Annotated in this window: 55 protein-coding genes (2 of these 55 running past the window's edge); 12 read left to right on the top strand and 43 right to left on the bottom strand. The window is 63.4% G+C overall.

The window, feature by feature from the left end:
• From AC1Q64_RS10195 to AC1Q64_RS10330, 28 genes are all read right to left on the bottom strand, one after another.
• Window positions 1-291: the 5' portion of a lysophospholipid acyltransferase family protein gene (locus AC1Q64_RS10195; protein WP_291434002.1), read on the bottom strand. 618 nt of this gene lie to the left of the window's left edge; 291 of the gene's 909 nt are visible here — the first part of the coding sequence; it begins with the start codon at window positions 289-291; the stop codon falls past the left edge of the window.
• A complete protein-coding gene (locus AC1Q64_RS10200) occupies window positions 273-1,493 on the bottom strand; it encodes an ABC transporter ATP-binding protein (RefSeq protein ID WP_492251249.1) in 1,221 nt (406 codons plus the stop codon). Before AC1Q64_RS10200 ends, AC1Q64_RS10195 begins: the two co-directional genes overlap by 19 nt.
• A gap of 3 nt (window positions 1,494-1,496) precedes the next feature.
• Window positions 1,497-2,258, bottom strand: a complete 762-nt coding sequence (locus tag AC1Q64_RS10205; protein ID WP_291434005.1) for an ABC transporter permease — start codon at window positions 2,256-2,258, stop codon at window positions 1,497-1,499.
• A gap of 59 nt (window positions 2,259-2,317) precedes the next feature.
• Complete coding sequence (locus AC1Q64_RS10210) at window positions 2,318-3,238, bottom strand: NAD-dependent epimerase/dehydratase family protein (protein ID WP_291434007.1); 921 nt, start codon at window positions 3,236-3,238, stop codon at window positions 2,318-2,320.
• On the bottom strand, window positions 3,238-4,461 hold the full coding sequence (locus tag AC1Q64_RS10215; RefSeq protein ID WP_492251250.1) for a glycosyltransferase family 4 protein: 1,224 nt from the start codon (window positions 4,459-4,461) through the stop codon (window positions 3,238-3,240). The genes AC1Q64_RS10210 and AC1Q64_RS10215 overlap by 1 nt, the downstream gene beginning before the upstream one ends.
• Before the next feature lie 2 nt (window positions 4,462-4,463).
• Window positions 4,464-5,441, bottom strand: a complete 978-nt coding sequence (locus AC1Q64_RS10220) for a glycosyltransferase family 2 protein (protein WP_492251251.1) — start codon at window positions 5,439-5,441, stop codon at window positions 4,464-4,466.
• An 85-nt stretch (window positions 5,442-5,526) separates the two neighbouring features.
• Window positions 5,527-6,336: a peptidylprolyl isomerase gene (locus tag AC1Q64_RS10225; protein ID WP_492251252.1), complete on the bottom strand. Its 810-nt coding sequence runs from the start codon at window positions 6,334-6,336 to the stop codon at window positions 5,527-5,529.
• A 129-nt stretch (window positions 6,337-6,465) separates the two neighbouring features.
• Entirely contained in the window at window positions 6,466-7,443 is a 978-nt protein-coding gene (locus tag AC1Q64_RS10230; protein WP_492251253.1) for a lactonase family protein, read from the bottom strand.
• Window positions 7,444-7,733: 290 nt separating this feature from the next.
• Window positions 7,734-8,705, bottom strand: a complete 972-nt coding sequence (locus AC1Q64_RS10235; RefSeq protein WP_492251254.1) for a hypothetical protein — start codon at window positions 8,703-8,705, stop codon at window positions 7,734-7,736.
• 189 nt (window positions 8,706-8,894) lie between these two features.
• Window positions 8,895-9,332: a hypothetical protein gene (locus tag AC1Q64_RS10240; protein WP_492251255.1), complete on the bottom strand. Its 438-nt coding sequence runs from the start codon at window positions 9,330-9,332 to the stop codon at window positions 8,895-8,897.
• 91 nt (window positions 9,333-9,423) lie between these two features.
• Window positions 9,424-11,601 (bottom strand): type II secretion system secretin GspD, encoded by a 2,178-nt coding sequence (gspD, locus tag AC1Q64_RS10245; protein WP_492251256.1) that lies wholly within the window; start codon window positions 11,599-11,601, stop codon window positions 9,424-9,426.
• A gap of 301 nt (window positions 11,602-11,902) precedes the next feature.
• Entirely contained in the window at window positions 11,903-12,415 is a 513-nt protein-coding gene (locus tag AC1Q64_RS10250) for a hypothetical protein (protein ID WP_291434023.1), read from the bottom strand.
• Window positions 12,412-12,969: a type II secretion system protein GspM gene (gspM, locus tag AC1Q64_RS10255; RefSeq protein ID WP_291434025.1), complete on the bottom strand. Its 558-nt coding sequence runs from the start codon at window positions 12,967-12,969 to the stop codon at window positions 12,412-12,414. The genes AC1Q64_RS10250 and gspM overlap by 4 nt, the downstream gene beginning before the upstream one ends.
• Complete coding sequence (locus AC1Q64_RS10260) at window positions 12,966-13,712, bottom strand: PilN domain-containing protein (protein WP_492251257.1); 747 nt, start codon at window positions 13,710-13,712, stop codon at window positions 12,966-12,968. Before AC1Q64_RS10260 ends, gspM begins: the two co-directional genes overlap by 4 nt.
• Before the next feature lie 251 nt (window positions 13,713-13,963).
• Window positions 13,964-14,836: a type II secretion system minor pseudopilin gene (locus tag AC1Q64_RS10265; RefSeq protein ID WP_492251258.1), complete on the bottom strand. Its 873-nt coding sequence runs from the start codon at window positions 14,834-14,836 to the stop codon at window positions 13,964-13,966.
• Window positions 14,837-14,877: 41 nt separating this feature from the next.
• Window positions 14,878-15,489, bottom strand: coding sequence for a prepilin-type N-terminal cleavage/methylation domain-containing protein (locus AC1Q64_RS10270; protein ID WP_492251259.1), 612 nt, complete (start codon window positions 15,487-15,489; stop codon window positions 14,878-14,880).
• Window positions 15,486-15,929: a type IV pilus modification PilV family protein gene (locus tag AC1Q64_RS10275; RefSeq protein WP_492251420.1), complete on the bottom strand. Its 444-nt coding sequence runs from the start codon at window positions 15,927-15,929 to the stop codon at window positions 15,486-15,488. Before AC1Q64_RS10275 ends, AC1Q64_RS10270 begins: the two co-directional genes overlap by 4 nt.
• Window positions 15,930-15,946: 17 nt before the next feature.
• Window positions 15,947-16,438, bottom strand: coding sequence for a GspH/FimT family protein (locus AC1Q64_RS10280; protein ID WP_366827608.1), 492 nt, complete (start codon window positions 16,436-16,438; stop codon window positions 15,947-15,949).
• A 44-nt stretch (window positions 16,439-16,482) separates the two neighbouring features.
• A complete protein-coding gene (gspG, locus tag AC1Q64_RS10285; RefSeq protein WP_291434031.1) occupies window positions 16,483-16,929 on the bottom strand; it encodes a type II secretion system major pseudopilin GspG in 447 nt (148 codons plus the stop codon).
• A 33-nt stretch (window positions 16,930-16,962) separates the two neighbouring features.
• Window positions 16,963-18,174 (bottom strand): type II secretion system F family protein, encoded by a 1,212-nt coding sequence (locus AC1Q64_RS10290; RefSeq protein WP_291434032.1) that lies wholly within the window; start codon window positions 18,172-18,174, stop codon window positions 16,963-16,965.
• Entirely contained in the window at window positions 18,167-19,885 is a 1,719-nt protein-coding gene (locus tag AC1Q64_RS10295) for a GspE/PulE family protein (RefSeq protein WP_492251421.1), read from the bottom strand. The genes AC1Q64_RS10290 and AC1Q64_RS10295 overlap by 8 nt, the downstream gene beginning before the upstream one ends.
• Window positions 19,886-19,954: 69 nt before the next feature.
• Window positions 19,955-20,905, bottom strand: a complete 951-nt coding sequence (locus AC1Q64_RS10300; protein ID WP_492251260.1) for a glycosyltransferase family 2 protein — start codon at window positions 20,903-20,905, stop codon at window positions 19,955-19,957.
• A 71-nt stretch (window positions 20,906-20,976) separates the two neighbouring features.
• Complete coding sequence (locus AC1Q64_RS10305) at window positions 20,977-22,170, bottom strand: DUF1972 domain-containing protein (protein WP_291434038.1); 1,194 nt, start codon at window positions 22,168-22,170, stop codon at window positions 20,977-20,979.
• Window positions 22,167-22,712 carry a dTDP-4-dehydrorhamnose 3,5-epimerase gene (rfbC, locus tag AC1Q64_RS10310; RefSeq protein WP_492251261.1) on the bottom strand — a complete coding sequence of 182 codons (546 nt, stop codon included), beginning with the start codon at window positions 22,710-22,712 and terminating at the stop codon, window positions 22,167-22,169. The genes AC1Q64_RS10305 and rfbC overlap by 4 nt, the downstream gene beginning before the upstream one ends.
• A 6-nt stretch (window positions 22,713-22,718) precedes the next feature.
• Window positions 22,719-23,603 carry a glucose-1-phosphate thymidylyltransferase RfbA gene (gene rfbA / locus AC1Q64_RS10315; RefSeq protein WP_291434042.1) on the bottom strand — a complete coding sequence of 295 codons (885 nt, stop codon included), beginning with the start codon at window positions 23,601-23,603 and terminating at the stop codon, window positions 22,719-22,721.
• 14 nt (window positions 23,604-23,617) lie between these two features.
• Window positions 23,618-24,508 carry a dTDP-4-dehydrorhamnose reductase gene (gene rfbD / locus AC1Q64_RS10320; protein ID WP_492251262.1) on the bottom strand — a complete coding sequence of 297 codons (891 nt, stop codon included), beginning with the start codon at window positions 24,506-24,508 and terminating at the stop codon, window positions 23,618-23,620.
• Window positions 24,505-25,599 carry a dTDP-glucose 4,6-dehydratase gene (rfbB, locus tag AC1Q64_RS10325; protein WP_492251263.1) on the bottom strand — a complete coding sequence of 365 codons (1,095 nt, stop codon included), beginning with the start codon at window positions 25,597-25,599 and terminating at the stop codon, window positions 24,505-24,507. The genes rfbD and rfbB overlap by 4 nt, the downstream gene beginning before the upstream one ends.
• A 111-nt stretch (window positions 25,600-25,710) precedes the next feature.
• Entirely contained in the window at window positions 25,711-27,696 is a 1,986-nt protein-coding gene (locus AC1Q64_RS10330; protein ID WP_492251264.1) for an SDR family oxidoreductase, read from the bottom strand.
• A gap of 227 nt (window positions 27,697-27,923) precedes the next feature.
• Between AC1Q64_RS10330 and AC1Q64_RS10335 the strand changes: the two genes are divergently transcribed.
• The 3 genes from AC1Q64_RS10335 (at window position 27,924) to AC1Q64_RS10345 (ending at window position 30,254) form a co-directional block, all read left to right on the top strand.
• On the top strand, window positions 27,924-28,529 hold the full coding sequence (locus tag AC1Q64_RS10335; protein ID WP_291434050.1) for a phasin family protein: 606 nt from the start codon (window positions 27,924-27,926) through the stop codon (window positions 28,527-28,529).
• A gap of 229 nt (window positions 28,530-28,758) precedes the next feature.
• On the top strand, window positions 28,759-29,421 hold the full coding sequence (locus tag AC1Q64_RS10340) for a TetR/AcrR family transcriptional regulator (RefSeq protein WP_492251265.1): 663 nt from the start codon (window positions 28,759-28,761) through the stop codon (window positions 29,419-29,421).
• Window positions 29,422-29,477: 56 nt separating this feature from the next.
• Window positions 29,478-30,254, top strand: coding sequence for a tetratricopeptide repeat protein (locus AC1Q64_RS10345; RefSeq protein WP_492251266.1), 777 nt, complete (start codon window positions 29,478-29,480; stop codon window positions 30,252-30,254).
• A gap of 301 nt (window positions 30,255-30,555) precedes the next feature.
• Here the strand turns inward: AC1Q64_RS10345 and AC1Q64_RS10350 are convergent, their stop codons facing one another.
• On the bottom strand, window positions 30,556-31,323 hold the full coding sequence (locus tag AC1Q64_RS10350; RefSeq protein ID WP_291434055.1) for a type III pantothenate kinase: 768 nt from the start codon (window positions 31,321-31,323) through the stop codon (window positions 30,556-30,558).
• A 179-nt stretch (window positions 31,324-31,502) separates the two neighbouring features.
• Here AC1Q64_RS10350 and lysM point away from each other — a divergent pair, with 179 nt between their 5' ends.
• Window positions 31,503-31,991 (top strand): peptidoglycan-binding protein LysM, encoded by a 489-nt coding sequence (lysM, locus tag AC1Q64_RS10355; RefSeq protein ID WP_291434057.1) that lies wholly within the window; start codon window positions 31,503-31,505, stop codon window positions 31,989-31,991.
• A gap of 76 nt (window positions 31,992-32,067) precedes the next feature.
• Here lysM and AC1Q64_RS10360 read toward each other — a convergent pair whose 3' ends face one another.
• The 7 genes from AC1Q64_RS10360 to AC1Q64_RS10390 form a co-directional block, all read right to left on the bottom strand.
• Window positions 32,068-32,484 carry a rhodanese-like domain-containing protein gene (locus tag AC1Q64_RS10360; RefSeq protein WP_291434059.1) on the bottom strand — a complete coding sequence of 139 codons (417 nt, stop codon included), beginning with the start codon at window positions 32,482-32,484 and terminating at the stop codon, window positions 32,068-32,070.
• A 15-nt stretch (window positions 32,485-32,499) separates the two neighbouring features.
• The gene (locus tag AC1Q64_RS10365) at window positions 32,500-33,462 is read right to left on the bottom strand and encodes a M48 family metallopeptidase (RefSeq protein ID WP_291434061.1); all 963 of its coding nucleotides are present in this window, start codon (window positions 33,460-33,462) and stop codon (window positions 32,500-32,502) included.
• A 10-nt stretch (window positions 33,463-33,472) separates the two neighbouring features.
• Window positions 33,473-34,246 carry a lysophospholipid acyltransferase family protein gene (locus AC1Q64_RS10370; RefSeq protein ID WP_291434063.1) on the bottom strand — a complete coding sequence of 258 codons (774 nt, stop codon included), beginning with the start codon at window positions 34,244-34,246 and terminating at the stop codon, window positions 33,473-33,475.
• Window positions 34,247-34,310: 64 nt separating this feature from the next.
• Complete coding sequence (gmhB, locus tag AC1Q64_RS10375; RefSeq protein ID WP_291434065.1) at window positions 34,311-34,928, bottom strand: D-glycero-beta-D-manno-heptose 1,7-bisphosphate 7-phosphatase; 618 nt, start codon at window positions 34,926-34,928, stop codon at window positions 34,311-34,313.
• 47 nt (window positions 34,929-34,975) lie between these two features.
• A complete protein-coding gene (glyS, locus tag AC1Q64_RS10380) occupies window positions 34,976-37,117 on the bottom strand; it encodes a glycine--tRNA ligase subunit beta (RefSeq protein ID WP_291434067.1) in 2,142 nt (713 codons plus the stop codon).
• A gap of 20 nt (window positions 37,118-37,137) precedes the next feature.
• The gene (gene glyQ / locus AC1Q64_RS10385; RefSeq protein ID WP_008907201.1) at window positions 37,138-38,043 is read right to left on the bottom strand and encodes a glycine--tRNA ligase subunit alpha; all 906 of its coding nucleotides are present in this window, start codon (window positions 38,041-38,043) and stop codon (window positions 37,138-37,140) included.
• A 343-nt stretch (window positions 38,044-38,386) separates the two neighbouring features.
• A complete protein-coding gene (locus AC1Q64_RS10390) occupies window positions 38,387-39,463 on the bottom strand; it encodes a type II asparaginase (protein WP_099731311.1) in 1,077 nt (358 codons plus the stop codon).
• 208 nt (window positions 39,464-39,671) lie between these two features.
• On the opposite strand from AC1Q64_RS10390, the gene AC1Q64_RS10395 reads away from it, so the two are divergent.
• Window positions 39,672-40,601, top strand: coding sequence for a LysR family transcriptional regulator (locus AC1Q64_RS10395; RefSeq protein ID WP_099731312.1), 930 nt, complete (start codon window positions 39,672-39,674; stop codon window positions 40,599-40,601).
• 63 nt (window positions 40,602-40,664) lie between these two features.
• Here AC1Q64_RS10395 and fabB read toward each other — a convergent pair whose 3' ends face one another.
• The 6 genes from fabB to AC1Q64_RS10425 form a co-directional block, all read right to left on the bottom strand.
• A complete protein-coding gene (fabB, locus tag AC1Q64_RS10400) occupies window positions 40,665-41,888 on the bottom strand; it encodes a beta-ketoacyl-ACP synthase I (RefSeq protein WP_492251267.1) in 1,224 nt (407 codons plus the stop codon).
• Window positions 41,885-42,406 carry a 3-hydroxyacyl-[acyl-carrier-protein] dehydratase FabA gene (gene fabA / locus AC1Q64_RS10405; RefSeq protein ID WP_008907199.1) on the bottom strand — a complete coding sequence of 174 codons (522 nt, stop codon included), beginning with the start codon at window positions 42,404-42,406 and terminating at the stop codon, window positions 41,885-41,887. Before fabA ends, fabB begins: the two co-directional genes overlap by 4 nt.
• 161 nt (window positions 42,407-42,567) lie before the next feature.
• A complete protein-coding gene (lnt, locus tag AC1Q64_RS10410; RefSeq protein ID WP_492251268.1) occupies window positions 42,568-44,199 on the bottom strand; it encodes an apolipoprotein N-acyltransferase in 1,632 nt (543 codons plus the stop codon).
• The gene (locus AC1Q64_RS10415; RefSeq protein ID WP_492251269.1) at window positions 44,199-45,083 is read right to left on the bottom strand and encodes a CorC family transporter; all 885 of its coding nucleotides are present in this window, start codon (window positions 45,081-45,083) and stop codon (window positions 44,199-44,201) included. Before AC1Q64_RS10415 ends, lnt begins: the two co-directional genes overlap by 1 nt.
• 105 nt (window positions 45,084-45,188) lie before the next feature.
• Complete coding sequence (locus tag AC1Q64_RS10420) at window positions 45,189-45,929, bottom strand: GNAT family N-acetyltransferase (RefSeq protein ID WP_492251270.1); 741 nt, start codon at window positions 45,927-45,929, stop codon at window positions 45,189-45,191.
• A 347-nt stretch (window positions 45,930-46,276) separates the two neighbouring features.
• Window positions 46,277-46,759, bottom strand: a complete 483-nt coding sequence (locus AC1Q64_RS10425) for an Lrp/AsnC family transcriptional regulator (protein ID WP_015012403.1) — start codon at window positions 46,757-46,759, stop codon at window positions 46,277-46,279.
• Window positions 46,760-46,924: 165 nt separating this feature from the next.
• Between AC1Q64_RS10425 and AC1Q64_RS10430 the strand changes: the two genes are divergently transcribed.
• The 4 genes from AC1Q64_RS10430 to phhA all read left to right on the top strand — a co-directional run bounded on the left by AC1Q64_RS10430 (window position 46,925) and on the right by phhA (window position 51,022).
• Entirely contained in the window at window positions 46,925-47,866 is a 942-nt protein-coding gene (locus tag AC1Q64_RS10430; RefSeq protein WP_291439118.1) for an esterase/lipase family protein, read from the top strand.
• A 3-nt stretch (window positions 47,867-47,869) separates the two neighbouring features.
• Window positions 47,870-48,859, top strand: a complete 990-nt coding sequence (locus tag AC1Q64_RS10435; protein WP_492251271.1) for a lipase secretion chaperone — start codon at window positions 47,870-47,872, stop codon at window positions 48,857-48,859.
• 186 nt (window positions 48,860-49,045) lie between these two features.
• Window positions 49,046-50,167: a 4-hydroxyphenylpyruvate dioxygenase gene (gene hppD / locus AC1Q64_RS10440; protein WP_291439113.1), complete on the top strand. Its 1,122-nt coding sequence runs from the start codon at window positions 49,046-49,048 to the stop codon at window positions 50,165-50,167.
• A 15-nt stretch (window positions 50,168-50,182) separates the two neighbouring features.
• Window positions 50,183-51,022 carry a phenylalanine 4-monooxygenase gene (phhA, locus tag AC1Q64_RS10445; protein WP_492251272.1) on the top strand — a complete coding sequence of 280 codons (840 nt, stop codon included), beginning with the start codon at window positions 50,183-50,185 and terminating at the stop codon, window positions 51,020-51,022.
• 887 nt (window positions 51,023-51,909) lie between these two features.
• Here phhA and AC1Q64_RS10450 read toward each other — a convergent pair.
• Window positions 51,910-52,806, bottom strand: coding sequence for an esterase/lipase family protein (locus AC1Q64_RS10450; protein WP_492251273.1), 897 nt, complete (start codon window positions 52,804-52,806; stop codon window positions 51,910-51,912).
• A 98-nt stretch (window positions 52,807-52,904) separates the two neighbouring features.
• Between AC1Q64_RS10450 and AC1Q64_RS10455 the strand changes: the two genes are divergently transcribed.
• The 3 genes from AC1Q64_RS10455 to AC1Q64_RS10465 all read left to right on the top strand — a co-directional run.
• Window positions 52,905-53,648, top strand: coding sequence for an FFLEELY motif protein (locus tag AC1Q64_RS10455; protein WP_492251274.1), 744 nt, complete (start codon window positions 52,905-52,907; stop codon window positions 53,646-53,648).
• A 74-nt stretch (window positions 53,649-53,722) separates the two neighbouring features.
• Window positions 53,723-55,405: an AMP-binding protein gene (locus AC1Q64_RS10460; RefSeq protein ID WP_492251275.1), complete on the top strand. Its 1,683-nt coding sequence runs from the start codon at window positions 53,723-53,725 to the stop codon at window positions 55,403-55,405.
• A gap of 300 nt (window positions 55,406-55,705) precedes the next feature.
• Window positions 55,706-56,440 carry the 5' portion of a sugar ABC transporter substrate-binding protein gene (locus tag AC1Q64_RS10465; RefSeq protein WP_099731324.1) on the top strand. The gene runs 219 nt beyond the window's last position, so the window shows 735 of its 954 coding nt (coding positions 1-735); the start codon lies at window positions 55,706-55,708; its stop codon lies off the right edge, out of view.

The raw sequence follows: 56,440 nt of genomic DNA on the forward strand, positions 1-56,440 counted from the left end.
GATAGCAGGCCCCCCCCAGCGGCCCAGACGGTGGAACGCCATGGCGTCCACCATCTCCTGGGCCAGCATGGCCAGATGAGCCTTTGCCCATTGGGCGTACTCAGCGTCCGTGGCATGCGGGAACACCCGAGCAAAAAGGCTTTCCAGCCAGCGCAGTAGATGTTCACGTTCCGAGGGGGATTCGCGACCTATCCGTCTGGCCAGCCGCCATGGCAAGGTCGTGGGCACACGAGCAATAGAGGGAAATAGCAGGTCCAGAGACCAATCACGCGTCATTCCACCAATACCCATTCATGCTCGAGCCAGGTCACACCAAACTCTCGGTGTTTTTGGTTTAGCACGGTAAAGGGCTGAATCAGCTCTGCCATGTCCAGAACCTGGATGCCTGAATCATCCAGAACATACACACTCCACAGGTATTCCCCAGACAGCAAAGACAACCGAGGAAATCGCATGCGAATCCGGTGAGTGCCGACGCCCTGGAGCGGCTTCTCTTCCGCCCGGAACTGCGTACTAGTGCCAAACACATTGTCCTTGTCCGGACGGACGATGGCAAACAGCACATGAAATGGCGCATCGGCGTAAGACTCGATCACGATCTCCACTGACATATCCTGAAACGAGTCCACCTGCGCAGGATTGACCCCATCCCCGGTCTCGATGGTCAGCCCCCCGATCTTCACCAGCGCCAGCGCCGACAACGGTGCACTCGGCTGTTCAGCATCGTCTTTTTTTACGATCTCATTCGACTCGACACGCAGATGCGCATACCGACGCCGTTCATGCGATTCGTAGGCAGTCACCACGTCCTCGGTCGCTCCAATAGCCTGTATCCGCCCGCCATGAATCCACGCGGCGCGTTGGCACAGGCTTCGCACCTGGTACAGATTGTGGGAACAAAAAAGGACCGTCGCACCACGTTCACGCAGCTCCAGAATGCGGTTCAGGCTCTTTTTCTGGAAATGCAGATCCCCCACAGAGAGGGCCTCATCCACGATCAATACGTCGGGATCGATGGCCGTCGCGGCAGCAAATGCCAAACGCATGAACATGCCAGATGAATAGGTCTTCACAGGGCGCTCCAGCGTCTCCTCTGTCAGCTCAGAGAAGGCTGTTGCCCGGACGATGAATTCCTCCATGGCATGCCCCTCCAACCCATGGAGGGCAGCCATGAAACGGATGTTGTCATAGCCCGACTCCTCGGGATGAAAACCGGCGCCGAGTTCCAGAAGTGCAGCCACACGCCCCTCTTGCGTCACCTGCCCGCACGTAGGCCGGATGGTGCCCGCAGCTATCTTCAGCAGGGTGCTTTTGCCTGCGCCGTTCTCGCCGATCAGCCCGAACGTCTCGCCGGACTTCACCTCAAAATCGATACCGGTCAGTGCCACATGCACCCGGTGGCGCTGGCTACGTGTCACCCACTCCCACAATCTGTCCTGAGGACGGGCATACACCATGTAGGTTTTCTCGATACCCTCAAAGCGGATAGTCATGATTTACAAGGCCTCGCCCAGCGCGGACTTCATCGAACGGAAGAACCACCACCCACCACCGCCGAGCAGCACCACCCACACCGCCAAAGCCACTGGTGTACCTGGAGGCACAGGCATATGCAGCACGGTTCCCTGCACCATCAACACCAAACAGGCCAGTGGATTGAACAAGAACCAACGATGAAACTGCTCCGGCACCTGCGACAGCGGATACACGATGGGCGTCACGTAAAACCACAGCTGCAAGCCAAAAGCCACCATGGACCCCACATCGCGCCACAGGAAATGCGCCATGCTGAGCAACAAAGCAAGACCATAGGTCAGCGCAATCTGGGCCAGCACCAAAGCAGGCAGCCATGCGAGCGACGCATAGGGCCCCACGCCCTGCACTACCGACAGCACCAGCAACAGCCCGTATCCAATGCACAGAACCAGCAGACTCCCCCCGACCGACACAGCGGGCAGAATCTCTGCAGGCATGGGTTGCTTACGCAAAAAGTCTTCATATGCGGCCAAGCACCCTACGCCTCGACCGATGGCATCAGTGAACGGAAGCCAAACAGCCAGCCCCGCCAGCAGGTGCAACAGATAGCCGTTGTTCACATCAAGCCCGGGCACCCGCACGGCGAGCACCAAGCCAAACAGCACATAGAAGATCGCCAGGGAAGCCAAGGGCTGAACAAACGCCCAGGCAAACCCTAGCACCGACCCAGCATAACGGGTCTTGAACTCCCGCACCATCCAGTACCGCCACAGAACCCACAACTGGCGCGCGCTCCTGGGAGCCGCCGAAGACACTGCTGTCACAGAGGATTCTGGGCGCGTCATGGCACCGTCCGCAGCCACTGCACAGACTTGGCCACGCCCTCCTCAAAAGCCATCGCCGGGGCCCACAGCAGTTCCTCCCGGGCACGTTGGATGTCCAGCACATTGACCGGAGGGTCAAACGGACGCGCCAGAAAAACTCTCCGGTCTATAGTCTTGCCCAACAACTGCTCCAGGGTATGGATGATGTCGTTCACACTGTGTCCCGTACCACCACCAATGTTGAAGATCCGCGTCGGCCCCTCGTGGCGCGCTGCACATACAAATGCGTGCCCCACATCGGCCGCATAAACAAAATCTCGCACCACGGAGCCATCGCCCCACACGTCTAACGGCTGACCATGCAATGCCCTGTGGGCAAAAACTGCAATCACGCCTTGCACTCCATGGGGCTGCTGCCACTCGCCATAAGGATTGCTTAGCCGCAAGATGCGGCATGGCAGGCCATGCTGCGTCTCCTCGATACGCAAATGGTGCTCAATCGCCAGTTTGGTGGCACCATAAGCTCCCATAGGCATGGTCGGGTGCGCTTCGCTCAGCGGGACAAATTGCGGCCGCCCATACACGGCTCCGCCCGACGAGGCAAACAACAGCCTGGGGCGAGCCTCCTTCTGGCGCAGCGCCTGCAACAGGCGCAGGGTGCCCACCAGGTTGGTCTGCGCGTCCTGCACTGGGTCTTCACTCGCCGTGGCGGGCACGGTGGACGAAGCCAGATGAACGATCACATCCGCACCGCCTACTCTGTCCCACCAGGAGGCCAAGTCAAAACAATCCGCTTGCACCTCACCCGCCAGCCAGGGGGCACTTCCCGGTTGCGGCAGCATCCGGTCCACCGACCACACCGCCATGCCCTCGACCGCCAAGGAGCGTCCGATGTGGCGCCCCAGGAAGCCAGCACCGCCCAGAATGGCGCAACGCATCAGGATTCACCTCGCGGTTTCTGCGCACGGGCGCGCTGCAAGCCCACTTCGAAATCACGGGCCACGGCATCCCAGGTCTGGCTTCGGGCAAACGCCTCGGCACGCTGGCTCATGGCGTGGCGCCGCGCATTGTCCTCCAGCAAGACACACACAGCGTCTGCAAGCTTTTCGGGCGATGACTCCGCCAGCATCACCACATCATCGTTGAGCAGCCACTCCACGTTGGCCCCCCTGTTGGACACCACGGCACAGCCGCTTGACATCAGCTCCAGAGGAAGCAGCGATGCATTGGTGAGCGACAGCACCAGCGCGACATCGCACTGGCTGTAGAGGTCAGGCAGATCGTCCAGCGCCAACGTGCCGCAATTCAGGTGCGGAAACGGAATGTGGTAGCCCGCCGTGTCCCAGCCCGCCAGCACAAACTGCACATCGGGCAAACGCTCCCAGACGGCATTCAGCACCAGCAGGCCCAGTTCAAACGCACGCCGGGGCGTAGGAGGGCGGGCATAGAAGAACACCCTGCGGATTTCCGGCTCGCGCCGGGGCAGGCGGCGGTAACGCTCCAGCTCCACACCAAAACCCACCGGATGGGTGGTCATGCCGTATTCCTGCGCCAGCTTCTGCGCCAGCCAGCCACCAGCCGTGATGCCAAAGAATCCGAAATGGTAGGTGTTCTCGGCCAGCACCGACTCTGACCCCACCGGGTAAAAATGGGGCTCGTAGTCCTGCACGAAATACAGTTTGTGCTGGGCGCCCGCGAATGCCCGCACGGCATAGGCCGTGTCCCAGCCCGTGGCCAGGGCAAACTCGCAAGGAGGCAGTTGGTCCAGCCCCAGCAGCACCTCGGCCTGCAATGGGAAAAAATGCTCGCGTATTTCGTCACGCGCCTCGTCTGCGTTCTGGTGCATGACGGGCTTGCCGATCACGATGGTGGACGTGTAGCCCATCTGCTCCAGATGCCAGATCGTGCGGAAAATATTGAGATGCCCTCCCGAGCCCAGGTTGAAATCGGGGATAAACCACAGAAGGGTTCCCACCCTGGCCTCGCCCGGCAAGGCATGCAGCGCATAAGGCAGTGCAAAGTCGTAATGCCGGAAAACGTCGACATACCGGCCGGGCCCCTGGCGCAGGCGGCGTACCACGGCACGCAGGGCAGGGACCACCCCTTCCTTGCGCACCATCTCCTTCACGCGCCAGATTTTCTTCTTCAGGTTCAATGCCATGGTCAGGCTGCCCCTGCACGCTGCAATTGCTCATCGCGCGACACCGAGCGCAACAGCCAGGCGGGCAGACGGTCATGGCGCGTGCCCAGGTACTGCCCCACCACACGAGCCAGCTCAATGCACGCCATGTACCCTGCATTCTTGAACAATCGCCACCCGCGCAAGCCACCGCTGCGCAACCACGCAAGATCCCGCTTGGCCAAATGCGCGGCCGACCGCAGTGCCTGGGGCAGGTGATCCTGGATGCGGTAGCCAAAATAGAGGTTGAATGATCGCGCCTCGTCAAAATTGCGTTGCAACGTTTCCCACACGCCGAAATCGTGCGAGTGGTACACCACCGCATCGGGAACAAAGGCTTTGGCATGGCCCGCCTCAATGGCGCGCAAGGCCCAGGTCTGATCTTCGGCAAAAGCCACTTCGGGCAAGGGCAACTGCGCCCATACCGAACGACGGATACACGAGTTGTTGCTGGAAAAGAAATGCAACCACTGCCGATAACCGGGGTCGGCCGCAAAACGGGCGCGGTCTTCCAGGCGCACCACCGATAGCTTGTCGCCAAAACCGGCAAAGTGCTGGTTCAGCTCGCAGTGCGTGACGTGGCGGGCGTGGGGATGAGCCCGATGCGGGCCGAAAGCTCCCGCAATTGCAGGATCAGAATCGCAGCCCTGCACCATGTTGGCCAACCATTGCGGGCTGGCGGGCCGTGCGTCCTGTGTGATAAATACCAGAAACTCACCCGAAGCCATCGACGCCAGAAAGTTACGTGTTCGCCCGTGACCGAACTCCGCTGCGGGAATGGTCTCAACGCGCACGCCATAGTGGCGCGCCAACTCGACGGAGCCATCCGACGAGCCAGAGTCCACCACGATCACTTCAAAGGGCCACGGTGCCTGCTGGGCCAGCACCGCCTCCAGCACATCGCCCAGTAAGGGCCCGCCATTTTTGACTGGTATTAATACAGACGCTCGAATATCAGCCATGCGATGCAACAGCAAGTCCTAGAAAAGGCAAACCCGGTAGTCTAACAAATCCGCCTGCAAGGACCTATACAGCGCAGACAAGGAACTACTGCTGAGGCTTCGCTTCCCCCTTGTCGTCAGCCTTTGCCGCAGCGCTATTGGCCTTGGCCATCAGTTCACGGATGGCTGCTCGATCAATCTCCACGCCGTAGCGCTTGAACAAATCCGTACGTATCTGGGTTTGCGCTTCTTCGCGGCAGTAGCTCACTGCACGGGTGGCAGCAAAAGACTTGGCTTCGTCCCACGACAATTGGCGCGCCTCGCGCTTTTGCAGTACCGAGAACAGGTAGACAAATTCGTCGTCCTGCACCGGCCCCAGCAACTCACCAGCCTTCACCGTCTTCAAGGCGCGCATGATGGTGTGATCTCCATCCAGCGTGATCCACCCCAGATCGCCCTGCGCATCCAGCGAATACTCGCCCTTCGCGCGCATCGCTACCAAACCAAACTTGCGCTTACCCGATATCACTGCACGGGCCTGATCCTGCAGCCAAGCCATGGCCGACCCGCCGCCGATCTCCGTTGCTGCCGGCAAGATTATGCGTTCCACTCGCGCTTGCGCTGGGACCACAAACGCTTGCGGGTGCGAATCGAAGTATTTGCGCGCCTCCTGTTCGTTGACCGGAGCCTCGCAGGCGGGCGCCTGCTTTTTGTAGACCGCCAGACCATAAACATCGTCAAAGCGCTTGGGCGCACCCTCACCCCTGCGCGGCAAACCCAACCGCCCCCCTTCGAGCACCAGCACTCGGGTCATGGCCATTTCCTGGACAACACCCTCTACCCCCCAGGCATTGCGCGCAATTTGCCTAAGATCGATTCGGCTGTCCAGGTAGTCCGACAGGTCCTGTTCGCTCACCACCTCGCCATTGGCCAAGCGCGCCAGTGGCTTGCCCGCTGTCACCTGGGCCCAGGAAGAAGCCAGCGACATACACAACACAGCAGCAGCCAAGTACTTGAATTTCAGCTTCATATCTTTTCGTCCTGTTTACGGCATGTGGGGCTTCGCCTGTTCCCACAGCGGCCCATAGATAATTTCGATGCCCATTTTTTTGGGCAGCGCGGCAGAGTTATAGACTACGAGGTCCTGCACGCCGTCCGCATCGGCATCGACCAATTGCAAACCTGTGGCAAAACCATCCAGCGGCAGCCAGCGAGTCTCCTGCACCGAGCCATCGGCATCCAGGCGTTGCAAGGCCAAACGCGAATCCATTGCCCAGATCACCAGATCGTCAGTCAGCGGCAAGACACTCACGGTTCCCACAGGTTGAGGGGCCACTATCCACTGAAGTTCCCCGCTGTCCATATTGAAACGCAGATTACGACCGCCCGTTTCCAGCGCCACATACAGCCAGCGACCAGAAGGCGATGGGCGAGTCTGGCGCGGGATGATGCGAGTCTCCACAGGCACCGTCAACAAATTGCGCGCAGGCCCCTGGAAATTATCCTCTGGCACAAATACCACGCGCTTTTCGTCCAGACAAGCGGCCACCACCCCGCCGGCAGGCGCGCCAGGCACCCGCTGCACACGCACGGGATGCCACGGTGCCTCACACCACTTCGCGCGCTGCACCCGCGTGGCCTCCTCTGGCTGGTCTGGGGCATAGTCAACCCAGACAACCTCCTTTCCCGTGTAAGGCGTGGCCAACAGAAGGAAGCGCCCTTCCGACGCCTGCACCAGCACCACATCACGAGGCGAAATCCCGATAGGAATCTGACGGAGGGGTTGCAAGCGCCCCTGCACCACACGGAACACATCCAGGCTGAAGCTGTTTTCCACCGCCGCGACCACCAGGTCGTCGGTGAGCCAGATGGCACTGTCGGGGTGGTAGGCCACGGATTGCTTGTCCAGCAACCGCGCCTGACGCCCCTGCACCTCATAGAGCACCACCGTGCTCTTTTCATGCTCCACCGCCACCAGTCGGCAACCTGCAGCACCACAGCGCAGTTCACCACCCCAGGCCATGTTGACGTCAATCGCCGTGCGAGCAGGCTGCACCACCGAAGACTCACGATTGCTGGAGGCAGCACCCGACAGCCCCCCTTGAGCTGGTACAGGCGCAGTCTGACAGGCTGCAAGCAGCAGCGCAGCAAGGGTGGTTACAACCACCTGCAAAGGGCGTCCCAATATCATTCCAAGTTTCCTATTTCCGACACACCAAAACAAATAGCGCCAAAGGCGCTATTTGTTTTGAGGGTAGCACAAGACTACCCAGTCTAAGCTTCGATGGCGCAGCAAGCCGCGCCATCAAGTCATTAGAACGCGGCGGACAGGCGGTGTGCGCCCAGCAGCGTTTGCACAGCACCAAAGGCAGGAGCCACGATGGTGGAGTAAGCAATCACAGAACCGCCACCAGCGGACAGCAGAGGACCGACCAGAGCAGGAGCCACAGGAGCGTTAGCTGGAGCCACGCCTGGGTTCCATTCAATGATACCGTCCAGGAACGCTGCAGGGCGACCAGCGATGGTTTCTGGATCGAACCACGACAGTTCGCTTTCAGCCAACGGGAAGTTCACGGATTGACGATTTTGCGCGTTGTCATAGATGTTGACAGTGTGCGTACCGCGCTGGTCACCGGTGGACCACACGGTGATGCGAGTGTCGTTACCGCTGTTTGCGGTGCCGTCGATGAAGTAACGCAGCGACAGTTGAGTCGTAGCAGCCACCGTTGCAGCGCCAGCCACATTGGTCAGGCTCAGAGCGTCCATGGTCGACAGGTTGGTACCAGCGGCCAGGGTCAGAGGACCGTCGATGACGGGCGTGAAGGCCACGCTCTTGCCAGCGACGTCAACATAGAATGCGTTACCAGCCAGTTGACCGGAGGTAGCTGCATCAGCTTGCGTGGCCAAGGTGGCGTTTGCAGGAGCGCAAGCAGTAGCGGCCGTCAGAGCAGCACCGCCCGAACCCACCGCGAACACCAGGTAACCGCGCTTGCCTTCCATGCCAACGCCGGAAGCAGTAGCCCAGTTGAAGCCAGTGTACTGCTTGTTGGTCATGGGGAAGCAGCCGTCCACACCGTGGTTGGAATTTTGGTCGAACCAAGTCCAGAACACGGGGATCGTGCGGCCGGATTGATTCACCAGACCGACAGCGGTCGTGTTGGCAGCGCCATTGTGGATCACGTTAGGAACCACCAGGCCGTTGGAGAACGTGCCGACCGTATAAGCCTGAGCCACACCAGCCGTCAGCGCAGCTGCCGCAACGGCTGCCAGAGCAAATTTTTTCATCTTAAATGTCCTTAGAAAAAAGAAGGAAGCTTCCCACCCTTGCGGGCTGTGCAACCCATCCGTCAAACCGTTTGGGCTGCGAGTATCTTAGCCCGTGAGCACAGGGTTTTCAATCCTTGCATCACTTTCATTTTTTTCACTGTTGTTTTGTTGCAGTAACACAACGGATCACACTCGCAATCGCACCCCTCAAAGAATGCCCTTGCGCTCTGCGTGATACCACAGCCCATCTACCCGCACCCATTCATCCTTCAAGACGACCTCCTGGTCCATCATGCGGATCAACGGTATGGAGTAGGTGACTTTAACATCGACCACGGCCCGGTCGCCCTCCAGCGAACGAACCTCCAGCACACGCACTGCCTGGTAAAGAATGCCTTCGCGCTTTAAGTAGGCTTGCAGCGTCCAACCGGGTTTTTTGGACAACTCCTCATATTTCCAAGACGTCACTGGGTCGTTGTCTTGCACCGACTTCCAGAACTCCTGGGCTCGCTGCAACAGAACCTCGCGGTCTTTGGCGGGCGACGGGCCGCTGGCGCAACCCACCAGCCCGGCCGCCAGAACTGCAATGGCAGGCGCTGCCAAGTAGCTCAGCACGCGACGGCGTTGAAACATAGGCAATTTCATGCATATTCTCCTAGAAAATTGGGGCAAACAAAGCACTCGCCCCCTGTACGTAGTGGCTATCTACTAGATTGTGGTCGCTGCAGCGCTGGGCTCAGCGTTGCAGGGGGGTTTGCGCTGGCAGTGCCGCGGGCACGGGTACCCCACGGTCCAGGGACGGCGCCGACTGCAAGGACATGCTGCGCATGCGCTGACGCATCTCGGCGCTGGCGCTGCGCAGAGCATCATCGTCTTCTAGCGCGCGGGGCGTCATCAACACCAGCAGTTCGGTGCGGTTGTTGTTGTTGGTGGTGTTGCCAAACAGGGCACCCACCACTGGGATGCTGGAGAGCAGGGGCACCCCACTACGGCCGGTGGTGTCGTTTTCACGGATCAAGCCCCCTAACACGATGGGCTCGCCGGAGCGCACGGCCACTCGGGTCTGGATCTGGCGCGTGAGGAACGCCCGCTGGCCCGTGGCGGTATCTAGGTCGCCCACATCGGTCACCTGTTGTGAAATGTCCAGGGTGATCAAGCCTCCCGCATTGACCGAGGGCGTGACGGACAGCATCACGCCCGTGTCTTTGTAGACAATGGATTCAGTCACCAGATTGCCAGTGGTGACTGAAGTGGAGCTCTTGATGGGCTGCTGTTGGCCCACCTGGATGGTGGCGTTGTGGTTGTTCAACACCAGCACCGAGGGGCTGGACAGCAGGCGCACCTGGGATTTTTCGGCCAGGGCATTGAGCGTGGCGCGCACGACCCCCGCCTTGTTGAGAATGGTGTAGGAGAAGCCGGGCTGCTTGGGTCCAATGTCCCCCGTTTTGTTGAGGTTTAGCAGCGCCTGCCCCTCCCGGCCGCCCGAGAGGCTGTTTTGTACAAACCATTCCACCCCATATTGCAGGTTGCCCGTGAGGCTGACTTCCACAATGCTGGCTTCGATCAGCACCTGGGACGGCGCCTTGTCCAGCTCGCGCAGCGCCTGCTCGATGCGGCGGTACTCGGTGCGCGGGGCTCGGATGAGCAGGGCATTGCGCTTTTCATCGGCCACCACACGCACATTGCCGTCCAGCTGGCTGGCGGACGTGAGCGAGGTGTTGTTGGGCGAGGCCTTGTTAATGTTGTTTGCCATGGCCTGGAAGCTTGAGCCACCCGCAGAGCCCGTACCGGTGCTGGAGCCCCCCCCTACGCTGCCGCCCCCAAAGGGGTTGGTGCTGCCTGTGCTGCCAGAGCCAAAACCGGCGCTACCCGCGCCCGCACCCTGGGTGAATTGCGTCGGAGCGGAGCCGCCCGCTACGCCGCCGCCCGACTTGGCCTGCGAGGACTGACCGCCAAACAGACCGTTGAGCATTTCTGCCAGTTGCAAGGCCGAGCCGTTTTGCACGGGGTAGACAAACAGGCTGGCCTCCAGCGTGTCGGTGGGGCGGTCTAGACGCCGCACCCAGGTTTCGACCTGGGTCAGCAGGTGAGCGCGGGGGGTGACCACCACCAGGGCGTTGAGCCGTTCAACCGGAAATACACGGATGAGCCCGCCCAGAGGGCCGGTCGCCTGCGCCGATGCAGCACCCGCCGCAGCGCTACCGCTGGCACCAGGGGCCGCGCCCGCGGGCGCTGCAGGGCTGGCGCCGCCATAGGGGTCAGCGGATTTATCCGATCCCAGCATGGCCTGCAATGCGTCACGCACGACATTGACGTTGGCGTTTTCCAGTACGAACACCCCCAGCGACATGCCGGAGAGGAAGTCCACGTCAAAGGCTTCCACCATCTCCAGCCATCCGCCCAATTGGGCCTTGCTGCCCTGCAGCACGAGCAGGTTGCGCATGCTGTCCACGTAGACGATGGCTTCCTTCGGAGAGATGGGAGCCAGGATCTTGGCCATTTCGGCGGCCGCGATGTGATTCAGCGGCACAATGACCGTGCCCGAGCCCGACAGATCCTTTAAATTGGAAGCGCCGACTACCGGCCGCGCACCCAGGGTGACCGTGCGCTTGGTGACGTGATACACACCTGCGTTATCACGGACGATAGCCAGATCGTGGGGCAAGAGGACTGCGTCCAGCACATCAAGCACCTGGCTGCGCAGCAGCGGCTGGCGAGTGTGCAAGCTCACCACCGCGTCACCACCAGCGTCAATGGTGTAGTTGAGCTTGAGCAGATCGCCCAGCAATGCTGTAGCCAGATTGGCCACAGTAACATTCTCGAAGTTCAAGGCGACCTTGTCGCCCTGAGCCAAAACGGGGTCTACGCGTGGCGCAATGCTGCGCTTGAAGAGCCCGTCGTCTCCAGGGAACAACCTGGAGCCTGTTTCTTTCCGTTTGGTATCAGGCTCTTTTGGCGCCCCTATGGCAGTCGCGGGCTGGGTTTCGGCCACAGCGGACACCGGCGCTGGCGCTTCGCCCTTGCCGGCTGGGGCCATGCCAGTTGTTGCAGCATCCTGCACCGCTGAAGAAGGCACGTGTAGGGGTGCCGCACCTGAAGCGGGACCATTCTGTGTGTTGGCACAGCCTGCGGCTAGCAACGCCAGCAAAAGAATGGAAGGCCGAATGTTCATAAGATGTAACTCCACAATGTTGGGGGGCACTACGGTGGCTGATCTACTGGCTTGCCGCAGGGTTGCGCGCACGATCAGCCACGGGGCCCAGTTTTACGGGCGCTGCTGCCAGGCTTCCCGCCTCCAGTGGCCGCTCCACCTGCCCCTCGTCCGCCGAGGCAAAAACAGCCTTGCGGCCGTCAAACGACACAATGCGCCAGGGCTGCGTAACCGCCGTGATCTTGAGGGTGCTGCCATCCGCACGCTGCAAAATGGCCACACGCTCCCCGCCCGACTCCAGCACCGCCGTCAGCCGCGACTGGGTCAACTCACGCGCCACACTGCCCTTCTTGTCGTCCACATCCAGAGGTCGACGCGACACCCAGAACACCGGGCGCTCCAACGCCTGCCTGGCACGCATAGAAGCAGTCTGCGGGATGGGCTCCACCTTGGGCAGGTCGGGCCGACGCGCCTCCGGAGGTGCCCAGCGGTCTTTTTCGGCCTGCCACCAATAGGCGCTGGCAACCAGGGCAACAGCGGTCAGGACAGGGCCAAGATACCAAGGCTTGAGCATCATGGGGTGGCCTTTTCTGGCGCAAGGGGCGCCTCCAACTGCAAGGCCAGACGCCCAGCTTGCGGCCCAGCGCCCGAGCTGCCGCCTTCGCGAGTGATGCTAGCCGTGCGCACCCAAAACGGCGGACGGTGCATTTGCAGGCTCTCCATGAAAACTACTAGCTTGGACCAGTCACCCGTAACTGTGGCCGTGAGGCGTATGCGCGCCAGCTTACCGTCCACACCCGGCTCCAGGGCAATCTGGGAGGACACCAGGGTACTGCCTGAGGCCACGATCATCTGGCGCAACTTCTGCTGCACATCGTTCTGTGCGGTCTCTCCCGCGGGATGAAGCCATGGAGCCACTGTGCCGCTTGCTGTGCTTAGCAGGGTTTCTATGTCTGCTCCCGCGTTCACCACGCCCTCCAGCCTCTCACTGCGAGGTTCCAGCTGTTGCAATGCGTTGTCATAGCGTGTCCACATAGCCTGGTACACCAACGCAGCACAAACAAGTCCGCCAAAGAACAACAACATCACAACGACCACCGAGTGGCGCAACCACGGATTCATCGGTTTCATGGCTTTGCTCCTTCGCCGCGCCAGCGCATCTCGAAGGTGAAACGCTCCTTGTTCGACTGGCCATCACGCACATTGGCTCCCGTGGCTCGCACGTCAGCCAGCGAGGCATGGCGCCCCAACTGCCCAATGAGCTCAGGCGCATTGGACGTCAAACCCGTGATGCGGATCTCGGAGCCATTGATTTCAATACGATCGAGCCAGGCATCCGCCGGCAAGGCCGCCGAAAGGACGTCGACCACACTGGCGAGCGGCAAATCCGTGCCAACGCTCTTACGCAACTCCTCGGCAATGTCGGCCTGGCGGCGTAGCTCATCCATCTTCTGGCGAAGGGGCGCTGCCTTGGGCACCAGCATGTTGACATGCTCGACCGCCCTCACCACCGCCTGGCGCTTCAACACCAGAGGCATCACTGCAGAAAGGGATAGCGCCACCAGCAGCAGCAAGAGCAGCACCCAGGCGCCACCATCCATCCACCGCTGGCGGCCGCTCTGCTTCCGCCAAGCCACATTGCGCACCGGTACAGCGCACCCCTGACGCACCAGAAACATTGGGGCGCCTTCGCCCAGTCGGTACTTGGTCAGCAGTTGGTCGCGCTCGCTGCGCCTGCACACTCCCCACTGAACGGACCAACCCCCATTGTTATTCGGCTCGGCCTTCCAAGCAGCGACAATCTGGTCCGGCGGGAGAGGGGATACACGCCAGAGCGCCTCATCCACAGCGTCGCTCAAAGCTTTGCGTGGCATCGTGGGAAGTTGCACCGTGCCCCAGAGGCATTCAGATTCGGGCACTAACAACCCCACAGCCTTACGGCTGCCGCGAAGCTTGCGCAAGCGCCCTCCGAGCACCGACCAACACTCCCCGTCGGGTGCTACAACAACGCTCGCGCTGGCGGGCCAAGCACCATGTTCCAGCAACAACCGCTTAAGGTCACCAAAGCCCCAAACAAGGCGGTCAAGCGTGGCTTGCACACGAAGAGATAGCTGCCCCTGACTTGTCATGGCTTGAATTCCTGTTCCGGCTTGGTAAAGCGGCGTGTTGGCTCAACCGAGCGCGTTGTCCAAGGTGTCAGTGCGTCCGGACGTTCGCTGAGGTCAATCCACACCTCGCGCTGCCACCAGCGGTCGCCCTCGGCCTGAGCAAATGCCCGCAAACGCACGGTCTGCCCCCCTGATGAGCGAGCAGGCGTGAAGAACTCGGCAGCTGCTCCCGAAAGAAGCACACCAGCCCGCATTTCCGGTGGAGATTTGTGAATACGCGCACCAAGACCCTGCTGGCCCGTCAGGGCGTCGATCAGCGCAGGGGGAGCGGAATCGATTTCGATGCGTTGCTGCCCGTTGGTACCCAAATGGGGCACGATTATCTCATAGAGCCCCGCAGTCATTCCCAGCACCGACTTCAGGTCGGACAGGTCTTCCAGCGCCGCATTGCGGGGCATGGAGGGCCAACCAGCTGCGCGGTACTGCGCCGCTTCAGCCCCCCCCACACCGCCGGGGGTATCGTCGGGGTCGATGTAGTCCCTCACACGCGAGACAAGGATAGCCGCCTCACCCGGCGAGAGTCCTCCCGCCCTTTGGAAAAGCGCCTGGAGCAGAGCCTCACTGGCGACGTTCACGTCCACCAGCCCCCCAGATGGAGTGATCTCCACCCATGTGTCGGTTTGACCCAAAGACAAGCGCTTAATCTGGTATTGACTGTCCTTGCCCCTGTCCAACAGCAGGCGCTGGGCGGTCAACTGTATCGCTGCATCCAGAACGGATTCCGCTCGCAGGCGCTCCAGATCAAGCGCTGTCCGCTGGATTTGTTGCCGCACCCCTTGCGCACCCGCCAGCACCACCAACGACAGCGCCGCCACCAACCAGAGCACCATGATGAGCGCCGCTCCCCGAGCATTGCGTAACGACCAGACCATCACCGGGCCCTCGCCAAAGTAAACACCAGGGGCGGCCAGACGCCGCGTTCGTCGGCGATTTCGACCCGAACCCTGGCGGGATACCCCGATCTGGACGCGTCCCACTGCTGCGCCCATTCGCCCGTGCGGCCATCTTGGTAGTACCACTGCAAAGCACGCACATCCCGCATCAGCGTCTCACGGAGGGCCTTGCTCCAATCTAGGGCCATGAGCGCGCCGTCGTAGGGAACGGCCTCTACGGAAAGATCGACACGGCCACTGTCATGGCGCAGAGGGTTCATGCGAAACACATAAAGCCCACCCGCATCACCGCGCTCCGGCAAGGGCGCCACCCAAATGACGCCCGCAGCGTTGCCACTGAAGAAATTGACAAAAGTATTCCCATCACGCCGGCTGAGCAGACGCAATGTATCGAATTTGCGCCCAAGCCACTGACTGACCACCAGCATGTGCTCGGAACGATCCATCACGCGCTGATTGCGCTCCTCAGAACGGCCGATTACGCCGAAGCCCGCAAACATCAGAGCAACCACCGCCGCAGTGACAGCCAGTGCAATCAGTAACTCCAGCAGAGTGAAGCCGTGCGACCGGCTTTGGAGAACACGACTCATGGCTCGGACCGGTAAGGCTTCCAGGTGGTCCAGGTCATGACCATCGGACCGTCTTTGCCACGCGTGACTTCGACAGTGAACTTGGCGGCACGCAACGGTGCACCTGGCGCGGGCCGCCCATCCTCTTCACGCAAGGGGATCTGCTCCGCCTGCATCTGGACATGCCAGTGCCAAACCCCTGCAACGCCGCTTGGTTGGCGCTCCGCCTCTTCGGCAAACGTGCTGCTGGCCAGCACCGAGCGGGCCACCAGTGCCGCCTCGATCCGTGACTCGACATCCACCACGCCTTTGGAGCTTTGCCCCACCGTTCGATAGAGGCTGGCGAGCGCAATGGAGGCAATGGACATGGCGACGAGCGCCTCCAGCAGGCTGAAACCCTGCTGGCGCTGCCCATGGAAAGCCTGTCTGCAACTGCCGAAATGAGGGGCCAGGCAGCGCAGCAGGCGACGCAGCCCCATCATGATGGGGCCACGGCGGCGTCTTGCTCGACCGTGCCTAGCAACCAGTTCACCCGAAATGCCACGCCCTGCCCTCCCCGCAACACCGCCAAACGCCCTCCCTGCGCTCCGCCATCGGCATTGAACACAAAGACCGGAACACCCGGCCCGGACGCCACCCCGGCACTGCGCGCAATGGCGTCCCATTGGACCAACAACGCAGCGGGGATGTCGAGGTATAGCCGCCCATCGATCAGGAGCTTGCGAATTTCGGGCTGGTAAGTGACAACCACAGACCGCCCCTCCCGCACGCTGAGTGCCCGCGCCTGCTGAAGCTGGCTGGCAACATCGCGCACGGTCTGGTGATAGCGGGATCGCTCCATGAACGATTGCCCCCCCACCCCGACCACCGACACCGCAATAGCAGCCACAACCAGTACTACCAGCAGCTCCAACAAGGTGAACCCTTGACTCGCGGGGCCTGTAGGGTGCGCCCGAAAACGCCCCATCATGCGATGCTTGTCACTGAATAGCCATCCTGTGCTGCAAATGCTCTTCAGTTGTAGACATCGGCGTTCTCGCCGTCGCCGCCAGGCTTTCCGTCCGCCCCTAGGGAAAACACATCTGGCCCCCCATGACGGCCGGGGTTCTTGTACAGGTAGGCAGCACCCCAGGGGTCGGTAGGCAGTCCCTTTTTCAGATAGGGTGCCGTCCACCCCTGGGCAGTGGCAGGCCGCTCAACCAAAGCCCGCAAGCCTTCCGCATCGGTGGGATAGCGCCCGACATCCAGCTTAAAGAGATCCAGGCTTTGTTCGATCTCGGAAATCTGGACCCGGGCCGTCTTGGACTTGGCACCACCGAGCTGGTCGAGCACCTTGGGGCCAACCAAACCAGCGAGCAGCGTCAGGATCACCAGCACCACCAACAATTCGATCAGGGTGAACCCCGAGGAACGACGGATTTTCAAAGCACTTCCATTACTGCAAATTTTTGTAATATTCATGACGAACTTTCTCAGACAATCAAATATTCAATATCAAATAGTGTCATTGATGGATAACACACCACCCAGAATGGCAATAATAATGAAAGCCACCAGCGCCCCCAACACGATGATAATCAATGGTTCCATGGCCGCCAGTACGCGCCCCATGGTCCGCCGACCTTCATCTTCATAACGGTCTGCCAAGCCAAGCAAGGTAATATCAAGCTGCCCGGTTTCTTCAGCAACACGAATCAGCTGCGGCGTGCTGGATTTGCCCAGATAGGGAGAAACAAAACCTGTGGACAGCCGTTTGCCAGCCTTCACCAATCCCACCAGCGGCTCAATGTCCTTGCGCAAAGCGGTATTGGTCAACGTATCTATCGCGATTCGCAGGGCGTCGACCATGGGCACGCCGCGCTGCAACAGGATGCCAAAGGTTCGAAAGTAGACCGCGAACTGCAGGTTGCGCAGGACCTTCCCAAACAGGGGGATGTCCAGCAGCAGGCTGTCAAGACGCAACCGCCCGTCCGCAGACGCAGTCCAGCGCGAGCCCAGAAACAGCATCACCGTCACGCCAGAAAGAAGAGCCATCCAGTGCGAACGGATCATGTCGCTCAGGTCCACAACGAGGCGCGTCGAATACGGCAACTTGTCGCCCATCGAGTCGAAAATCTCCCGGAACTGTGGCACGACGAACGCCAACAGCAGTATCACGGAGAGCACCGCCACCACTAGCAGGATGACGGGATATGTCATGGAAGAGATGACGTAATTGCGTAGCTTATCGTCAGCCTCCAGTTGAACCGTCAGCTCCTTGAGCACCACGTGCAGCGAGCCCGATGTTTCCCCGGCACGGATCAGCACCAAGTACTGGCGGCCAAGGTCGCTCTCGAACGGAAGCAGGGACTGGTAGAGCGACTTGCCGCCCCGCACGCCTTCTTCCACCTTGGAGATAAAGACCTGCAAACGGGCCGTGTCGGCCGTCTCCTTGAGCATGGCCAGCGCCTTGTCGAGCGGCATGTTCGCCTGCTTCAAGTGCGCCATTTCACGGCTGAACAGCAGGATGTCGGCTCGCTTGAGTCGGACGCCGCCGCGGCCCCGTGGCACATCCTGGGACGACTCTCCGCCTGCGCCAGCGATACGCACGGGCGTCACGCCCTGGCCGATCAGGCGCAACCTCGCAGTTTCTTCATTCGGCGCACGGATGGACCCCTGGCAGGCCTTGCCGTCTGCCATCACACCATCGTATTGAAAATCAATCATTTTGACGAGCGACGCGCAACACTTCCTCTGCAGTTGTCAAACCCTTGAAGACCTTGGTGGCTCCATCGTTCAACAAGTTCCCCCCGGCGTAGGCGCCAACGTCGCCGCCAAGGGAAGAGCCTCGCTCCAGCACGACCTTCTTGACCTCGTCGGTCAGGACCAGCAGCTCATGGATGGCCACCCGCCCCCGATAGCCCGTACCACGGCATGCGGAGCACCCCACGGCTCTGTACAGCGTCTGCCCTTCGGGCGCTGCCATGCCGAGGGAGGCTGCAGCGGCTTGCGCCTGGTCGGGCGTCAGCGGCACCTTGCACTCGCCGCACAGCTTCCGCACCAGGCGCTGCGCCAGCACACCCACGACAGAGGCGGTGATGAGGTAGGGCTCCACGCCCATGTTGATGAGGCGAACAATAGCGCCCAGGGCGCTGTTGGTGTGCAGCGTGGAGAGGACCAGGTGACCTGTCAATGCGGCCTGCACGGCGATTTCGGCGGTTTCCCCGTCGCGCATTTCACCAATCATGATGACGTCTGGATCCTGGCGCAGGAAGGAGCGCAGCACTTTGGCGAAGGTAAGGCCAATTTGTGGCTGCACCTGCACCTGGTTGAGCCACTGGAGGCGGTATTCCACCGGGTCTTCTACGGTCAGGATCTTGAGGTTCTCTCCCTCCAGCTCCTGCATCGACGCATACAGTGTGGTGGATTTTCCGGACCCCGTCGGACCCGTCACCAGAAAGATGCCGTGCGGCACGCTCAGCATCTGGCGCATGGCCCTGAGCGTGGGCGGCGTGAAGTTCAGGCTCTCCAGCGAGAGCAGATCGAAGTTCTTCTCCAGCAGCCGCATAACCACCGATTCGCCGAACATGGTAGGAATGGTGGAGACCCGTGCATCCATCTCCTTGCCGTGCACCCGCAGCTTCGTGCGGCCGTCCTGAGGCATGCGGCGCTCGGCGATGTCCAGCTGCGACAGAATCTTGATGCGTGACACGACCGCAGGCGCGTCCTTGTTGTCGATCTCGTCGATGGGAAAGATCTCCCCGTCAACGCGGATGCGCACCACCGACTTTTCTTCGTAAGTCTCGATGTGGATGTCCGATGCCTGCGCTGCCACGGCCTGCGCCAGGATATGGCTCACTCGCTGGATGATGGGCGCCTCGGACGCCATGTCGCGCAGGTGCTCGATGAACTCCGACGCCTCCGGCCGTTCGCCACTGCCTTCGTCATCCTGCGACGCATCCTGCAAATACCACTCGCTCAACTGGCTGGATATTTCCGATTCGAGTCCGAAAACGATGCGCGGTATGTCACCGAATACCAGCCGAAGCGCGCTCTGGAGCTGAGGGTCTCGGGGATCCACCGACGCGAAGTCGGGTGGCGAGCCCTCGTCCTCGGCGTCGCCTAGTGGCAACAGGTTGTGGGCCAGCAGGAAGCTGGTGTTCAGACGCGATGTCGTCGGCTTGTCCTTGGGAAACGCCTCCTGGCGCACCAAAGGGAGCCCCACCTGGCGGGACAGGGCGGAATACACATCAGCCTCGGACACCAGCCCGAGGCTGATGATTAGCCGGCCAAGGCGCCCCCCCATGGAGCGCTGGACCTCCAGCGCCCGGTCAAGGTCGTTGCGGGTGAGCTTCTGGTCGGCCAGCAGCATTTCCCCCAGCTTGGGCGCGGCGGCTTCAACGCTTTCCATATCGATTGTTTCAGCCGAAGATTTCATTACCAACGCCTTTGCACGTTTGCGAACCAGATACACTGGAATTTTTAATATCCACCCGGCAGAGTGTTGCTAAAACCAAAGCAAACAGCGGCTCAGCCGGTCCAGCTCGGGACCGAAATAATAATGGCGGTAGCGTGCGAGCCTCGCCCACAAAGGCCGGGATCTCCAAGACAGATATTCTGACACGTAGCCCTCGTCGCCCCCTTGCAGGTGCAGCCGCTGCCGCAAGGCCTCCGCCTGCAGCCGGGTGGCACGCCCCAGCATTCGAACCCTCTGCACCACGCCGCGGCCATCGGTGAGCATGCGCAGCAACCGGGTCTTCAGTCCACGGTCCTTGGCGCCAAGTTGGTTTGCGCCATGCTGGCGGTACAGGATCAGGGGTTGGTCGATGAAAGACCTGCGCCCGCTGCCACTGATCAAGGCGCACCACCAGTCGTGCATGATGGTTTCGGCGGGCAGCGGCAGGGCCCGCGCCAGCAGTGCCCGGTTGACCATCATTGTGCAGCCCGTTACCTGGTTCACGCTCAGCAGCGACAGCTGCGAGCAACCGGCAGGGTCCATCCTCTGATACCGGGCGAAGGACGGGGACAGCACCGCCAGGAATTCATCTACGACCGTGAGATCCGAATGGACCAGGCAGGGCACCGCGTGTGCGTCGCCGCCTTCGATACGCGCCATCTCGCGCAGCTGCGAGGCCATCTTTTCAGGCAGCCAGACATCGTCCTGATCGGCAAAGACCGCCCACCGTGCAAGGCCGTCGTTCAGGCTGGCCTGCATGAGGTTTTCGAAGTTGCGGACCACCCCCCTCCCGGCATCGGGGTTGGGCACCAGAACCAGCCGCTCGCCCAGCCGGGCTTCATACCGCCGCAGGATCGCAAGGGTTTCGTCCGATGACCCATCATCGCTCACGAGGATGCGCCACGAGGTGTGGGTCTGGGCCAGTATCGAGTCGAGCTGCTGCGCGAGGTACCGGGACCCGTTGTAGGTGGCCAGCAGCACATCAACCAGCACCGACTCCATGGAGGACGTCAGCGAAGTCACGGGCGCGGCACCCCTAGGCCCTGCAAGCGTGGACGCATCGGAATCGGCACTCACGGTGTGGCCGCTCCGGCAGGACGGCGGGGCTGGCACTCGGCACGCATAAGGGCTTCATAGGCATCTGTGATGCCCTCCCACGTGTAGTGTTTCGCGACGATGTCACGTGCACGCCGGGCACGCTGGGGCTGCAAGGCCGCTCCCTCCCTCACCACGCGGTCAAGGCTCTGGGCCAGCTGCTGCGGGGTGCTGAAATACTCGGCCGCATCGCGCGCCACCTCGCGGTTATAGGGGTTGTCATGCGCAACCACCCAGTTGCCGCAGGCCAGCGCCTCCAGCAGCGATGGGTTGGTGCCGCCTACCGAGTGCCCGTGCAGGTAGCACGCGGCATGCACGCGCAGACTGTTGAGCTGCGCCGCGTCGTAAATGCCGCCCACGAAGCGCACCCTGTCGCTGGCCATCGCCTTCAGTTGCTGCTGGTAGGCCGTGCCACCCGACACATCGCCCACCACCACCAAAGGCCAGTCGCCACCATGCAGCACGTGGCCCTGCACGATCTCCAGGATGTGGTTCTCCGGCTCGGGCCGCGCCACGACCAGCATATAGCGATGGGCCAGCAGCCCCCAAGCCGCCAACAGCGAAGGATCTGTCTGGTCCGCGTGGACCAGCTCCGCGCCATAGGCAATGAAGCTGCTCGGCGCGCCACTGGGGTACGTCTGCCGGAACCTCAGCGCTATGGCATCGGCATCCGCGATGAGGCGGGTGGCCACCTTGGACGCAACCCACTCCATGCAGCGCAGATACGTGCGCGCGCCCCAGCCCCATTTGCTGCGGGCCCACTCGAGGCCATCCACGTTGATCCAGACCGGCACGCCGAAGACGCGCGGCCACCAGCAGGCCCACGCCGCCCCGTAGCCCAGCATGTAGACCAGGTCATACCCGCGGCGCGCGTCCCACAGGCACGCGCTGTCGTAGGCCAGCACCGAAGCCGCCCCCCAACGGGGCCGGCGCCGGGAACGGACCCGCACGCCCTGGTACACAGTGTCTGCAACCGGCTGGTCGCCACACTCTGCATAGACCGTGACCTCGTGCCCACGCGCGGCCAGACGGGTGGCGAGCTGCTCGGCAAAGGTCTCGAAGCCTCCGTAGCTCGCGGGAATGCCCCGCGCGCCCAGCAAGGCTACTCGTAATGCAGTCCTGGGGGCCTCAGGCACCAGCGCATCGGGCGCATGCGCCGCCAGGGGGATCAAAGGTCCGCCTCGGCCAGCCAGCGCCCCGCCTGGTCCTTGGCCGACAGCTGGATGGCCACATCCAGGGATGGCCAGGCGATCGCCAACTGGGGATCGTCCCAGCGGATGCATCGCTCGTACTCGGGGCTGTAGTAGTCGGTGGTCTTGTAGAGAAAATCTGCCGATTCAGACAACACCAGAAAACCATGAGCGAGACCGGGCGGTACCCACAGCTGCCGGTGGTTGTCTTCCGTCAGCAATACGCCCACCCACTGCCCAAACGTGGGGGAGTCCTTGCGGATGTCCACGGCCACGTCGAACACGGCGCCCCGCACCACCCGCACCAGCTTGCCCTGGGCCCGGGGCGGCAGTTGGTAGTGCAGGCCGCGCAGCACGCCCTGGGTGCTACGGCTATGGTTGTCCTGCACGAACGCGGCCTGCACGCCAGTGGCCTCGCGAAAGGCCTTCTCGTTGAAACTCTCGTAGAAAAAGCCGCGGCTGTCACCGAACACCTTGGGTTCGATCAGCACCACGTCTGAAATAGCTTGCCGTATTGCTTGCATGGAAGATCAATAAACTTTGTCGTTCAGCAGGCGCTGCAGGTATTGCCCGTAGCCATTTTTGGCCAAGGGCTGTGCCAGCCGCTCCAGTTGGGCGCTGTCGATCCATTGGGAACGCCAGGCGATTTCCTCCGGGCACGCGATCTTCAGGCCCTGGCGATGTTCCAGGGTGGCAATGAACTGACTGGCTTCCAGAAGGCTCTCGTGTGTTCCTGTATCAAGCCATGCGTAGCCACGCCCCATGATTTCCACACTCAGTTGCCCTTGATCCAGATACAACCGGTTCAGATCGGTGATTTCGAGCTCTCCGCGCGGCGATGGTTTGAGACTCTTGGCAAGGTCCACCACTTGTCCATCATAAAAATACAAGCCAGTCACCGCATAACTGCTCTTGGGCTGCGCAGGTTTTTCCTCCAGAGAAAGCACTTTGCCCTGGGCATCGAACTCGGCTACGCCATAACGTTCGGGGTCCTGCACATGGTAGGCAAAAACGCTGGCGCCCTCAGCGCGCTGCTGGGCATTGCCCAGCAGTTCGTGGAAATCGTGGCCATAAAAAATGTTGTCACCCAGCACCAGCGCGCTAGGCGCCCCGTCCAAAAAGGACTCGCCGATTAAGAACGCCTGCGCGAGACCGTCGGGGCTTGGCTGAATCGCGTACTGCAGGTTCAACCCCCACTGGCTGCCGTCGCCAAGCAGTTGCTCGAACCGTGGCGTGTCCTGCGGCGTGCTGATGACCAGGATGTCGCGGATACCCGCAAGCATCAATGTGCTCAGCGGGTAATAAATCATGGGCTTGTCGTATACCGGCAGTAGCTGTTTACTGATAGCCAGTGTGGCCGGGTGCAACCGGGTGCCGGAGCCTCCCGCGAGGATGATGCCTTTGCGTTGTGTCATGGTCTGGGGCCCGTTCAGAGAATTTCCGTGAGCATGCGCGCCACCCCGGCCTGCCAGTGGGGCATCTGCAAGCCAAAAGTGGACTGCAGCTTGTCGGTGTTCAGGCGCGAATTGCGAGGGCGCACGGCAGGTGTCGGGAATGCGCTCGTGGGAACAGGCGCCACCTCTTTTGCTTTTATTTCGATAGCATTCTGCACTTTCTGTGCCTGCGCCAGCACGTATTTCGCGTACTCATTCCAGTTGGTCTCGCCAGCGGCTACGCAGTGGTACAACCCGGCATCCTGCGGGCGCTGCTGCAGGTGGCGCAGCGCGTGGGCGGTCACATCCGCCAGCAGGTCGGCGCCGGTAGGTGCTCCCCATTGGTCATCGATCACCGTCAGCCGTTCACGCTCTTGCGCCAGCCGCAGCATGGTCTTGGCAAAGTTGCCGCCGCGTGCTGCATAGACCCAGCTGGTGCGCAGGATGAGGTGTTTCGCGCCGGATCGCGCGATCAACTGCTCGCCCTCGAGCTTGGTACGCCCGTAAACGCTCAACGGTGCAGGCGTATCAGTCTCCACCCAGGGGCGGCTACCACTGCCATCGAAGACATAGTCGGTGCTGTAATGCACCAGCCAGGCACCGAGCTTCGCGGCCTCCTGCGCTATGGCGCCGGGCGCGGTAGCGTTCAGAGTGCGGGCGAAGTCTGCTTCGCTCTCGGCTTTGTCCACGGCAGTGTGAGCGGCAGCATTGACGATGATATCGGGGCGCAGCGCGCGCACCGTTTCGGCCACGCCGGCGGGGTTGGAAAAGTCACCGCAGTGCTCGGTGCTATCGAAGTCCAACGCCGTGACAGTGCCCAGCATCGACAGGCTGCGCTGCAGCTCCCAGCCGACCTGGCCACCCTTGCCAAACAGCAGGATGTTCATGCAGTGGCGCCCGTCACAGCCGCAGCGGAGGCCTCCTGCGCATACTGGGTCTGCACCCAGTCGCGGTAAGCCCCCGTCTGAACGCCGGCCACCCAGTCGGCATTCTCCAGATACCACTGCACGGTCTTGCGGATGCCGGTATCGAAGGTCTCGGCGGGCTTCCAGCCCAGCTCGCGTTCGATCTTGCGCGCATCGATGGCATAGCGGCGATCATGGCCCGGACGGTCCTTCACGTAGGTGATCTGGGTGCGGTAGCTCTGGCCGTCGGCGCGCGGGCGCAGCTCATCGAGCAGGCTGCAGACCATGTTCACGATATCGATGTTGGGCTTCTCGTTCCAGCCGCCCACGTTGTAGGTCTCGCCAGGGACGCCCGCATCCAGCACGCGGCGAATGGCGCTGCAATGGTCCTTCACGTAAAGCCAGTCGCGCACCTGCATGCCATCTCCGTACACGGGCAGGTTCTTGCCGGCCAGCGCGTTGACGATCATCAGCGGGATGAGCTTTTCGGGGAAGTGGTAGGGCCCGTAGTTGTTGCTGCAGTTGGTGGTGAGCACCGGCAGGCCGTACGTGTGGTGCCAGGCGCGCACCAGATGGTCGCTGGCGGCCTTGCTGGCGCTATAGGGACTGTTGGGCTCGAAACCACGGGTCTCGGCGAAGGCCGGGTCGGCAGGGGCGAGCGAGCCGTACACCTCGTCGGTGGACACGTGCAGGAAGCGAAACGCCGCACGTTCTCCCTCGGGCTGGGCACTCCAGTAGGCGCGCACTGCCTCCAGCAGGCGGAACGACCCGACGATATTGGTCTGGATGAAATCCTCGGGGCCGTGGATGGAACGGTCCACATGCGATTCGGCCGCAAAGTTCACCACGGCGCGGGGCTTGTGTTCGGCCAGCAGGCGCGCCACCAGTGCGGTGTCGCCGATATCGCCCTGCACAAAGATATGGCGCGCGTCGCCCTGCACGCTGTCCAGGTTGTGCAGGTTGCCCGCGTAGGTGAGCTTATCGAGGTTGACGACGGGCTCGCTGGAGGCAGCAAGCCAGTCAAGAACGAAGTTGGCGCCGATGAAACCCGCGCCGCCAGTAACCAGAATCATAGGGAGGGCCGTGTGAAATGCCAGCTCGGCAGAGCCCACGATTATCCCACCCCGCCCGGCCCCCGGGTAACAGAGTTCAACGCGGGTATTTCTGCCCGGGCCAGAGGGTCATCAAAAATGGATGCCACGCATCATCTGCTGCAGGGCCACCGCCTCGGCCGACAGCTGCGGCTTGGCGTCCTTGCTGCCCTTGGCAGCGGTGGAGTCCGGGAACATGCGAAAGCTCGTGTTCATGGTGATCTGCGCCACGCGTGGCACCAGCGCGTGCAGCAACTGGCCGGTGATGCCCAGGCGCGTGGCAATACGCACCGGCTTGAAGATGCACGCTTGGGCGATCATGTCCGCCGCCTCTTCAGGACTCAGCGTGGGCACGTTGTTGTAGATCTTGGTGGGCGCGATCATGGGTGTGCGCACCAGCGGCATGTTGATGGTGGTGAAGGTGATGCCCTGGTCGGCGAACTCGCTGGAGGCGCAGCGCGTCCAGGCGTCGAGAGCCGCTTTGCTGGCCACATAGGCTGAAAAGCGCGGCGCGTTGGTGAGCACACCAATGGAGCTGATGTTGACCACATGGCCCTTGCGCTTTTCGACCATGCCGGGCAAGAAGCCCATGGTCACACGCAGGCAGCCGAAGTAGTTCAGCTGCATGGTTCGCTCGTAATCGTGGAAGCGGTCGTAGCTCGACTCGATGGCGCGGCGGATGGAGCGGCCTGCGTTGTTGATCAGGAAGTCCACACCGCCATGCTTGTCGATCAGAAGCTGCACGAAGCGATCGCAGTCGGTCATGTCGGCAATGTCGGCCGAGTACGCGATGAAGCTGTAGCCTTTCGCCTTGGCTTCGGCACAGGCCTCGTCCAGCTTGTCCTGGTCGCGCCCGCAAATGATGGTGGTGGCACCCGCCTCGGCAAACTTGTGCGCCGCCGCCAGCCCGATGCCAGACGATCCACCGGTGATCAGCACCACCTTACCCGCCACCGTGCCCTTGAGGGTGCGATCAATGAACAGCTCAGGGTCCAGATTGCGCTCCCAGTAGTCCCACAGCCGCCAGGCGTAGTCCTTGAGATTGGGGCAGGTGACGCCGGAGCCCTTGAGCGCGGCCAACGTTTCGCGGCAATCAAAGCGCGTGGGGTAATTCACGAAGGTGAGCATGTCCTCGGGCAAGCCCAGGTCCTTCATCACCGCGTTGCGTACGCGGCGCACGGGCGCCAGCGCCATCAGGCTCTTCTTCACGCTCTTGGGGATGAAGCCCAGCAGCGCGGCGTTGACAAACAGGTTCATGCGCGGCGCATGGGCGGCGCGGCTGAAGATGTCGAGCACATCGCCCACGCGGTAGCCCACTGGGTCCACCAGGTGGTAGCACTTCTTGGAGATGTCCTTCTGGTGGCTGATGACGTTGAGTGCGTTGACCACGAAGTCCACCGGCACAATGTTCACGCGCCCCCCTTCCAGGCCCACTGTGGGCATCCAGGGCGGTAGCAACTGGCGCAGGCGCTGAATGAGCTTGAAGAAGTAGTAGGGGCCGTCGATCTTGTCCATCTCACCCGTGGCGCTGTCCCCCACCACCATCGCCGGACGGTACACCGTCCAGGGCACCTTGCAGTCCTGGCGCACGATCTTTTCGCTCTCGTGTTTGGTCTGGAAGTACGGGTGGTCCAGGCCCTCGGCTTCCTCGAACATGTCTTCGCGGAACACGCCTTCGTATAGACCTGCGGCCGCGATGGAGGAAACATGGTGGAAATGCCCGGCATCAATGGCCTTGGCCAGGTCCACCGTGTTGCGCGTGCCCTCGATGTTCACGGCCACCTGGGTTTCTTCGTCAGCAGAAAGGTCGTACACCGCCGCCAGGTGGTAGAAATGGTCGATCTGGCCTTTGAGCTTCTTCACGTCTTCTGCCGCAACGCCCAGCTTCTTCGCGGTGAGATCGCCAAACACAGGGACCGCACGCGTGGGCCCGACACCCCAGAAGCTGCGCAGGTCGGCCACCTTGTCCGCGCTTTCCTTGCGGATCAGGAAATGCACCACCGCCCCCTTGCGCTCCAGCAGCTTCTTGACCAGCCGCTTGCCAATGAACCCCGTTGCCCCCGTCACGAAATACTGCATGGATAACTCCTCTGAGATAGCTTCATTCTTGCCCAAGGCCTGCGCACCCCGATTCAGCAGAAACCCGCGCCGATACTAGGCGGGCAGCGAACGCCCCAGCTAGGTGGCACGCTCTACATTTTTAGGAGCGCGCGCCTACACCTGTCGCGCCGTGCGGCGTACAGTGCGGCCATGCGTCGAAGGCAACCCGCCCCGGCAAACCCAACCAACCGCACAACGGAGGCCCCATGGTCAAGAAACTGCAGAAACTCAGCGCCGACAAAAAGAAGAGCAACGCCCAACTGTCCAGCACCGTCAAGGACTCCGCCCAGCAGATCTGGCTGGCAGGCCTGGGTGCCTTCTCCAAGGCGCAGGAAGAAGGCGGCAAGGTGTTTGAAGCCCTGGTCAAGGAAGGCCTGACCATCCAGCGCAAGACCCAGGCCGTGGCCGAAGAAAAGATCACCGAAGCCACCAGCCGCGTGACCACCATGGCCAGCGACATCGGCTCCAAGGCCCAGGGCCAGTGGGACAAGCTCGAAAACATCTTTGAAGACCGCGTGGCCAAGGCCTTGGCCAAGCTGGGCGTGCCCTCTGCCCGCGACCTGGAAGCCCTGAGCGCCCGAGTGGACGCCCTGGCCAAGAGCAGCAAGGCCGCACCCGCCAAAGCTGCTGCCAAGGCAGCAGCCAAGCCCGTTGCCAAGGCCCCCGCCAAGAAGGCAGTGGCAAAGAAGGCCGCTCCTGCCAAGGCAGCCGCCAAGCCTGCAGCCAAGGCCCCCGCCAAGAAGGCGGCTGCAAAGAAGACCGCGACACGTGCCGCTGCCGACGCAGCCACCAGCACGCCATCGGCCAGCTGATCACGGCTTGCCACCGGCAAGCACCCAGCCCGCTCAAAGCGGTCCACGCGCCACGGCGTTTGGACCGCTTTTCTTTTTTTGGTGAAACCCATGAAGTGCGCTACAAGCAGCCTAGGCACTGCATACGCACCGCACCTTCATGTCGCACTGCAGCATGACCGCGTGGGTTAGAGTAGCCATCAGAGACAACGCAACAACGACGCCAAACGACGCGAAGGGGCCAGCACACATGGTGAAGAAAGCGCCACGCCGCACCGCAGAACGCATTCTGGAAGTGACGCTGGACCTGTTCAACCGGTTCGGTGAGCCCAACGTCTCCACCACCCTGATCTCGGCCGAGCTACGCATCAGCCCCGGTAACCTTTACTACCACTACCCGGCCAAGGACGAGCTGATCAACGCGCTGTTTGATCGCTACGAAGGCTCGCTCACCGAACTGCTGGCCGCAGCAGAGGGTGTGCGCAATGTGGAGGACGCCTGGTTCTTCATGCACTCCCTGTTCGAGCTGATCTGGCAGTACCGTTTCCTGTACCGCGATCTCAACGACCTGCTGTCCAAGAACCGGCGCCTGGAAACCCACTTCCAGGCCATCCTCAAGAACAAGACCCGCGCCGTGCGCGCCATGCTCGACGGTATGGGTCGCGCAGACGCGCTGCACATCGACTCGCGCGAACTGGAGGCCACCGCCACCAGCATGGTCGTGGTGCTCACTTACTGGCTGAGCTTCGAATATGTGCGCGACCCACGCCGTGCACTGGAGCCCGAAAGCGCCCAGGCCGCGCTGCTGCGCGGAGCCCACCATGTGCTGAACCTGCTCATGCCCTACCTCGAAAGCGGCCAGCGGGCCCACCTGCTGCAGCTGGTCGGCGCCTACGCAGCAGCGCCAGGCTGATACACGGCCCACCCGCTACAGACACCCACCAACAAGAACTTCCGGAGACACACACCATGGCCAAATGGACCCCCTTCCCCCACGCAGGCGACTACCAATTTGACGCTGCGAGCGTCAAGAAGCATTGGGCACGACTGCATGGAGGTGATGCCGAACCCTGCCCCAAGGACGCTGCCGCGCTGGAAGCCTGGGCGCTGTTCCACAACGGTGATTTTGAGAAAGCTGCGGCCGCGGGCATGGCAGCCGGTGGCGCGGGTATCACTGCCGCCAACAAGGCCACATCCATCTATGCCAACTACCTGGAGCCGAAGGAAAAGGCGCGCCTGGACCTTTTCATGCAGGTGGCTGAACGGGCGGAAGCCCAGGCTGCCAAGGAGCCCGATAACGCCAACGCCTGGTATTGGCATGCCTATGCGCTGGGACGCTACAGCCAGGGCATCAGCGTGGCCAAGGCGCTGGCGCAAGGGCTGGGTGGCAAGGTGAAGGACTCGCTGGAGAAGGCCATCGCCCTGTCGCCCAAACACGCGGATGCGCGCATTGCGCTGGGTGCCTTCCATGCTGAGGTGATCGACAAGGTGGGTTCACTGATTGGCAGCATGACCTATGGCGCCAAGAAGGACACGGGCCTCAAGCTGTTCCAGGAAGCCCTCAAGCTCAATCCGGGATCGGCCATTGCGATGATTGAGTACGCCAATGCCCTCGTCATGCTGGAGGGCGACAAGAAAATGAAGGAAGCCACCGCGCTCTACGAAAAAGCCGCCACTGCCGAACCCATGGACGCCATGGAGCGGCTGGATGTGGAGATGGCACGGGCGGAACTGGAAGAGGAATAAGGGAGCATCCCCCCGAGGCGCTTCGCGCCTTCCCCCTTCTCTCGAATCACTGCGTGATTCTGGAAGGGGGACGCCGCCAGCGCCCGCAAGCGAAGCGCCGCCTTTGCGGCTAGGCAGCCCTTGCGCGGCGGTCGCTGGTGTTTTGAGCAGCGACCGTTTCAACCCTCTGTGACGAAAGAAGTCCCACCAAAGACCGCGCAGTGAAAGGTTGGCTGGAGCGGTTTCCGATTTCCGGTTTCCGTTTTCTGGCGGGCGAATACCCGCTGCAAAACCCTCGCACTGCCATCTGCAGCCGCAGCCCTCAGCCCCCAAACCGCTGCGCGGCAATCTCCAGCAGCCCATCAAAAATCAGGTTGTCCACCAGCTCGAAGGGCCGCGTCATGCTAGGCGCCATCTTCCAGCCGGCGCCGCCCGTCATGATGCAGGCAGGCTCCTGGCCGCAGTGCTGCAGCAGGTGCTGGTACATGCGCTCCACGGCACCGGCGATGGCGTAGGTGCCGCCGCTGGTCAGCGCGTCGCTGGTGTTGGTGGGGAACGGGCGCACCTCGCCCGTGGGCACGTGCAGACCGGCGGTGCCGGACTCGAGCGCGCGCAGCATGATGCCGTGGCCGGGCAGGATAAGCCCGCCCATGAAACGGCCCTCGGTGTCGATGCATTCCACCGTCACTGCGGTGCCCACCATTACCACCACCAGCGGCCGTGCGGGGCCGCATGTCAGCACATGGTGGCGTGCACCGATCATGGCCACCCACCGGTCCGAGCCCAGGCGCGAGGGGTGGTCATAGCCGTTGGTCAGCCCCGCCTCCTGTGCCGAGGACACCACCCACGAGGGGGTGACGTCCCAGATTTCCATCTGCTCCTGCACGCGGCGTTTGACGGCATCGCCCGCCACCACACAGCCCAGCATGCGCTCCGGGTGGGGCAGCGACGCCCAACTGCCTTCAGCCAGGCGGTCGATATGGTCGAGGAACTCGGCGCCATGCGCAATGAGCGCAGCCCCGGGGCGGGGAGCGTCGTACAACGCCCATTTGAGACGGGTGTTACCGACGTCGATGGCCAGAAAAGTCATGCGGCGGATTATCCCGAGTTTTGCAACATGCCCCTGCCCGAGGGCGACAGTCACCGGCGCATCCGCCCTCCCGGCCCACAAATTGTGAAAAATCGTGTCGCGCGCCTGTCCGACACAACGCAGCCGTCCATTGCAGCTACAGTGACCTTTCCTGTTTCTGCAACATTAGGAGGTACGACATGGGTCTTTTCAGTTTCATCAAGGAAGCCGGCGAAAAACTGTTCGGCGGCAAAGAGGCGCAGGCCGCCACGGCAGCCGCCCCCACGCAGGATGAACTCAACGCCAAGGCATCCAAGGCCATCGAGACCTACATCGCGTCCCAGAACCTGGGCGCCAGCAACGTCCAGGTGGCCTTCGACGGCACGCAAGGCAAGGTCACCGTCAAGGGCACCGCCCCCACCCAGGCCGCCAAGGAAAAAGTTACCCTGTGCTGCGGCAACGTGGCCAGTGTGACCAGCGTCGAGAACCTGATGGATGTGACCAACCCCGAGCCCGAAGCCCAGTACCACGACGTGGTGCGCGGCGACACTCTGAGCGCCATCGCCAAGAAGTTCTATGGCGACGCCAACAAGTACCCCGTGATCTTCGAGGCCAACAAGCCCATGCTGAGCCACCCCGACAAGATCTACCCGGGCCAGAAGCTGCGGATTCCGCCGTTGGCCAAGTAATCTCTCGCAGATTCAAGCCCGCAGAGCTGCCAGCGCTAGTACAAAAAGCGCTGGTAGCTCTTTTTTTGATAGCAGATCAGCCTTGCCTCCATGGCAGACCGTGCAAGCGCCAGCCGCCGCGTTTGCCGCGCTGGCCCTGCGCATCGGCATCGCCCTCAAAACCCTCCAGGATGTTGTAGGCCGTGATCCCCAGTTCGGTGGCGCGGCGCGCGGCGGCAATGGAGCGCACACCGCTGCGGCACAGCAGCACGGCCCGTCCGCCCTCGGGCACAGCAGCGCGCATCTGGGCATCAAAATCGGCGTTCATAGCCATGCCCGGCCATTGTTTCCAGGCCACAGCGGCGGCGCCGGGCACATGGCCCACCCACTCACGTTCGGCGTCGCTGCGCACGTCCACCAGCACGGCCTGCCCGGCCTGCACCCATTGCCAGGCCTGTTGGGGCGTCACGTCACCGGCGTAGCCTTCGGCGGGGGAAATCTTGGCTTCGGTCATCGTCAGGGTCCTTCTTCAATCCCACAAGGGGGCGGGTTCGTCACGGAGATGGCTGCGCAGCTGCGCGTAGTCCGGCACCACGGTGGCCACGGTGTCCCAGAAGCGGGGGCTGTGGTCCATCACGCGCAGGTGGGCCAGTTCGTGCGCCACCACGTAGTCGATGATGGCCGGGCGGTAGTGCAGCAGGCGCCAGTTCAGGCGGATGGAGCCGTCGGCCTTGGCGCTGCCCCAGCGGGTGTTGGCGCTCGACAGGCGCAGGCTGGCCCAGCGCACACCCAGCAGCGGGGCAAAGTGGTCCAGCCGCTCGGTGAAGTGGCGGCGCGCGTCGCGCATCAACCAAGCCTGCACAGTGTCGCGGACCTGCGCAGCGCTGGCGCTATGGGGCAAGCCGATGTGCAGGCTGGGCGTGGCAGAGCCGCCCTGCTCCACCGCCACCACCAGCGCTCCGCCTTTGCCCGCGAAACTGTGGCTGGGGTCGAGCACCAGCCTCAGCGGCTCACCCAGATAGGGCAGCTCTGCGCCATGGGCCCAGACGATGCGGCCGCCTTCCATGCGCTGCTGGCGCTCGCGCGCCTCCGACAGCTTGCGCAGGATCCAGTCGGACTTCTCGCGCAGCGCGGCATCCACCGCGCCCAATGTCACCCAGCTGGGGGCCCGCACCGACAGGCCGTCAGCCCCCACAGTAAAGCCGATGCTGCGGCGGCGCGCGCGCTGCAGCGCATAGGCCACGACGGCATCTCCCAGCAGCACCTCGCGGCTGGCCTGGGGGTGGCGGAACTCGGCGGGGGACAACAGCGAGGGCAGCGGCACCGCTGGCGCTGCAGGCCGGCTCACTATAGTTTTAGGAGCTACCGGCGCTTGATCGACTAGCGCTTGTGGCTGATTGGGCTTGAAACCTGCAGCCACAGGACTGGGGCCTGCTGCAGGTGCCCCGGGTGGGTCAAACAGGTCCAGCGCCAGTTGCACAAGCCGCTGCATCACGGTCGGTTTACTTCCCGCTGGGTGCCGTGGTGTTGGCCGCCAGGGCCGGGTAAGCCTCTGGGTCCAGGCGGCGCATCTCGGCCTCGATCCAGGCCTCCACCTCGCGCATCAATTCGTCGGGCTGGCGCCCCACGCTGGAGATGGGCTTGCCAATCGACACATCCACCACGCCAGGGCGCTTGACGAACGCCTTGCGCGGCCACACCTTCGCCGAGGTGACGGCAATCGGAATCACCGGCGCACCAGTGTCAATCGCCAGGCGCGTACCGCCGGTCTTGTAGTTGCCCTTCTGCCCCCGCTCGATGCGCGTGCCCTCGGGGAACATGATGATCCAGATGCCCTTGGCCAGCAGGTCCTTGCCCTGCTGCACCACCTTGTTGAAGGCCTGCGTGCGCTGGTTGCGGTCAATGTGGATCATGTCCAGCCGCCCGATGGCCCAGCCGAAGAAGGGCACATGCAGCAGCTCCTTCTTGAACACGTAGGCCAGGGGGTGCGGCATGATCACCGGCATCAAAAAGGTCTCATACGTGGACTGGTGCTTGACCAGCAGGATGGCGCCTTCGTTGGCGCCCTGCGGCAGGTTCTCCATGCCGGTCACCTCGGCGCGGATGCCCAGGACTACCCGGGCGCCGCTGATGCACAGCGACAGCCAGGCCCGCGCGATGCGGTACAGGGGCACACCGCGCACGCCCAGCAGCGTGCCCAGCATGATGGCCAGCGCGTAGGGCACCACGGTGATGCCCATCCAGAGAAGGTGAATGACGGAGCGGAAAAAGGCCATTTTGGAGTCTCAGGGGCCACAAGCGCTAGTGAATCATGCGCCAGCAGCTATTAATTACATAGCATCAGGAACCAGCAGGGCCATGACCGGCGAGGGGCAGCGGTGCCGCAGCCACGGCAGACGCAGCACCCTGCACCACCGGCAGCAACTGGTCCACAAAATCGGCCAGGCTGGCGTGCACTTGTGTGCCCGGCGGCACACCCGCAGGCAGTGCCCCGCCCTGCCCCAACGAAGCAGACCGGCCGGTGCATACCAGGTGCAACTGCCCCCCCAGGGCGGCGCCCGCCTGCAGGTGGGCCTCGCAGTTGCCGACCACGCGGACCTCGTTGCGCTCTACGCCATAGCGGTCGCAAATCTGCTCCAGCAGGCCCGGCGCGGGCTTGCGGCAGCTGCAGTCCTCGTCGGCCGCATGGGGGCAATAGAACACCGCGTCAATGCGCCCGCCCACCGCTGCCACCTGCCGGTGCATCTTGGCGTGGATGGCGTTGAGCGCCACCACGTCAAACAGGCCCCGGCCCAATCCGGGCTGGTTGGTGGCCACCACCACATGCCAGCCCGCATGGTTGAGGCGGGCAATGGCCTCGAGCGCGCCCGGCACCGCCGTCCACTCGTCGGCCGAGGTGATGTAGTCATCCCCCAGCGGGTTGAGGGTGCCGTCGCGGTCGAGGATGGCGAGTTTCATAGGAGGTGTTTGCCTTGTGAGAACCACCAGCCTAACAGTTCCGGGGGTCAGGCAGCCAGCCGGGACAGGTCGGCCACGCGGTTCATGGCTTCGTGCAGCGTCTTGAGCAGGCCCTGGCGGTTCAGGCGCAGGTCCAGTTGCTCGGCGTTCACCATCACGTCGTCAAAGAACGCGTCCACGGGCGCGCGCAGCACGGCCAGGGTCTGCAGGCTGGCGGTGTAGTCGCCAGCGTCAAACTGGGCGTTGGCCTCGGGCACAAAGCGCTGCAGTGCGGCGTACAGGTCCTGCTCCGCCTTTTCCTGCAGCAGGTTGGGGTTGACGTGGGCATCCACCGGGCCTTCGACCTCGGCCTTCTTGAGGATGTTGCCCACGCGCTTGTTGGCGGCTGCCAGTGCGGGGCTTTCGGGCAAGGCGGCAAAGGCACGCACTGCGGCCAACTGCTTCTCGACCAGGGCCAGGCGCTGCGGGCGCAGGGCCAGCACGGCGTCCACTTCTTGCGCGCTGTAGCCTTGCTCACGCAGGCTGCCGGCGAGGCGGTCGTAGATGAAGTCAGCCAGAGCGGGCGTGGCGTCGGTGATCTTGTCGCCAAACGCAGGCACGGCACCGGCCAGCAGCGCGTTCAAGTCCAGCGACAGGTCCTTCTCGACCAGCATGCGGATCACGCCCAGTGCATGGCGGCGCAGTGCGAACGGGTCACGGTCGCCGGTGGGCAGGTTGCCGATGCCGAACATGCCGACCAGGGTTTCCAGTTTGTCGGCCAGCGCCACCACCACACCAGCGGTGTTGCGCGGCAGCGTGTCGCCCGCAAAGCGGGGCTTGTAGTGGTCTTCAATGGCGTGGGCCACGGTGTCGCCCAGGCCGTCGTTGAGGGCGTAGTAGCCACCCATGATGCCCTGCAGCTCAGGGAATTCGCCCACCATATCGGTCACGAGGTCGGTCTTGGCCAGCTGCGCGGCCAGATCGGCATCCTGCACCAGTTGCGCGTCGCCCAGCTGGGATGCGATCGCCTTGGCGATGGCGCGCACGCGCTCCACGCGCTCGCCCTGCGTGCCCAGCTTGTTGTGGTACACGACCTTGCCCAGGCCCTCGACACGCGAGGCCAGGGTCTTCTTGCGATCCTGGTCAAAGAAGAACTTGGCATCGGCCAAGCGGGGGCGTACCACGCGCTCGTTGCCGCCGGTCACAAAGCTCGTGTCTTCGGGGCTGATGTTGCTGACCACCAGGAACTTGTTGGTGAGCTTGCCCGCGGCGTCCAGCAGCGGGAAGTACTTCTGGTTGGCCTTCATCGTGAGGATGAGGCACTCCTGCGGCACACCCAGGAACTGCTCTTCAAACTGGCAGATGACCACGTTGGGCCGCTCGACCAGCGCGGTCACTTCGTCCAGCAGCGCTTCGTCTTCGATAGGGCGGGCGCCGTTGCCCACCTTCGCAGCAGCCGCAGCCAGCTGGCGCGCGATCTCGGCCTTGCGCTCGGCAAAGCTGGCGATCACGGCGCCGTCCTTCTTCAGGGTGGCGGCGTAGCTGTCGGCATCGGCCAGCACCACGGGCGACACGGCGGCTTCAAAACGATGGCCAGTGGTGCTGTTGCCAGCGGTCAGACCCAGCGCCTTCACGGGCACCACCGTGCTGCCATGCAGCGCGACCAGGCCGTGCGCAGGGCGCACAAAGTTCACGCTGGTCCAGCCGGGCAGCTCGCAGTCGGTTTCGAGCTGGTAGCTCATCACCTTGGGGATGGGGAGCTTGGCGATGGCTTCATCCAGCGCCTTTTGCAGGCCAGCCGCCAACGTGGCACCGGGCACCACGCTGTCGTAGAACAGGGCTTCGGCCTTGCCGTCCTGCGCGCGCTTCAAGGCGGCCACAGCGGCTGCGGGGTTGGACACATCGGCGCCCAGCGCCTGCAGCTTTTTCAGCAGCGCGGGCGTGGCGTTGCCGTCCGCTTGAAGGCCCACGGTCACGGGCATCAGCTTTTGCTGCACGGCCTTGTCAGCGGCCTTGTCGGCCACCGCCGTCACATGCGCAGCCAGGCGGCGGGGCGAGGCAAAGGGCGTGACCACCGAGGCAGCCGTCGCCAGGCCCTGGGCCTTGAGCTGGTCGCCCAGCACGGTGGCGAAGGCATCGCCCAGCTTTTGCAGCGCCTTGGGGGGCAGTTCTTCGACAAACAGTTCAACGAGGAGGTTTTGGGTCGTCATGTTCTTGTTCTTTCGCTCGTTCACGCTGCCTTTTTGACCATCTGTTCCACCCACTCGCGCGGTGCCATGGGGAAACCCAGGCGCTCACGGCTTTCGTAGTAGCTCTGCGCCACGGCACGGGCCAGGTTGCGGATGCGGCCGATGTAGGCAGCGCGTTCGGTCACGCTGATGGCGCCGCGCGCGTCCAGCAGGTTGAAGCTGTGCGCGGCCTTGAGCACCTGCTCATACGCAGGCAGCGCCAGCTGCTGCTCCATCAGGTACTTGGCCTGCTTTTCGTGCGCGTTGAAGGCCGTGAACAAAAAGTCCGCGTCGCTGTGCTCAAAGTTGTAGGTGGACTGCTCCACCTCGTTTTGCTTGTACACGTCACCGTAGCTCAGGGTGTCGGTCCACTTGAGGTTGTAGACGTTGTCCACGCCCTGCAGGTACATGGCCAGGCGCTCCAGGCCGTAGGTGATCTCGCCGGTGGCGGGCTTGCAGTCGATGCCGCCGACCTGCTGGAAGTAGGTGAACTGCGTGACTTCCATGCCGTTGAGCCACACCTCCCAGCCCAGGCCCCAGGCGCCGAGCGTGGGGTTCTCCCAGTCGTCTTCGACAAAGCGGATGTCGTTCTTTTTCAGGTCGAAGCCCAGGGCTTCGAGCGAGCCCAGGTACAGCTCCAGGATGTTGGCCGGTGCGGGCTTGAGCACCACCTGGTACTGGTAGTAGTGCTGCAGGCGGTTGGGGTTCTCGCCGTAGCGGCCGTCCTTGGGGCGGCGGCTGGGCTGTACGTAGGCGGCCTTCCAGGGCTCGGGGCCGATGGCGCGCAGGAAGGTGGCAGTGTGCGAGGTGCCGGCGCCCACTTCCATGTCATAGGGTTGCAGAAGGGCGCAACCCTGCGCGTCCCAGTAGGACTGCAGCTTCAAAATGATTTGCTGGAATGTCAACATGGCGTCTGTGGCTGAGGCACTGGCAAGCCAGGGCCTGGCAAGTAAGGGGAAAAAGAAGAAAACGCGGTGCGCGAGCCAAACCCAGCGCCCGCCGCCCCATGGGCAACAAGGACGGGCATCGCGCGCGCAAACCGGTGATTTTACGGCGCGCCGCCGAACGCGCTGAAGAGCAACCAGGCAACTGCGGCTGCCCCCATGAAAAAAGGCCGGAGCCCTTTTGGAGCCCCAGCCTTCCCAACCAGTCACGCGAGCTATAAGCCGGTGCGTACCGGTGGCCACACGGGTGTGGCCGTCAACGCATGCATCGCGTCAAAGCATGGCGTTCTAACCTCGGAAACAGGGATCAATACTCCCAGAAAATGCGCTGCAGTTCCTTGCTGTCGTTGGTCTTGGTCAAAGCGACCATGGCCAGGATGCGGGCCTTTTGGGGGCGCAGGTCATGGGCCACCACCCAGTCGTACTTGTCGTCGGGCTGCTCGGCATTGCGCAGCACAAAACCATCGGGCACGCGGGCCGAACGGATGATCTGCACGCCCTGGCCACGCAAGGCCTTGAGCGAATCGACCGCCTGTGCAGCCACCGAGCCGTTGCCGGTGCCGGCATGGATCAGCGCCTTGACGCCGGCCTTGCCGTAGGCCTCGATGCCCGTGGTGTTCATGTTGCCGTAGCCGTACACGATGTCCACGGCGGGCAGCGCCTTGATGTCGTCGATGTTGAACTCGGAGTTGGTCGTGTGGCGCTTGACCGGGGCGCGGAACCAGTAGTTCTTGCCTTCCACCACCATGCCCAGCGGGCCCCACTGGCTCTTGAAGGCCTCGGTCTTGATGTTGATGGTCTTGCTCACATCGCGACCGCTCTGGATCTCGTCGTTCATCGTGACCAGCACGCCCTTGCCGGCGGCGTCCTTGCTGGCGGCCACGGTCACGGCGTCGTACAGGTTCAGCGCGCCGTCAGCCGACAGGGCCGTGCCGGGACGCATGGAGCCGACCACCACGATGGGCTTGTTGGTGCGCACGGTGAGGTTCAGGAAGTACGCGGTTTCTTCCAGGGTGTCGGTGCCGTGGGTGATCACGATGCCGTCCACGTCCGCCTGCTTGGCCAGGGCCGACACGCGCTGGCCGAGGCGCAGCAGGTGCTCGTTGGTAAAGCTCTCGGAGGCGATCTGGAACACCTGCTCACCCGACACCTTGGCCACATTGGCCAGCTCGGGCAGGCCCGCCAGCAACTTATCGACTGGCACCTTGGCTGCGGCATAGGTTGCGCTGTTGGCGGCCGAAGCGCCTGCGCCGGCAATGGTGCCGCCCGTGGCCAGCACCACCACGTTGGGCTTGGCAGCCTGGGCCATGGCCACAGCGGAGGCCGCAGACAACAGCAAACCCGCGAGCCAGCGGCTGGCGGTGGGGGAGGAAGAAATACGCATGAGGTTGTCTCCTGATTTTTTTGGGTGGCAGCGCGTGTTGCGCTGCTTTGTGCAAAACCGCCGGTGGAGCGGTGCCGCATCCTATGAGAAACCAGAACACAGTCATGCGGAATAATTGACCCACCCTTATGAATTCAGCTCACACCCCTGAACTGCCGTTCGAAGGCCATGAAGTGCCGCTCGGCCACCGCCACAAGACAACTCCGCCATGAACTTGAGACAACTGGAAGTTTTTCAGGCCGTGCTGCAAACCGGCAACATGAGCGCAGCGGCGCGGTTGCTGTGCATCACCCCCTCAGCAATCAGCAAGGCCGTGGCGCACACCGAGCTGCAGCTGGGCTACCGGCTGTTCAACCGCTCGCCCGCAGGCCTGACCCCGACGCCCGAGGCCCAGGTGCTGGCCACCGAATCCACCGGCATCTATCGGCAACTGGATGCGCTCAAGCGCACCGCGCGCAACCTCGCCACCAGTGACTCGGGCGATGTGCGGCTGGGCGCCATACCGTCCATCACGCACGAATTTCTGCCGCGTCTGCTGCAGCACCATGCCGAGCAGCATCCGCAGGTGGGTGTGGAGGTGCGCACTATCCACCAGGATCAGATGACGCAGGCCCTGCTCACGCGCAGCGTGGACTTTTGCCTGGGTTTCTACAAACATCCCCACCCACAAATCGCGAGCGACCTGCTGGTCAGTGGTCGCCTGTACCTGGCGGTCGCGACCAGCGTGTGGGCGCGAGCTCCCCGTGCCGCCAGCCCCGGTGCGCGGCTGGCGCAGGTGCCCGTGATCCGCCTGGTGGGCGACGACCCCATGCGCCAGGCGATTGACGAAATCGCACACCGCCTCGGTTCCCCCGCCGGGCCCGGCATCCAGGTGCAGACATCACGCCTGGCGCTGGAACTGGTGCGCCGGGGCATGGGCTGGACGGTGGTGGACTTTCTCACCGCCAAAGGGCTGGACCCTGCACAGATGGTGGCGCAGGAGCTGCACGAGCTGGCCCCCATGTCGCTGTACAGCTACCACGCGCGCGCCTTTCCGCCCGGTCTGCAGGCCACGCGCATGCTGGGCATGCTGCCCGCCTTGCTGCACGAGGCCCTGCAGCCCAACCCCAAGGCCCGCCAGGCGCTGACGGCCCGATAGAGCCCATGAAAAACGGCCTGCATGTCCAGAGACAGGCAGGCCGTTGCGGTGGAGAGTCCGCGGTCAGTGGTTCCAGCGGCGCAGCACCAGGCTGGCGTTGGTGCCGCCAAAGCCGAAGCTGTTGGACAACACCGTGTTCAGCTGCGCATCGCGCGTTTGCGTGACCAGGGGCATGTCGCCCAGGGCCGGGTCAGGTGTCTCGACATTGGCCGAGCCGGCGATGAAGCCCTTGTTCAGCATGATCATGCAGTAGATGGCCTCCTGCACGCCCGTGGCGCCCAGCGAGTGGCCGGTGAGCGACTTGGTGGACGAGAACGGCGGCACCTTGTCGCCAAACAGGGCACGCATGGCGCGCACTTCCTGCATGTCGCCAACGGGGGTGGAGGTGCCGTGGGTGTTGATGTAGTCGATGGGGGCATCCAGACCTTCCATGGCTTGCTGCATGCAGGCAATGGCGCCGTCGCCCGAAGGGGCCACCATGTCTTCGCCGTCGCTGGTGGCACCAAAGCCCACCACTTCGGCCAAGATGTGGGCGCCGCGCGCCAGGGCGTGCTCCAGGCTTTCCAGCACCACGGCGCCGCCGCCGCCTGCGATCACAAAACCATCGCGGTTCGCGTCGTAGGCGCGCGAGGCTTGCTCGGGCGTGTCGTTGTACTTGCTGGACATGGCGCCCATGCCATCAAACAACAGCGACATGCCCCAGGACAGTTCTTCGCCACCACCGGCAAACATCACGTCCTGCACGCCCCAGGCGATCTGCTGGGCTGCCGCGCCGATGCAGTGCGCCGAGGTGGAGCAAGCCGAGGTGATGGAGTAGTTGATGCCCTTGACCTTGAAGTTGGTGGCCAGGCAGGCCGACACGGTGGAGCTCATGCAGCGCGTGACCTGATAGGGCCCCACACGGCGGATGCCCTTTTCGCGCAGTGTGTCGGCCGCTTCGATCTGGTTGGCGGGAGAGCCGCCGCCCGAACCCATGATGAGGCCGGTGCGCGGGTGGCTGACTTGGCTTGGCGTGAGGCCCGCCTGGGCGATGGCGTCTTCGAGCGCGATCTGCGCATAGGCCGCCGCATCGCCCATGAAGCGCAGCTGCTTGCGATCGATGCGCGCTTCGATGTCGATATCGGGCGCGCCACCCACCTGGCTGCGCAGGCCCAGTTCCTTGAACTTTTCCACGGCCTTGATGCCGCTGGTGCCCGCACGCAGCGAAGCTTCCACAGCGGCCAGATCGTTGCCAATGCACGAGACGATGCCCGCGCCAGTGATGACTACGCGCTTCTTGGTGGTCATGCTGCGTCCTTGCCGTCTTCCTCGCGCTTGAACAGGCCCACGCGCAGGTCGTTTGCCACATAGATTTCCTTGCCGTCCGCCAGCAGGCGGGCGTCGCCAATGGCCATGACCAGCTTGCGTTTGATGACGCGCTTGATGTCGATTTCGTAGGTGACCAGCTTCACGTCCGGGCCTACTTCGCCCGTGAACTTGACCTCGCCCGCACCCAGCGCACGGCCCCGGCCAGGCAGCTGCAGCCAGGTCAGGTAAAAACCGATGAGCTGCCACATGGCATCCAGCCCCAGGCATCCCGGCATGACCGGATCACCCTGGAAGTGGCAGGCAAAGAACCACAGGTCGGGTTTGACATCGAGTTCGGCGCGGATCTTTCCCAGCCCGTGCGCGCCACCATCGCTGTCGATGTGCGTGATGCGGTCAAACATCAGCATGGGCGGCAGCGGCAGGCGCCCGCTGTCGGCGCCGAACAGCCGGCCCTCGCCCGAGGCGATCAGTTGTTCGTAGGAAAAGGAATCTGCCATTTTCAGTCGTGCTCCAGAACGGCGGTTGGCCCGCCTCAAATCATCGTTTTACGCAACACCAGCCCCCGGTTGCGGGCCTCTATTATCAAGGCATAGGGAGCCGCCTCTAAACATGGGTTTGCGCAGGCCCCTGCGCCGCCGGGCGCAATGCCTGACCTGGATCAATTGCCACGCGGCCTGCGGCTCCCGCTGGCGACCATGGCCCCCACCAGCGCCAGAGCCCCCAGCGCCCACAGCGGCCACAGCCCCCAGCGGGACACCCACCACGCATAAGGCGTGATGGCCCAGCCACTTTGTGCGTCCAGCCCCCGGCCCTGCACCTCGCCTTTGAGCACCCCGCGCGTATAGCGGGCCAGCTGGTGCGTAACCACGCCCCGGTGGTCAATGATGACGGTAGCGCCTGTGTTGGTGGCGCGCACCATGGGGCGCTCGAACTCCAGCGCACGCATGCGGCTGATGTGCAGATGCTGGTCGATGGCCAGGGTGTCGCCAAACCAGCCGATGTTGCTGAAGTTGACAAACACCGTGGGGGCCTGGGCGGGGTCGATGAATCGCGCGCCCAGCTCCTCGCCAAACAGGTCTTCGTAGCAGATGTTCGGCGCGATGCGCTGCCCCGCCACGGCAAAGGACGCCTGGCCCACCGTGCCCCGGTTGAAGTCTCCCAGCGGGATGTTCATCATGGCCGTGAACCACTTGAAAAACGGCGGAATGAACTCTCCAAACGGCACGAGGTGGTGCTTGTCGTAGCGGTAGGGCTCTGCCTGGGTCGTGGCACTCATGCCCAGCACAGAGTTGGTGTAGCCCTGCGCTTCATCCCCCAGCGGAATGCCCACCATGGCGGCCTGGGCCCCTTGCGCATAGTGTTGCTGGATGCCCTCCAGATACCCTGGGATGAGCTGCTGCGGCAGCAGCGGTATGGCGGTCTCGGGCGCCACCACCAGGTCAGCCTGGGCGTTGCGCAGGGCCTCGGCATACCACTGCAGGGCCAAGGGCACGCCGCTGCCGGATTGGAACTTTTCGTCCTGGGGGATATTGCCCTGCAGCAGCTCCAGGCTCAGGGGGGGCGCTGCGCGCCGTGCCGGGGTGTGGCACAGATTGACCGCGCACAGCCGGTCCACCGTGGCCCAGGCCAGCAGGCCGCCCGCCGCCAGCACCAGCGCCCACCAGCGCGCGTTGCGCAGATCGGTGGCACGCACCTGCACCACGCCCATCGCCAACGCCGCAGCCACCGCGCTGATGCCATACACCCCCATGTGGCGGGCCAGCACGGCGAGCGGCCCATCCACATGCGCGTAGCCGCCAGCACCCCACGGGAACCCCGTCCACCAGACGCCCCGTGCCAGTTCGGCCAGCAGCCACAGCGCTCCGAAAAGAAGAGCACTCCCGGCACGATTCATCGGCGCATACCGGCAAAACAAGGCCAAAGCCGCCGAATAGTAGCTGGCCAGAAAGGCAGCGAGCCCCAGCACCGCTGCCACGGCCAAAGGCGCGGGCAGGCCACCATAAGAATGCATGGAAATGAACAGCCACCAGAAAGTGCCTGCCAGCCAGGCGGTGGCAAACACCCCGCCGACGAGCGCACCGCGCCGCCAGGGCGCAGCGACGCGCGGGTGCTCCACAGCGAAAGGCCGCACCATCCAGGCGAGCGCAGCCATCGAAGCCAGCTGCAGCCACCACAAGGGTTGGCCTCTGCCCGGCCAGGCCAGCGAGGCCGCCTGGGCCAGGCCCGCCGCCAGTGCCAGCAGCAGTTGCGGCAGCAGCGGCCCGCCCGCCATCCGAGAGCGCCGCGACATCAGCCGTCGGAGGGAGTGTCTTCGACCCTGGACACCTTGAACCAGCGCACCGCCCCGCCCTTGGTGTGCAGCACCACAAAATGCAGGCCGCTGAGCTGCAGATGCTCACCGCGCTTGGGCACATGGCCCATTTCGTGGGCAATCAGGCCGCCGATGGTGTCGAAATGCTCGTTGGGATCGCTACCCACGATGGCCACCTCAAAGGCCTCGGCCACGCGCTCGATGGGAGTGTCACCACTCACCCGGTAAGTCCGATCGGCCAGGCCAAAGATATCGCCATCGTCTTCCGGGATGTCGAACTCGTCCTCGATCTCGCCGACGATCTGCTCCAGCACGTCTTCGATGGTGATGAGCCCGGCCACACGGCCAAACTCGTCGATCACGATGGCCAGGTGGTTGCGGTTGCCCCGGAACTCGCGCAGCAGGTCGTTCAGGCCCTTGCTTTCGGGGACAAACGCTGCCGGGCGCAGCAGGGCGCGAATGTTCAGCTCGGGCGCCCGCTGCAGCTTGAGCAGGTCCTTGGCCATCAGGATGCCGATGATGTTCTCGCGCTCGCCCTGGTACACCGGAAACCGTGAATGTGCGGTGCTGATCACCAGGTGCAGCAGCTCATCAAAAGGCGCATCGATGTTGACGAGGTCCATGCGCGGGGCGGCCACCATCACATCGCCCGCCGTCATGTCGGCCATGCGGATGACGCGCTCCAGCATCACGCGCGAGTCAGCGCCGATGACCTCGTTGTCCTCGGCCTCGGCCAGGGTTTCGATGAGTTCTTCCGTGGAATCCGGCCCAGGATGGATGAACTCGGCCACTTTCTGCAGGAAGGTGCGCTTATCTTCCCTCTCGGGCGGTCGCCCGGGGTGCGCGGGGTGCGGGTCAGACACTGTCTGGAGTGCAGGACGTGCGGTAGTGAATCAGGCCCCTAGGATAGCGGATTGCCGTGACAACCGGCCACCGCTGGCGTCAGAGCCGGATTCGACCGCAGCGGCTCACTCGGCCGACTGGTGGCGCGCGTGTTGCACTCCACTGCGCACTTCCTGCACATTGGCCAGAAAGTCCCAGAACTGCTTGGCCTGCTTTTTGAGCTGGTAGTCCACCTCGGCGAACTGTTGCTCGACCATCTCGGTCATGCGCGTGTCGAGGCTGGCGGGTGGGATCTGCAGGTAGGCCTCGGACTCGGACCCGTCGCGGCGCAGGGTGGCACCGGCGTTGCGCGCGATCTTGAGCATGGCAGTGTTTTCGGACAGCGCATGGATGAACACCATGTTCACGCCCTCATTGCGCGCATGCATCACGGCGCGCTCGAACAGGCGGGCGCCAAAGCCACGGCCCCGTGCCTGCTTGAGCACGGACACACCAAACTCTGCGCAGGGCTTGTGCTCGGGGTTTTCCGAAAATGCCAAGTGGGCCATGGCGATGAGTTCAAGGCGGCGGTTGTAGATGCCAAAGATCTCGTCGCGCTCGAAATTGAGCTGCTCGGCGTAACGGCGGATCTGTTCGTCGTTGGCGGCATAGCCAAACCGCAGGTAGCGGTCTGCAGGCTCCAGCTGCAGCAGGTGCTGGGTGATCCGCTCCCGGTAGGAGGGGCCCAGGGAGCGGATAGGAACCATCACGGGCGTCTCCTGCTGGTGGATGTGAATGTCAGAGGCAGAAGAGCCGCCGGTTACCGGGCGCAGCAGGTCCCGGCCTGCGTACCAGGATGCCTTGAGCCAGTCTTTGGTTGCGAACATGTCGCCAAATATAAGGGTTTTCCCTCATTTTTTCCAGTCCAAATTGCTGCGTTGCAACAAAATAGTGATCCTACTCAAAATGCGAAAAAATCAGCCACAAGCGCCAGAAGATCATGCCTCGACAGCTATCAATTTCAGAGCATTCATGATCAGAATCTCCTCTGCACGGGTCGCAGACGCGACGGCTGGGGTGGCTGCACTCCTGTCTTCGCCAACCCTTCTTTGCACACGCCAGAGCGTAAAGCGCGGACCGCGTTACAGCAACCTCCGCCACATCAACAGACGCCACAGAGAGTCACGCCCGTGACGTGCACAGGCTCTGTCAACGAGTGAAGGCCAGCGCCGGATTACACCGGCACGGCCGTGGTCGCCTTCACGCGGTCGAGCACAAAACTGGTCTTGCAGTCCTGCACGCTGGGGTGCTTGAGCAATGTGTCCATGATGAAGCGGCTGTAGTGCGCCATGTCGGCCACCACCACGCGCAGCAGGTAGTCCATTTCGCCGGTGAGCGATGCGCACTCCACCACTTCGGGCCAGGTCTGCACACTGGCGCGAAACAGGTCCATGGGGTTGCGCTTGTGGCTTTCGGTGTGTTTTTCGAGCCGCACATTCAGGTACGCCGTGAGACCCAGCCCCACGGCTTCGGGCTGCACCAGCGCCACATAGCGGTGGATCACGCCGCTGTCTTCCAGCCGCTTGACGCGGCGCAGCACGGCACTGGGCGACAGGCCCACCTGTTCACCGATGACGTCGTACGTCTCGCGGCCGTTGTCCTGCAGGCGGCGCAGGATGGCGCGGTCCAGCTTGTCGAGTGCGTCAAAGGCTTTCATGACGCAGGATTTTACGAACAACTGCGTAATTTCTGCATGGTGCGCCGCACACACGGGTATGTCCCGATAGTGACTCCATGGGCTGAATACAAAAATTGATCTCGCAAAAAAGAACGGTCGTTCGTTTTTGCGAGCATAAGAAACCATACCAACGGAGACAAACACATGACCGGATTTTTCAGCCGCTTTTTGCGGCGACTGGTGCTGGCAGCAACGGCGGGGTTGCTGCTGCTGGGCGTGGGCGCACAGGCACAAACGGGCTACGCCCAGACGCGCTATCCCATCGTGCTGGTGCACGGCCTGTTCGGCTTTGACTCGGCCCTTGGGATCGACTACTTCTACGGCATCCCCGACGCACTGCGCCAGGGCGGCGCCAAGGTCTACGTCGCCCAGGTCTCGGCCGCCAACAGCACCGAGGTGCGCGGCGAGCAATTGCTGGCACAGGTCAAGACCATCCTGGCGCTGACCGGGGCCCCCAAGGTGAACCTGGTGGGCCATTCGCACGGTGGCCCCACCACCCGCTATGTGGCGGGCGTGGCGCCGCAGCTGGTGGCATCGGTCACCTCGATTGGCGGCGTGAACCGGGGTTCGCGCGTGGCCGACATCCTGCGCGGTGTGGCGCCTGCAGGCTCGGTGTCTGAAGCCGTGGCCAGTGCCGCCGCCAAGGCGCTGGTGGGCCTGATCAACCTGACATCGGGCGGCACCGGCCTGCCCCAGATGCCCACGGCGGCGCTGGACTCGCTGACCACGGCAGGCTCGGCCAAGTTCAACAGCCGCTTTCCGCAAGGTGTGCCCACGTCCGGCTGCGGCAGCGGCGCCGAGCTGGTGAACGGCGTGCGCTACTACTCCTGGACCGGCACCCTGCCCCTGACCAACGTACTCGACGCCAGCGACGCCCTGCTGGCCACCCTGAGCCTGACCTTTGGCGAAGCCAACGACGGCCTGGTGTCGGCCTGCTCGTCGCGCCTGGGCAAACACCTGGGCGACTACCGCCAGAACCACCTCGACGAAGTCAACCAGCTGCTGGGCCTGCGCGACTGGTTCTCCACCGACCCGGTGACGCTGTACCGCCAGCACGCCAACCGCCTCAAGCAACAAGGCCTGTAAGCCATGGCCCAGCCCTCGCGCACCTGGGCGGTTACCGCCGCAGTCCTGGCCCTCACCACGGCCGCTGTGGTGTGGTGGCTGGTGGGCCCTGCCGGGTTGGGCGCGGGGGATACACACCCATCACCGGCGGGGGCGGCCACCGCCTCCGCCGGTGCCGAGACACAACCCTCTCCAGAACAGGGCGCGGACCAAAGTTTTTTTGCACGCCGCCGCGCCATCACCACCGACGGCCCGGCCGACCCGCTGCTGGTGCACGGCCTGCGTGACATCCTGGAAGCCCTGTTGATGGAAGCGGGCGACGCCAGCGACCCAGCCGCACTCAAGCAGCGTCTGGCCGCCTTGGTGAACCAGCATTTCCCCGCCGCCCTGGCCACGCGTGCGCTGGCACTGGCGGAGCGCTATGTGGACTACCGCGTGGCCCTGGGCAGCTTGCGCGCGCCGCAGGACCTGACCGACCCACGCGCACTGCGCGATGCGCTGGAGGCACGCCACAAGGTGCGCCTGCAGTTCTTTGACGACGCCGAATACGATGCCCTGTTCGCCCGCGAGGCAGAACTGGATCGCTACACCCTGGCGCGCCTGGAGATTGCGCGCAACCCCCAGCTCAGCCCGGAGCAGCGCGCGCAGGCGCTGCAAGCTGCTGACAACGAGCTCTCCACAGAACGCCGCGCCGAACGCAGTGCCGCCACCGCACACATGGCCGCCGCCGCGCAGACCGCCGCGTTCAACGCCAGCAACGCCGACGAACGCACCCGCTACGGCGCACGCAGCGCGCAATACGGCCCGGCTGCCGCCCAGGCCATGGCACAGCTGGACCGGGACGAGCAGCACTGGAACCAGCGCCTCGACCAGTACAGCCAAGCCCGCGCCCAGCAGGGCGAGGGCCCCAGCCTGCAGCAATTGCGCCAGCAGCTCTTCTCGCCCGAGGAGCAACAACGCATCGACGCCGCCCTGGCGCTGCGCCAGCTCAACGCGGGCACCTCGGGGTCGTAGCTCTGCTGGGGCCGACGCAGCCCCGGGCAGCAATCCAGCCTCAGCGCGCCGCCAGACTGCGCCAAATTTTGACCATTCACAAGATTCCTGCAAATCAAGCGACCAAGCCTCTTGATTTCGCCAGAAACATGAGGCAAGGCACGCCTACAGTTCATGACATTCATCAACGAATGCCGGAGACACCCCATGAACGCCGCCTTGCCGCAACAAACCACCGCCCAGCTCGACGCCTGGGACAACCCCATGGGCCTGATGGGCTTCGAGTTCGTCGAATTCACCTCGCCCCAGCCCGGCGTGCTGGAGGCGGTGTTTGAAAAGCTCGGCTTCACCCTGGTGGCCAAGCACCGCTCCAAGGATGTGGTGCTGTACCGCCAGAACGGCATCAACTTCATCCTGAACCGCGAGCCCCACAGCCAGGCCGCCTACTTTGGCGCCGAGCACGGCCCATCGGCCTGTGGCCTCGCCTTCCGCGTGAAGGATGCCCACAAGGCCTACAACCGCGCACTGGAGCTGGGCGCCCAGCCCATCGAGATCCCCACCGGCCCCATGGAACTGCGCCTGCCCGCCATCAAGGGCATTGGCGGTGCGCCGCTGTATCTGATCGACCGGTTTGAAGACGGCAAGTCCATCTACGACATCGACTTTGAATTCATCGAAGGCGTGGACCGCCGCCCCGTGGGCCACGGCCTGAACCTCATCGATCACCTCACGCACAACGTGTACCGGGGCCGCATGGGCTTCTGGGCCAACTTCTACGAGAAGCTGTTCAACTTCCGCGAAATCCGCTACTTCGACATCCAGGGCGAATACACGGGCCTGACGTCCAAGGCCATGACTGCGCCCGACGGCAAGATCCGCATCCCGCTGAATGAAGAATCCAAACAGGGCGGCGGCCAGATCGAAGAATTTTTGATGCAGTTCAACGGCGAAGGCATCCAGCACATCGCGCTGATCTGCGACAACCTGCTGGACGTAGTGGACAAGCTGGGCATGGCCGGCGTGCAGCTGGCCACCGCGCCCAACGAGGTGTACTACGAGATGCTGGACACCCGCCTGCCCGGCCACGGCCAGCCGGTGCCCGAGCTGCAGTCGCGCGGCATCTTGCTGGACGGCACCACGGCCGACGGCACGCCCCGCCTGCTGCTGCAGATCTTCTCCACGCCCATGCTGGGCCCGGTGTTCTTCGAGTTCATCCAGCGCGAGGGCGACTACCGCGACGGCTTTGGCGAAGGCAACTTCAAGGCGCTGTTCGAGTCGCTGGAGCGCGACCAGATCCAGCGCGGGGTGCTTGGCACCAAGAACGCCTGAGCGGGGGCCCTCACCATGGCCGTCGAACCCGTCGTCTACGGCGCCAGCGAGCGCCCTCCCCGTGGCGACTACAGCCGCGCCAGTGCCGACTACACCTGCCCGCAGGATTACGCGGCCTACACCGCCGCCGACCACGACACCTACCGCCGTCTGTACGAGCGCCAGCGCGCCCTGCTGCCTGGTCTGGCGAGCCAGGCGTTCATCGACGCCCTGCCCTCACTGGGCGCGAGCGACCGCATCCCGCGTTTTGAAGCGGTGAATGAGCGCCTCTACAAAGCGACCGGCTGGGAGCTGGTGGGCGTGCCGGGGCTGATCCCCGAGGTGCCCTTTTTCACCCTGCTGGCCAACCGCAAGTTCCCGGTGACGGACTGGATCCGCAAGCCCGAGGAGTTCGAATACATCGTCGAGCCCGACATTTTTCATGACCTGTTCGGGCATGTGCCGCTGCTGTTCAACCCGGTGTTTGCCGACTATGTGCAGCGCTACGGCCAGGGCGGGCTGAAGGCGCAAGGGCTGGGGTCGTGCGAGATGCTGAGCCGCTTGTACTGGTACACGATCGAGTTCGGGCTGATCCGCGAAGCGGGGCAGTTGCGGGCCTATGGCGCTGGCATCCTGAGTTCGTCGGGCGAACTGGCGTATTCGGTGCAGAGCCCGGAGCCGCAGCGCATTCCGCTGCAGTTGGAGCGCACGATGCGCACGCGCTACAAGATCGATACGTACCAGCAGACGTATTTTGTGATCGACAGTTTTGAGCAGCTGTTTGAGATGACGGCGGCGGACTTTGCGCCGATCTATGAGCGGCTGCGTGGGTTGCCGGAGTTTGCCGCGGATGAGCGGGAGGCTGTGGCAGCTTGATTTTTTGAAGAAAACGGCTGCTAGCGCTAGTGAATCATGCCTTAGCAGCTACGCTTTCAATAGCAACTCTCCTGCATCCAGCAATGCTGGGCTGGGATTGTTGGGCCTTGTGGATGAATCGGTCTCTGTGCCTGGGTTGAGGGCGGGGGCCGGGAGTCGCCCGGCAGGCGAGTCCCTTTCTTTCGCGTCGCCGAAAGAAAGGAACCAAAGAAAGGGCGACCCCACTGTATGCGTCCCCTGCGCTTCGCTACGGGGCAACCTGCGGTGCTCGGGTTTGGCGGGGTCTCGCTCAACTCGCGCCGCTGCGCGTCGCTCAGACACACGCGAGCCCTGATCCGCCAAACCCTGCGCTCCTCGGCGCATCCAGAGGGGCAAAGGGAGCAGAACATCCACACAGGCCATCGCTGCGCTCGGCCCCACCTCGCGGGCGCAAGCGTTTCGCGCTGCGCAGGCGCGGCCGAGCGTAGCAATGGCCCGAATGGCTGTCCGGCTGTTTGGCTCCCAACCCCTGCTGGCTGCGCCGGCGGCGGGGCGGCACGCGCGTCGGAGCGCGCGTGCTTCGTGCTCTGACCCGCCGTGGATGTCTGAACGAAGCCGCATCGCAGCGCAGTGAGTTCCACGGCGCACCCCGCAACCGCCCCGCCGCAGGTTTGCCCCTTCGCACAGCGAAGGGGTCGCAGACTGGGGGTCGCCTTTTCTTTGGTGACTTTCTTTTGGCGAAGCAAAAGAAAGTTACTCGCACGCCGGGCGACTCCGGCCTCCGCCCTCAACCAAGCATGCAGTCCGATGTGCAGCTCACGCCCGACGCAGCCATCGAAAACACACTACAAAATCAATAGCTATCAGCGCTTTGCATACGGGCGCTAGTAGCAAAAAACTTCAAAAAATCACCCTCGACTTATCTCTTCCAGACAAGCCGTCATCACCCCAGGGTCAAACGCCATCTGCACATGCGCAACCCCTTCCACCAACCGGTTGTCCGCCCCCACCAACGCCGCCGTGGTCGCCGGAAACACGATGTTGTCGCAGTTCGAATACCAGCAGCTAAACAGCGCTGCCCGCCCCGCAGGCTCCGCCCGCTGCAAGGCCACCACCCAATCCCCCGCCAAGCTCATCTGCCGCCCGTTCACCGCGCGGCTGAAACGCCCCAGCCACGTGCCGCCATGCGGCGTGCCCAGCGTCAACACACGGTGCACTCGGCCGTCGGCTTGGTGCGCCCGCAGCCACGCCCGCACCGCCAAGCCCCCCATGCTGTGGCACAACAACACCGGCGCCTGGCCCGTGGCCGCCGTCACTTGGCGCACGGCGTCTTCGATGATGTCGGCGTACTCGTCAATCGAGCCCATCACCGGCTCCAGATTGACCGCTACATAGGCATGCCCCTGTGCTTGCAATGGCGCAAACCACGGCAGCCACAAGCCCCGGTTGCACATGAAGCCATGCACCAGCACCACGCCGCGCTTTCCCGTCGGCTGCGCAGGCAGCCAGTCGGGCACGGAAGCGTGGCGAAACGGCTGGCGCCAGCAAAACACCATCAACGCCACCCACACCTCGGCCCACCAAGCACCCACAACCTGCGACAGGCGGGCGCGGGGTGCAGCGTCGGTGCGGTTGGTGATGTGCATCAGCACAAACTCCACCGCCATCACCACCAGGTACATGCTGAGCGGCACCAGTGCCCACAGCACAGCACGCAACGGTGAATGGGGCCACTGCCACAGCAGCCAGGCGGCCATGGTCAGCAGGATGAACAGGAGCAGGATTCGTTGCCAGCGCGCGATCATGGTGGTGATGGGCAAATGTTGTAATCGACCAGCCGCATTGTGCGGTCTCACCACAGCCCGACACCGCACCCCGCAGAACGCCGAAAGGACCCCGCCCCATGGATGCCGCCCAGACCATCCGCGACTGCATCGCCGACGTGACCGCCCTGCGCCTGCACCGCACGGGCGACCCGGCGCTGGGGGCCGCGGTGGGCAGCGTCAAAAGCCTGCAGGCGCGGCGCTTTCGGGGCACCTATGCGGACCTGGTGGACTCGCCCGCGTTCGGACCCGCAGCGCAGTTCTTTCTGGAAGAGCTGTACAGCGACACCGACTACACCGACCGCGATCTGCAGTTTGGCCGCATCGCCGGCACGCTGCAGACCATGTTCCCTCAACCGGTCGTGACCACCGCCGTGGCCCTGGCGGTGCTGCACGCACAGACAGAGGGACTGGACCAGGACATGGGCCGTGCATGGTTGCTGCACGAAGCCGATGCGGCCAACGTTGCAGACCGCTACACCGCCGCCTGGCGCACTGTGGGCCAGCGCCATGCGCGGCAAGAGCAGTTGCAGCGCGTGCTGGCCATGGGCACCGACCTGGCGCGCCTGACCCGCACGCCGGGCCTGCGGATGATGCTGCGCATGATGCGGGGCCCGGCCAACGCGGCCGGCATGGGCGCGCTGCAGAAATTTCTGGAGGCGGGGTTTGACACCTTCGGCCAGCTCGCTCGCCAGCGCGGTGGGGTGGAGCAATTCCTGGCCACCATCGAGCAACGCGAGCGGGCGCTGATGGACCAATTGTTCGATGCCGATCCTGTCACCTGCGGGACCCAGCTCGCCCACACACTAGGACAAGCCCGATAGCCCGCAACGCGCCCGCCTTCCACAATCTGTGCCCACCTATCAATGGCATTTGGCGAGCACAAGGAAACAAGCGCATGGAAAAGATCTGGCTCAAGAGCTACCCCCCGGGCGTCCCACACGACGTGAAGCCCGAGCAATACCGCTCTGTGGCCCACCTGCTGGAAGAGTCGTTCCGCAAACACGCATCCAGTCCGTTCTCGGTCTGCATGGACCAGTGGATGACCTATGGCGAGCTGGAGCGCCGCTCGGCCGCGCTGGGGGCCTATCTGCAGAGCCTGGGGCTGGAGCCGGGTGCGCGCGTGGCCATCATGCTGCCCAACATCCCGCAGTTTGGCGTGACCATGGCCGCAGTGCTGCGCGCAGGCTACACCTGCGTGAACGTGAACCCGCTGTACACCGCGCGCGAGCTGGAGCACCAGCTCAAGGACTCGGGCGCCACCGCCATCGTGATCCTGGAGAACTTTGCCCACACGCTGGCTGAGGTCATTGACCACACGGCCGTCAAGCATGTGGTGATGGCCTCCATGGGCGACCTGCTGGGCTTCTGGTTTGGCAAATGGATCACCTTCGCCGTGCGCCACCTGGCCAAGATGGTGCCTGCCTACGACCTACCCCTGTCGAACGGCCGCAAGGTCGTCACCTTCAAGAAGGCACTGTCGCTGGGCGAGCACAAGTCGCTCGCGCCCAGCCAGGCCACGCTGGATTCGATTGCCTTCCTGCAGTACACGGGCGGCACCACGGGCCTGTCGAAGGGCGCGGTGCTCACCCACCGCAACATCGTGGCCGCCACGCTGCAGGCCGAGGCGTGGTTCACGCCCGCGCTGTCCAAGGTGGGCGACCTCTCCAAGGCCAACAGCATTGCCGCACTGCCGCTGTACCACATCTTCGCGCTCACGCTGTGCCTGCTGGCCATCCGCCAGGGCTCCAGCCTCACGCTGATCCCCAACCCACGTGACATTCCCAAGTTCATTGCCGAACTGAAGAAGCGCCCCTTCCACATGCTGCCCGCCGTGAACACGCTGTTCAACGCGCTGCTGCAAAACCCACAGTTCAAGACGCTGGACTTCTCGCACCTGTGCGTGTCGCAGGCCGGGGGCATGGCGGCCAGCGAGGGCACGGCCAAGCAATGGCAAAAGGTGACCGGCAGCACCATGATCGAAGGCTGGGGCATGAGCGAGACCTGCGCCATCGGCACCAACAACCCGGTGATCAGCACCACCTTCAGCGGCAACATCGGCCTGCCCTTGCCGGGCATCGACATCGCCATCAAGGACGACGAAGGCAACAGCCTGCCCCAGGGCGAGTCGGGCGAGATCTGCATCCGCGGCCCCAACGTGATGGTGGGCTACTACAACCAGCCCGAAGAAAACGCCAAGGCCTTCACGCCCGACGGCTTCATGCGCACGGGCGACATCGGCATCATGGACCCGCAGGGCTACACCCGCATCATCGACCGCAAGAAGGACATGATCCTGGTGAGTGGCTTCAACGTGTTCCCCAACGAGCTGGAGCAGGTCATCAGCCTGTGCCCCGGTGTGGTCGAATGCGCGGCCATCGGCGTGCCCGACGAAAAGCAGGGCGAGGCCATCAAGGTGTTCATCATCAAGAACGACCCGGCCCTGACGGAGGACGAAGTGGCCAACTACTGCCACCAGAACCTCACCGGCTACAAGCGCCCCAAGTACATCGAGTTCCGCGACGAGCTGCCCAAGAGCAACGTGGGCAAGATTTTGCGCAGGGAGCTGCGCAAGGCTTGACGCCGTTTTAAGGGCAGCGCGCCAAACGCAGCCCCTGCCACCTCCCCCAGGGCGCTTCGGCGCCCTTTTTCTTGGGTGCAAACCATGGACGCCATCCTCCGGCACCCGGTGCTCCCATGTCCGTATCTTCGGGTTTTTACTGATTAGCAAACGTTTGCGCAAACGTTTGCTTTCGATATCATCCAGTTCGCGACAAGGCACCGGGGCATCGGCGGTCACTCCTTTTGAGGAGGTCTGCTGGGGATTCCCCTCGACGCTGTCGGTCGCCTTCGTCCACATTCCAACCTGGAGACAAAACCCATGCAGTTCACCCGCCGTTCCGTTCAGACCGCCGCCGCCCTCGCCGTTGTGGGCAGCCTGCTGGCCAGCCCTGCGTTTGCGCAGGACAAGCCGAAGATCGCGCTCATCATGAAGTCGCTGGCCAACGAGTTCTTCCGCACCATGGAAGACGGCGCCAAGGCGCACCAGAAGGCCCATGCCAAGGAATACACGCTGGTGGCCAACGGCATCAAGAACGAGACCGACACGGCAGCCCAGATCAAGATGATCGAGCAGGCCGTGGCGCAAAAGGTCAGTGCCATCGTGCTGGCCCCCGCCGACTCCAAGGCGCTGGTGCCCGTGGTCAAGACGGCCATCGACAAGGGCATTCTCGTGGTCAACATCGACAACCAGCTCGATGCCGATGCGCTGAAGGAAAAGAACATCACCGTGCCGTTTGTGGGCCCGGACAACCGCGCAGGCGCCAAGCTGGTGGGCGACCACCTGGCCAAGACGCTGAAGGCCGGCGACAAGGTCGGCATCATCGAAGGCGTGTCCACCACCTTCAATGCGCAGCAGCGCACCCTGGGCTACCAGGACGCCATGAAGGCTGCCAACATCACCGTGGTGGGCGTGCAGTCCGGCAACTGGGAGATCGAAAAAGGCAACACCGTGGCCGCCGGCATGATGCGCGAGCACCCTGACCTCGTGGCCCTGCTGGCCGGCAACGACAGCATGGCCCTGGGCGCCGTGGCGGCCGTGAAGGCCGCCGGCAAG

The organism is Acidovorax sp. GW835-FHT14G06 (assembly GCF_058793595.1).

Excerpts from the sequence above, each read along its gene's own strand:
- gspG (WP_291434031.1), bottom strand. The coding sequence starts at position 16,929 with ATGAATATTACAAAAATTTGCAGTAATGGAAGTGCTTTGAAAATCCGT.
- AC1Q64_RS10235 (WP_492251254.1), bottom strand. The coding sequence starts at position 8,705 with ATGAAAAAATTTGCTCTGGCAGCCGTTGCGGCAGCTGCGCTGACGGCT.
- AC1Q64_RS10350 (WP_291434055.1), bottom strand. The coding sequence starts at position 31,323 with ATGACTTTTCTGGCCATCGACGTCGGTAACACCCGTCTCAAATGGGCG.
- AC1Q64_RS10295 (WP_492251421.1), bottom strand. The coding sequence starts at position 19,885 with ATGAAATCTTCGGCTGAAACAATCGATATGGAAAGCGTTGAAGCCGCC.
- rfbB (WP_492251263.1), bottom strand. The coding sequence starts at position 25,599 with ATGATTCTGGTTACTGGCGGCGCGGGTTTCATCGGCGCCAACTTCGTT.
- fabA (WP_008907199.1), bottom strand. The coding sequence starts at position 42,406 with ATGGCAGATTCCTTTTCCTACGAACAACTGATCGCCTCGGGCGAGGGC.
- AC1Q64_RS10395 (WP_099731312.1), top strand. The coding sequence starts at position 39,672 with ATGAACTTGAGACAACTGGAAGTTTTTCAGGCCGTGCTGCAAACCGGC.
- AC1Q64_RS10270 (WP_492251259.1), bottom strand. The coding sequence starts at position 15,489 with ATGAGTCGTGTTCTCCAAAGCCGGTCGCACGGCTTCACTCTGCTGGAG.
- rfbA (WP_291434042.1), bottom strand. The coding sequence starts at position 23,603 with ATGACACAACGCAAAGGCATCATCCTCGCGGGAGGCTCCGGCACCCGG.
- AC1Q64_RS10260 (WP_492251257.1), bottom strand. The coding sequence starts at position 13,712 with ATGCCACGCAAAGCTTTGAGCGACGCTGTGGATGAGGCGCTCTGGCGT.
- AC1Q64_RS10420 (WP_492251270.1), bottom strand. The coding sequence starts at position 45,929 with ATGTTCGCAACCAAAGACTGGCTCAAGGCATCCTGGTACGCAGGCCGG.
- AC1Q64_RS10330 (WP_492251264.1), bottom strand. The coding sequence starts at position 27,696 with ATGCAGTATTTCGTGACGGGGGCAACGGGGTTCATTGGCAAGCGGCTG.
- glyS (WP_291434067.1), bottom strand. The coding sequence starts at position 37,117 with ATGACGACCCAAAACCTCCTCGTTGAACTGTTTGTCGAAGAACTGCCC.
- AC1Q64_RS10390 (WP_099731311.1), bottom strand. The coding sequence starts at position 39,463 with ATGCGTATTTCTTCCTCCCCCACCGCCAGCCGCTGGCTCGCGGGTTTG.
- gspM (WP_291434025.1), bottom strand. The coding sequence starts at position 12,969 with ATGAAACCGATGAATCCGTGGTTGCGCCACTCGGTGGTCGTTGTGATG.
- AC1Q64_RS10230 (WP_492251253.1), bottom strand. The coding sequence starts at position 7,443 with ATGGCCTGGGGTGGTGAACTGCGCTGTGGTGCTGCAGGTTGCCGACTG.
- AC1Q64_RS10345 (WP_492251266.1), top strand. The coding sequence starts at position 29,478 with ATGGCCAAATGGACCCCCTTCCCCCACGCAGGCGACTACCAATTTGAC.
- AC1Q64_RS10340 (WP_492251265.1), top strand. The coding sequence starts at position 28,759 with ATGGTGAAGAAAGCGCCACGCCGCACCGCAGAACGCATTCTGGAAGTG.
- lnt (WP_492251268.1), bottom strand. The coding sequence starts at position 44,199 with ATGTCGCGGCGCTCTCGGATGGCGGGCGGGCCGCTGCTGCCGCAACTG.
- AC1Q64_RS10240 (WP_492251255.1), bottom strand. The coding sequence starts at position 9,332 with ATGAAATTGCCTATGTTTCAACGCCGTCGCGTGCTGAGCTACTTGGCA.
- AC1Q64_RS10450 (WP_492251273.1), bottom strand. The coding sequence starts at position 52,806 with ATGATCGCGCGCTGGCAACGAATCCTGCTCCTGTTCATCCTGCTGACC.
- AC1Q64_RS10250 (WP_291434023.1), bottom strand. The coding sequence starts at position 12,415 with ATGATGCTCAAGCCTTGGTATCTTGGCCCTGTCCTGACCGCTGTTGCC.
- gmhB (WP_291434065.1), bottom strand. The coding sequence starts at position 34,928 with ATGAAACTCGCCATCCTCGACCGCGACGGCACCCTCAACCCGCTGGGG.
- AC1Q64_RS10220 (WP_492251251.1), bottom strand. The coding sequence starts at position 5,441 with ATGGCTGATATTCGAGCGTCTGTATTAATACCAGTCAAAAATGGCGGG.
- AC1Q64_RS10360 (WP_291434059.1), bottom strand. The coding sequence starts at position 32,484 with ATGACCGAAGCCAAGATTTCCCCCGCCGAAGGCTACGCCGGTGACGTG.
- AC1Q64_RS10430 (WP_291439118.1), top strand. The coding sequence starts at position 46,925 with ATGACCGGATTTTTCAGCCGCTTTTTGCGGCGACTGGTGCTGGCAGCA.
- AC1Q64_RS10435 (WP_492251271.1), top strand. The coding sequence starts at position 47,870 with ATGGCCCAGCCCTCGCGCACCTGGGCGGTTACCGCCGCAGTCCTGGCC.
- AC1Q64_RS10455 (WP_492251274.1), top strand. The coding sequence starts at position 52,905 with ATGGATGCCGCCCAGACCATCCGCGACTGCATCGCCGACGTGACCGCC.
- AC1Q64_RS10290 (WP_291434032.1), bottom strand. The coding sequence starts at position 18,174 with ATGATTGATTTTCAATACGATGGTGTGATGGCAGACGGCAAGGCCTGC.
- AC1Q64_RS10335 (WP_291434050.1), top strand. The coding sequence starts at position 27,924 with ATGGTCAAGAAACTGCAGAAACTCAGCGCCGACAAAAAGAAGAGCAAC.
- phhA (WP_492251272.1), top strand. The coding sequence starts at position 50,183 with ATGGCCGTCGAACCCGTCGTCTACGGCGCCAGCGAGCGCCCTCCCCGT.
- glyQ (WP_008907201.1), bottom strand. The coding sequence starts at position 38,043 with ATGTTGACATTCCAGCAAATCATTTTGAAGCTGCAGTCCTACTGGGAC.
- AC1Q64_RS10370 (WP_291434063.1), bottom strand. The coding sequence starts at position 34,246 with ATGGCCTTTTTCCGCTCCGTCATTCACCTTCTCTGGATGGGCATCACC.
- AC1Q64_RS10425 (WP_015012403.1), bottom strand. The coding sequence starts at position 46,759 with ATGAAAGCCTTTGACGCACTCGACAAGCTGGACCGCGCCATCCTGCGC.
- rfbD (WP_492251262.1), bottom strand. The coding sequence starts at position 24,508 with ATGAACATCCTGCTGTTTGGCAAGGGTGGCCAGGTCGGCTGGGAGCTG.
- lysM (WP_291434057.1), top strand. The coding sequence starts at position 31,503 with ATGGGTCTTTTCAGTTTCATCAAGGAAGCCGGCGAAAAACTGTTCGGC.
- AC1Q64_RS10215 (WP_492251250.1), bottom strand. The coding sequence starts at position 4,461 with ATGGCATTGAACCTGAAGAAGAAAATCTGGCGCGTGAAGGAGATGGTG.
- AC1Q64_RS10280 (WP_366827608.1), bottom strand. The coding sequence starts at position 16,438 with ATGATGGGGCGTTTTCGGGCGCACCCTACAGGCCCCGCGAGTCAAGGG.
- AC1Q64_RS10460 (WP_492251275.1), top strand. The coding sequence starts at position 53,723 with ATGGAAAAGATCTGGCTCAAGAGCTACCCCCCGGGCGTCCCACACGAC.
- AC1Q64_RS10210 (WP_291434007.1), bottom strand. The coding sequence starts at position 3,238 with ATGCGTTGCGCCATTCTGGGCGGTGCTGGCTTCCTGGGGCGCCACATC.
- AC1Q64_RS10365 (WP_291434061.1), bottom strand. The coding sequence starts at position 33,462 with ATGCAGCGGCTTGTGCAACTGGCGCTGGACCTGTTTGACCCACCCGGG.
- fabB (WP_492251267.1), bottom strand. The coding sequence starts at position 41,888 with ATGACCACCAAGAAGCGCGTAGTCATCACTGGCGCGGGCATCGTCTCG.
- AC1Q64_RS10300 (WP_492251260.1), bottom strand. The coding sequence starts at position 20,905 with ATGGAGTCGGTGCTGGTTGATGTGCTGCTGGCCACCTACAACGGGTCC.
- rfbC (WP_492251261.1), bottom strand. The coding sequence starts at position 22,712 with ATGCAAGCAATACGGCAAGCTATTTCAGACGTGGTGCTGATCGAACCC.
- hppD (WP_291439113.1), top strand. The coding sequence starts at position 49,046 with ATGAACGCCGCCTTGCCGCAACAAACCACCGCCCAGCTCGACGCCTGG.
- AC1Q64_RS10265 (WP_492251258.1), bottom strand. The coding sequence starts at position 14,836 with ATGGTGCTCTGGTTGGTGGCGGCGCTGTCGTTGGTGGTGCTGGCGGGT.
- AC1Q64_RS10200 (WP_492251249.1), bottom strand. The coding sequence starts at position 1,493 with ATGACTATCCGCTTTGAGGGTATCGAGAAAACCTACATGGTGTATGCC.